The organism is Limnohabitans sp. (assembly GCF_034680285.1).
Lineage (GTDB): Bacteria > Pseudomonadota > Gammaproteobacteria > Burkholderiales > Burkholderiaceae_C > Limnohabitans_A.
In genome coordinates, this window is sequence record NZ_JAXITC010000005.1 from 1 (window position 1) to 57,523 (window position 57,523).

Consider the following 57,523-nt stretch of genomic DNA (forward strand, 5'->3'; position numbering starts at 1 on the left):
GCATGGCTGGAACTTGTTCGGACTGATCGGGATGGATCAGCAAAATGATTTCGTAATGACGCATTGAGACTCCTTGCGGTTAACCCAAAAGGTTGGAAAAGCCGCCCCCAGCGTCTGTCGGGGTGCGGCAAGGCGAAGCCTAAGATTATAGCTCGATTTCAGAGCCCTGGATACTCACTGTTGACTCTTGCAACCGGGCTTGCTGGAGGCACGCTGCGCTCCACCCAGGAATTGGGCAATACCCAGGTCAAGACAACCATCACCAAGAAGCCAACAGGAACCCCAAAAACGCCTGCTGACAGAGGCTGAATGCCAAACCACAGGCCCTCACCTGGCGTTAGCCCCATCAGATGACGAAAACCAGGGGCATTGACCACCATGTAGTAGAGCGTGACGCCCAGACCCGTCAGCATGCCGGCCACCACCGCCGGGCGATGGACTTTGCGCCAGACCATGCCCAAAACCATGCCCGGAAAAAATGCCGCTGCAGCCAAGGAAAAAGACGTGGAGACCAAGGCCAAGATTTCGGCTGGTTTAAAAGCGGCCACCACGGCGGCCAACATGGCCACCGCCAGCAACGCAAATTTGGACAAAATGACGCGGCCTTCGGATGACTTGGGTTTTCGATCGCGACCAGGCCCAATGTCGTGCACCAGCGCATTGCTGATGGTCAACAACAATCCATCGGCCGTTGACAAGGCTGCTGCCAAGCCTCCTGCGGCCACCAAACCTGACACCACAAAAGGCATGCCACCCATCTCTGGCGTGGCCAGCATGACCATGTCAGCCCCCAACTTCAACTCACCCAACTGCAAAATTCGGTCGCCATTGACGTCTGAGAACTCCAAAAGCCCCGAATCCAATCGTGCCCACTGGGCCATCCAGCTGGGCAAGTCCTCAAAACTGCTCCCCACCAAATGATTGAGCACCTCGAACTTGACCAACACGGCCAAAGCTGGAACGCTCACATAGAGCAAGCCGATGAAAAACAGGGACCATGCGACCGAAGTGCGGGCCTCGGCCACCGAGGGCACCGTATAAAAACGGGTCAACAAGTGTGGCAAACCCGCGGTCCCGACCATGAGGCAAAAAACCAAGGCCAAAAAATTCAACCGAGACTCGTCAAACAATTTCGCCTCTTCCGGGCTGCCGTCAGGACTTCCAGCAAAGGCCTGTGCATGCTGGGGCATACCACCCAGAGGCTTGGACCTTTCTCGGTTGTCCAGCATGGCCCGCGTCCACTGCTCGCGTGCGGTGGCGACATCGCGCGGAACGGCCAACAGTTCGCGCCGAGCTTGCGCAATGGTGGCGAAATCGGCCGATTGTGCTTTGAGCATGCGGATTTTCTCTTCCAGCTCTTGGCGCAAAGCCACCATGGCAGCATCCACATTTTTAAGGCGCTCTTCATACACTTGGGCCCGCCGAGCAAAAGCCTGGCGAACTTCAATTTCAGCAGGGTCGTTGATCAGCTTCTTTTCAATTGCCTCAATTTGGGCCAATTGCTGCCCATAGGCCAATGGCGCCAGGGGTGTGCCCAGTTGTTTGTAAGCCAACCAAGACACCGGAATCATGAATGCCATCAACAACATGATGTATTGCGCTACTTGAGTCCAGGTGATGGCCCGCATGCCCCCTAAAAACGAACACAGCAAGACACCGCCAAGGCCCAGCAAAATGCCAATTTCGAACTGCACGCCCGTCAGGCGCGAGGCGATCAAGCCAATGCCGTAAATCTGCGCCACCACATAAGTGAACGAACACAAAACCGATGCCAAAGCGGCAATGATGCGAGGCCAGCGGCCGCCATAGCGCTGATCGAAATAGTCTGGCAAGGTGTAAAGCTTCATGGCACGCAGCTGGGGCGCAATCAACAAAGCCACCAAGCAAAAGCCGCCCGTCCAGCCCATCACATAAGCCAAACCACCGGGCTGCTGGCCGCTGCCAGAAAAGCCTTGCAAGTACAGGGCTCCCGCCAAACTGATGAAGGAAGCCGCACTCATCCAATCAGCGGCCGTGGCCATCCCGTTGTACATGGCCGGGATGCGCCTTCCAGCCACGTAATACTCGTCTTCATCGGTGGTGCGACTGGAAATGCCGATCAAGGCGTAAATCATCACCGTACTGAACAAGAAGATCGGACCAATGAGGTTTCGCGACAAACCCCATCGCTCAGCCCAAGCCATGGCCCCCATCAAACAGACGAGGAGGGCCATGTAAATCAGCACATTGCGATGAATTCGCCAGTGGTATGACGAGGAGGTGATGGCTGCCGGTTTCATCGCAGAGTCTTCAACGGACGAATCAGCCGCCCAGATTGGTCCAGGTTTCGATGACGGTGTCCGGATTCAAAGAAATCGAACTGATGCCCTGTGCCATCAACCAATGTGCAAAATCAGGGTGATCAGAAGGACCTTGCCCGCAAATGCCAATGTACTTGCCCTGTGCCAGACAAGCCCGAATGGCTTGAGAGATCAAGGCCGTGACCGCCGGGTCGCGCTCGTCAAAATCAGCAGCCAACAACTCCATGCCCGAATCACGGTCCAAACCCAATGTGAGTTGGGTCAAGTCGTTGGAGCCAATCGAAAAGCCGTCAAAGAACTCGAGGAACTGCTCAGCCAAGATGGCATTGCTGGGCACTTCACACATCATGATGACCTTGAGGTCGTTTTCACCACGGCGCAAGCCTTGGGTGGCCAGCAGCTGGGTCACCTTTTCGGCTTGCCCTAGGGTGCGCACAAAAGGCACCATGATCTGCACATTGGTCAAACCCATCTCGCCACGCACGCGTTTGAGGGCTTCGCATTCCATGGCAAAGGCTTCGCCAAAGTCCGCGCTGATGTAACGCGCAGCGCCTCGGAAGCCCAACATCGGATTTTCTTCTTCCGGTTCATAACGGCTGCCACCGATCAGTTTGCGGTATTCATTGCTTTTGAAGTCGGACAAACGCACGATGACCGGCTTGGGCCAGAAAGCGGCGGCGATGCTGGCCACGCCTTCAGCCACCTTGTCGACATAAAAAGCGCGGGGAGAAGCATGGCCACGGGCCACCGATTCCACGGCTTTCTTCAAGTCAGCGTCGATGGCGGGGTAATCCAGAATGGCCTTGGGGTGCACACCGATGTTGTTGTTGATGATGAACTCCAAACGCGCCAAGCCGACACCGGCGTTGGGCAACTGGGCAAAGTCAAAAGCCAGTTGGGGGTTGCCCACGTTCATCATGATTTTGGTTTTGATCTCGGGCAGCACGCCGCGCTGGATCTCGCTGATCTCGGTCTCCAGCAAACCGTCGTAAATGTGGCCGGTATCGCCTTCTGCACAACTGACAGTGACCAGGGTGCCTTCGGTCAGTTGTTCGGTGGCATTGCCGCAACCCACCACCGCCGGAATGCCCAGCTCGCGCGCAATGATGGCGGCATGGCAGGTGCGCCCGCCCCGGTTGGTGACGATCGCGCTCGCACGCTTCATCACCGGCTCCCAGTTCGGGTCGGTCATGTCAGTCACCAGTACATCACCAGGCTGGACCTTGTCCATCTCACTGATGTTGTGCACCAAGCGAACCGGGCCTGTACCGATTTTTTGACCAATCGCGCGGCCCTCGGCCAGGATAGTGCTTTTGCCTTTGAGCTTGTAACGCAGTTCAGGCGTGCCTTTGGCCTGGCTTTTGACGGTCTCAGGGCGAGCTTGCAAGATGTAGAGCAAACCGTCGGTGCCATCTTTGCCCCACTCGATGTCCATGGGGCGGCCGTAATGCTGCTCGATCACTACCGCGTAGCGGGCCAGTTGCTCGACCTCGTCATCGGTCAGGCTGTAGCGGTTGCGCAGCTCAGTAGGAACGTCGGTGGTTTTGACCAGCTTGCCCGAGGCAGCTTTTTCTTCAGGGGTGGCGAACACCATCTCGATCAGCTTGGAGCCCAAATTACGGCGGATCACGCTGCGGTTTCCAGCAGCCAACATGGGTTTATGGACATAGAACTCATCAGGGTTCACAGCCCCCTGCACCACCGTCTCACCTAAACCATAACTGGAGGTGATGAACACCACATCTTCAAAACCCGATTCGGTGTCGATGGTGAACATGACACCCGCCGCACCGAGATCGGAGCGCACCATGCGCTGCACGCCTGCGGACAAGGCCACGTCGGCGTGGGCAAAACCCTTGTGCACGCGGTAGCTGATGGCACGGTCGTTGTAAAGCGAGGCGAACACCTCTTTCATCTTGTGCAGTACGTGCTCAATGCCGACCACGTTGAGGAAGGTTTCCTGCTGACCTGCAAAAGAAGCATCTGGCAAATCTTCGGCTGTTGCCGAAGAGCGGACCGCAAAAGAGGCATCGGGATTGCCGCCCTGCAGACGCAAAAATTCTTCGCGAATGGCTTGAGCCAAATCTGATGGGAATGGCTGAGCCTCGACCATGGCCCGGATTTCTGCACCCGCCGCCGCCAAGGCACGCACATCTTCAGTGTCCAGTGCGTCCAAACGGGCGTTGATGCGCTCGGTCAAACCGCCAAACGCCAGAAACTGGCGAAAAGCGTGGGCGGTGGTGGCAAAGCCCGTGGGCACCCGAACGCCCGAAGGCAGCTGGGAAATCATCTCTCCCAAGCTGGCATTTTTGCCACCAACCGACTCGACATCGGTCATGCGCAAAAGCTCGAAGGGGACGACCAAAGCGGTCTCACTGAAAAGATCAGACATGCAAAGCTCCAAAGTTAAAACCTGGCTCCAGTGCACAGCTGGGGGTTATTGTTGTTCTTGGCATAGAACCCCAAGCCGACTGCGATGGATAATCGACTGATTTTAGGGGTCTTGTTGACCTCAGCCTTTGAAATAAATTGCAAGCATGCCCAAACGCACTGTATTTTTCGTCTCCGACGGCACCGGCATCACAGCCGAGACTTTTGGCAACGCCATTCTTGCCCAGTTCGACATGAAATCTCGCCATGTCCGTTTGCCCTTCACGGACACCATCGACAAGGCCCATCAAGCGGTCCGTCAGATCAATCACACCGCTGAGGCCGAAGGCAACAAGCCCATCGTATTCACCACCCTGGTGAACATGGACGTGCTCAAGGTACTGCAAGAGAACTGCAAAGGGATGCTGCTGGACATGTTCGGCACCTTCGTCAACCCTCTGGAGGCCGAACTGGGCATCAAATCGCACCATCGGGTCGGTCGGTTTTCGGATGTCAGCAAAAGCAAGGAATACCACGACCGCATCGAAGCCATCAACTTTTCACTGGCGCATGACGATGGTCAGTCGAACCGCGATCTCGAGTCTGCAGACGTGATTTTGGTGGGTGTCAGCCGCAGCGGCAAAACCCCGACCAGTTTGTACCTGGCCATGCAGCACGGCCTCAAAGCAGCCAACTACCCCCTGATTCCAGAGGATTTTGACCGCCGGCAATTGCCCCCTGCCTTGGTGCCACACCGCCAAAAAATCTTTGGCCTGAGCATCCACCCAGACCGCTTAGCCGAGATCCGCGCTGAACGCCGACCCAATTCGCGTTACGCCAGCATTGAAAATTGCCGCATGGAGGTGTCCGAAGCCGAAGCCATGATGCGCCGCTCAGGCATCCGCTGGCTGTCCACCACAACCAAGTCGATTGAAGAGATCGCCACCACCATCCTGCAAGAAATCAAACCGGAGCGCTTGATTTACTGAGGCCTGACTCAGCGGTAGCAACAAATTTCACTGCAGCGTCGCGGCGATGCTTTCGGCACATTCACGTGCTTGTACTGCATCGCGTGCCTCGACCATGACGCGAACCAAGGGCTCGGTGCCACTGGCACGAATCAAGACCCGTCCGGAATCGCCCAATTTGGCTTCGGCCGCACGCGTGGCATCCCACAGAGCTTGGTGACCTTGCCAATCAAATCCGGGGGTCAAGCGAACATTGATCAGGGTTTGAGGGAACAACGTGATGCCCTCCAGCAATTGCGCCATGGTCTTGCCGCTGCCCACACACGCCTGAAGCACCTGCAATGCACTGACCAGACCATCGCCCGTGGTGTGCTTGTCCAGCGCCAACAAATGACCTGAACCCTCCCCGCCCAACAACCAGCCTTTGTCGTGCAAGACCTCCAGCACATAACGGTCCCCCACTTTGGCACGGACAAATTGCACGCCACGCTGCTTGAGCGCCACCTCAACGGCCAAATTGGTCATCAAGGTGCCCACTGCACCTGGCACAGCTTCGTCGCGGGCCAAGCGGTCAGCCACCATCAAATACAAGAGCTCATCACCGTTGAACAAACGCCCGCTCGCATCCACAAACTGCAAGCGATCGGCATCACCATCCAGAGCAATACCGTAATCTGCCCGATGTTCCTTGACTGCCATGACCAAAGCCTGCGGATGGGTGGCACCCACACCTTTGTTGATGTTGAGACCATCGGGTGAGCAACCTATGGCAATGACCTCGGCACCCAATTCATGAAACACTTTGGGAGCGATTTGGTAGGCAGCTCCGTGCGCAGCGTCCACAACGATCTTCAGGCCCTTGAGGGTCAAATCGTTCGAAAAAGTGCTTTTGCAAAACTCAATGTACCGACCCGCCGCATCGTCCAGGCGGCGGGTTTTACCCAGGGCGGCAGAATCCGCCCAAACGGGGTCTTCCAGCAAGGTGGCTTCCACGGACTCTTCCCATGCGTCCGACAGCTTCTTGCCTTGGGCACTGAAAAACTTGATGCCGTTGTCGGCAAAAGGGTTGTGACTTGCGCTGATGACCACGCCCAGAGATGCCCGTTGGGCTCTGGTCAGATAAGCCACAGCAGGCGTCGGAACCGGCCCCAGAAGCACCACATCGACGCCTGCGGAATTGAAACCCGACTCCAAAGCACTTTCCAGCATGTAACCAGATATGCGTGTGTCCTTGCCAATCAAGACCGTGGGGTGTACTTCTTTGGCCTTCAAAACACGGCCCACAGCATGGGCCAAGCGCAAGATGAAGTCGGGGGTGATGGGACTTTGCCCCACCGTGCCGCGAATCCCATCTGTGCCAAAGTATTGACGTGCCATGTGAACGATCCTGATTTTTGTAATAAGTGAGGGAATTTTAGCCTTCCAAGGCCCGCAAGAGGCCCAAGCACCCCAGCTGAGCGCGTCAAGCGGTATGGACTTGCTGTTGCATGGCGAACCAGATTTTGAGCGCATCGACCGTGCACTTGACGTCGTGAACTCTCACGACCGACGCCCCTCGCTCCACTGCCATCAAAGCGGCAGCCACACTGGCCATTTGTCTTTGCGCGGGTTCTGGCACTTGTCCATCTTGTGCCAGAACAGCCCCGAGAGCCGATTTGCGGGACCAACCGGCCAAGAGTGGAAAACCCATGTGCAACAAATCAGATTGACGGGCCAAGAGTTGAAAATTCTGCGCCACGGTTTTGCCAAAACCAATCCCTGGATCCAGCACCACACGAGAAGCCGCTACACCACTGCCCAACAAAGCGTTCACACGGCCTCGCAAAAAGACATCCACCTCAGTCAAAACATCCCCCGTCATGGGCTGGGTTTGCATGGTTTGGGGATCACGGTGCATGTGCATCAGACACACACCGCAGCGAGGATGGCCCGCCACGACTTGCTCCGCACCCGGTTGGCGCAGTGCCCAAACATCATTGACGATGTCGACACCCCAATCGAGGCATGCCTGCATGACCTCGGGTTTGTAAGTGTCGACAGAAATGGGCACTTGCCAACGAACCGCTTCGCGCAAAAAGGGCTCTAGACGTGCCAACTCGCTTGCCAGGGGTACCACTTCAGCCCCTGGTCGGGTGGATTCCGCACCAATATCCAAGATATCCGCCCCCTCGCGCAGCAGTTGCTCGGCATGGCGTAGTGCTTGTGAGGTTTCAGCATGCTGACCGCCATCGGAAAAGGAGTCTGGCGTGACATTGACAATGCCCATGACCAGTGGTTTGGCCAAATTCAGTTCAAAACGCGCGGTTTGCCAATACCTGACCGCTTGTGTTGTGGAAAGAGAAGAAGGCATCAAAGTTTTTCCATGAAAAACGGGGCCATAGGCCCCGCTTTTTGCACACCGAACTTGAAAATCAAGCTGCAGTGGCCGCTGGTTCAGGCTGTACGTCAGGTGTACCACCGCCGCTGCTGCCACCGGATGGCGGCGTGCGAGGCGTCCAGTCCTTGGGGGGCAAAGGATCGCGACCCGCCATGATGTCGGCAATCTGATCTTTGTCGATGGTTTCCCACTCGAGCAAGGCCTTGGCCATGGCATGCATCTGCGAGCTGTGCTCCTCAATCAAACGACGAGCCTCGCTGTACTGCTCATCAATGATGCGGCGCACCTCCAAGTCCACCTTTTGCATGGTGGACTCGCTCATGTTCGTGGTTTTGGTAACCGAACGGCCCAAGAACACTTCACCCTCGTTTTCAGCATAGACCATCGGACCGAGGGCATCGGTCATGCCATAACGCATGACCATGTCACGGGCAATGGAGGTGGCCCGCTCGAAGTCGTTGCTGGCACCGGTGGTCATTTGGTGCATGAAAACCTCTTCGGCAATGCGCCCACCAAACAACATGCTGATCTGGTTGAGCATGAACTCCTTGTCGTAGCTGTAGCGGTCCTTCTCGGGCAAGCTCATGGTCACGCCCAGGGCTCGGCCACGGGGAATGATCGTGACCTTGTGCACCGGATCGCACTTGGGCAGCAAATTACCGATGAGGGCGTGCCCTGCTTCGTGATAGGCCGTGTTGCGGCGCTCTTCCTCAGGCATGACCATGCTCTTGCGCTCGGGGCCCATCAGGATCTTGTCCTTGGCCTTTTCAAAGTCGACCATCTCCACCACACGGGCGTTGCGACGGGCAGCCATCAAAGCCGCTTCGTTACAAAGGTTGGCCAGATCGGCACCGCTCATGCCGGGCGTACCGCGTGCGATCACGGCAGCGTTCACGTCTTGACCGATTGGGACTTTGCGCATGTGAACGTTCAGAATTTGCTCGCGACCACGGATGTCGGGCAAGGTCACATAGACCTGCCGGTCAAAACGACCGGGGCGCAACAAAGCAGCATCCAGAATGTCCGGACGGTTGGTGGCCGCCACGACGATCACACCCAAATTGGTCTCAAAACCATCCATCTCGACCAGCATCTGGTTGAGGGTTTGCTCGCGCTCGTCATTGCCGCCACCCAAGCCGGCGCCACGTTGGCGGCCGACCGCGTCGATTTCATCGATGAAGATGATGCAGGGTGCGTTCTTTTTGGCGTTCTCGAACATGTCGCGGACCCGGGACGCACCCACACCCACAAACATCTCGACAAAGTCAGAACCCGAAATGCTGAAAAACGGCACTTTGGCTTCGCCAGCGATGCTTTTAGCCAGCAGGGTTTTACCGGTTCCGGGAGGCCCCACCAACAGCAAACCGCGGGGAATGCGACCGCCCAATTTCTGGAAGCGTTGAGGGTCCTTCAGGAAGTCCACCACTTCTTTGACTTCTTCCTTGGCTTCGTCACAACCGGCCACATCCGCAAAAGTGGTGTTGTTGTTGTTCTCGTCCATCATGCGGGCCTTGGACTTACCAAAGCTGAAAGCCCCGCCCTTGCCGCCGCCTTGCATCTGGCGCATGAAATACACCCAGACACCAATCAGCAAAAGCATAGGACCCCAGCTGACCAGCAAGGTCATCAGCAAAGAGCCTTCTTCGCGGGGCTTGACGTCGAACTTGACGCCACTGTTGATCAGATCACCCACCAGACCACGGTCGAGGTAGGTCGCTGTGGTCTTGATTCGGCGATCATCATTGGTGATGGCCAAAATCTCGGTGCCGCCAGGGCTCTCAGAAATGGTGGCACTCTTGATCCGGTTACCGCGAACCTCTTCGAGGAAATCTGAATAGCCAATGGCATTCGCACCTGCGACACCACGGTTGTCAAATTGCTTGAACAAGGTGAACAGCACCATGGCAATCACCATCCAAACGGCAATTTTGGAAAACCAAGGGTTATTCAAGAGAGGCTCCAATCGAAAAAAATGACTGAACTTATTTTAGGCCTGCAGCAAGCCCTTGGAGGGAACAAATGACAGTTTGGCCCTCGAAAAGGGAGGAATTAAGGGGTCAAGTGGCGTGAATCAGACCCATGCCCACCAAAAATGTCTCTGAAGACTTGTCGCGCGAGGACTTGGGCTTGATGGGTTTAACGACCTTGAAGGTCTCTTTGAACATCTTGACAATCTGGCTGTAACCGCTGCCATGGAAAACCTTGACCACCAATGCCCCCTGGGGTTTCATGTGGTTTTGCGCAAACTCAACGGCCAGTTCAATCAAATGCTGGATTCGGGCCGCATCTGACGACTCGATACCCGACAAATTGGGGGCCATGTCAGACACCACCACGTCAGCTTGGCGCCCTTGTAATGCGGCTTCCAGCAAAGCGGCCACTTCGTTTTCACGAAAATCCCCTTGGATGAAGTGCACCCCTTCCACTGGGTCCATTGGCAAAATATCCAGCGCAATGATGCTGCCATTGAGTTCGCCCACAGCCGCGCCATCGGGCGACAAACGGCGGCGCAGGTATTGGCTCCATGCCCCAGGGGCCGAACCCAAGTCAACCACCAAATCGCCAGGCCGTATCAAGCTCAGGGTTTCATCGATTTCCTTGAGTTTGTAAGCAGCCCTCGCCCGGTAGCCCTCTTTCAAGGCCAGTTTCACGTACGTGTCGTTGACGTGGTCGTTCAACCACGCTTTATTGACTTTTTTACTTTTGGTTTTGACTTTCATTCTTCTGCGTCCTTGCGGGGATAATACGGGTATGCCCCAAATACAACTCACACCTGCCGAGCGCAAAGTTTTTCGCGCCGATGCCCATCACCTGGATCCGGTCGTCATGATCGGGGGTGATGGTTTGACCCCCGCCGTCATCAAGGAAACCGAAGCCGCCTTGAATGCCCATGGATTGATCAAAATCCGTGTGCTGGGTGATGACCGCGCTGCACGAGAGGCCATGTTTGCCCAACTCGCCGACCAACTCAACGCTGCACCTATTCAGCACATCGGCAAATTGTTGATCATCTGGCGCCCTCAACCGGAGAAGGTCAAGGAAACCGACGAAGACCGCAAAGCAGGTCCACGCGATTTCAAAATTCTGAAATACAGCTCACGCGGCGGTCAACGCCCCGAAGTCAAAACCGTTCGCGTGTTGGGCAACCAACGCTTGGCCGCTGGTGGACAAATCAAACGGGCCAAGCCCAAACAAAAATCAGTGAAAAAAGGCCGCCACGATTGACGTGGCATTGGCTTAAATGCCTCAGCTCTTCGGTTAAAAGGCCATTTGCAATGGCCTTTTTCAGGCCTCAAATGTAAGAAACACCCACAATTTCGTAACGGCGTACGCCACCGGGTGCCTGTACCTCAGCCACATCACCCTCCTCTTTACCAATCAAGGCCCGGGCAATCGGACTGCTGATGTTGATCAAGCCCAACTTCAAGTCGGCCTCGTCCTCACCCACGATTTGGTATTTCACAGACTCGCCTGAGCTCTCATCTTCCAGCTCCACGGTGCTTCCAAACACCACACGGCCTCCGGCATCCACCGATGCGGGGTCGATGATCTGTGCAGCGGACAACTTGCCCTCAATTTCCTGAATACGACCTTCAACAAAACCTTGGCGGTCTTTGGCCGCATCATATTCAGCGTTCTCGCTCAGATCGCCTTGCGCACGCGCCTCGGCAATAGCTTGGATAACGCCTGGGCGGTCAACGGTTTTGAGGCGATGCAACTCGTCTTTGAGTTTTTCTGCACCGCGCTTGGTGATTGGGATGGTGGACATGTGAGGTTCTCCAAAAACAAACCGCCGAGTGTTCAAACTCGGCGGTCATTCTCTGCATTATGCCCTGTCCATTAGACAGGTTGATTCGAAAGACAAAGGGTCAGGCCAGCAACTGTGCATGCATTTCCTGCACAGATATGACGTCCAATTTATCCATGTACTTCATGCCCTCCACCGCCGCCTCGGCACCCGCAATGGTGGTGAAGGTGGTGACGCGGTTGAGCAGAGCCGATGTGCGGATGTGTCGCGAATCGGCAATGGCATTGCGCCGCTCTTCCACCGTGTTGATGACCAGAACAATCTCATTGTTCTTGATCATGTCCACAATGTGCGGGCGACCTTCCGTGACCTTGTTGACGATGGCACAAGCACCCCCCGCTTCGGTGATGGCATTGGCAGTACCTTTGGTGGCCACCAAAGCAAAGCCCTGAGCCGCCAACTGACGAGCCACTTCAATGACACGCACTTTGTCGTTGTTTTTGACCGAGATGAACACTTTGCCCGAAGGTGTACCGTCGGATTTGATGGGCCGTGGCAGTTTGGTGCCAGCTCCCAACTGACTCTTCACAAAGGCCTCGCCAAAGGTCTTACCTACACCCATGACTTCGCCTGTGGACTTCATCTCAGGGCCGAGGATGGTGTCCACGCCAGGGAACTTCACGAATGGGAACACCGCTTCTTTCACGCTGAAATAAGGCGGCGTGACTTCTTTGGTGATGCCTTGCGAGGCCAGGCTCTGGCCTGCCATACAGCGCGCTGCAACTTTAGCCAGCTGAATGCCTGTAGCCTTGGAAACATAAGGCACGGTGCGCGAAGCGCGTGGGTTGACTTCCAAGACATAGATCACGTCTTTGCCGTCGATGTTTTGAATCGCGAACTGCACGTTCATCAAACCCACCACATTCAAGGCACCGGCCATGGCGGCCGATTGGCGCTTGAGTTCATCTACGGTGTCTGACGACAGTGAGTAAGGCGGCAGTGAGCATGCCGAGTCACCGCTGTGCACGCCGGCTTGTTCAATGTGTTCCATCACGCCGCCGATGAAGGTCTTGCCTTCGGGATCGCGCAAACAATCCACATCGCACTCGATCGCATCATTCAAAAAACGGTCGAGCAACACGGGTGAGTCATGCGACACCTTGACCGCTTCGCGCATGTAGCGCTCAAGGTCACGTTGCTCGTGCACGATTTCCATGGCGCGGCCACCCAAAACATAGCTGGGGCGAACGACCAAGGGGTATCCCAAAGCCGCCGCTTTTTCCAAAGCTTCCGGCTCAGTGCGAGCGGTGGCATTGGGGGGTTGGCGCAGACCGAGGTCTTGCAGCAATTTTTGGAAGCGCTCACGGTCTTCGGCCGCGTCGATCATGTCAGGGCTGGTACCGATGATGGGCACGCCAGCCGCTTCCAAATCAAGCGCCAATTTCAAAGGCGTTTGACCGCCGTATTGAACGATAACGCCTGTAGGTTTTTCTTTGTCGACGATTTCCAGCACGTCTTCCAAGGTCACCGGCTCGAAGTACAAACGGTCCGAGGTGTCATAGTCGGTCGACACGGTCTCGGGGTTACAGTTGACCATGATGGTTTCGTAACCGTCTTCGCGCATGGCGAGAGCGGCGTGCACGCAGCAGTAGTCAAACTCGATGCCCTGACCAATGCGGTTGGGACCGCCACCCAGCACCATGATTTTCTTGTTGGTCGTCGGTTCGGCTTCGCACTCGCCGTCTCCGTTGCCTTCGTAGCAGGAGTACATGTAGGCGGTGTCGGTTGAGAACTCCGCCGCACAGGTGTCCACGCGCTTGTAAACGGGACGGATGTTCAGGGCGTGACGACGGGCACGCACCACATGCTCGGTGGTTTTGAGCAATTTGGCCAAACGGCGATCGGAGAAGCCCTTCTTCTTGAGCGCACGCAACTCTTCAGCAGTGATCGCTTCCAGCGTTGTGGTTTCCAGTTCCAGTTCGATCTTCACGATCTCTTCAATCTGCACCAGGAACCAAGGGTCGATCTTGGTCAAGGCAAACACCTCGTCCACGCTCAAGCCCATGGCGAATGCATCGCCCACATACCAAATGCGCTCGGGGCCAGGTTCGCCCAGTTCCTTCTCGAGCACTTCGCGGTCTTGTGTTTTTTCGTTCATGCCGTCCACGCCCACTTCCAAACCGCGCAGGGCTTTTTGGAAGGACTCTTGGAAGGTACGCCCCATGGCCATCACCTCGCCCACCGATTTCATTTGGGTGGTCAAGCGGCTGTCGGCCGTTGGGAACTTCTCGAAAGCGAAACGAGGGATCTTGGTGACCACATAGTCGATCGAAGGTTCGAACGACGCTGGCGTAGCACCACCTGTGATTTCGTTGCGCAACTCGTCGAGGGTGTAGCCCACAGCCAGCTTGGCTGCCACTTTGGCGATCGGGAAACCAGTGGCTTTGGAAGCCAATGCCGACGAACGCGACACACGTGGATTCATCTCAATGACGACCATTCGGCCGTCTTTGGGGTTGATCGAGAACTGCACGTTCGAGCCGCCCGTGTCCACACCGATTTCGCGCAGCACAGCCAAAGAGGCGTTGCGCAAAATTTGGTATTCCTTATCGGTCAATGTTTGTGCGGGTGCCACTGTGATCGAGTCACCGGTGTGCACGCCCATGGGGTCCAAGTTTTCGATGGAGCAAATGATGATGCAGTTGTCCGCCTTGTCGCGCACCACCTCCATCTCGTACTCTTTCCAGCCGAGCAGCGATTCTTCAATCAGCAGCTCGGTGGTGGGCGAAGCCTCCAGACCGCGCTTGCAAATGACTTCAAATTCTTCTGGGTTGTAAGCAATGCCGCCGCCCGTGCCGCCCAAGGTGAAGCTGGGGCGAATGACGGTGGGGAAACCCAATGTCTTTTGCACATCCCACGCCTCTTCCATGCTGTGGGCAATACCCGATCGCGCAGAGCCCAAACCAATTTTGGTCATGGCATCTTTGAACTTCAAGCGGTCTTCTGCTTTATCGATGGCTTCGGGCGTTGCGCCGATCAACTCGACTTTGTACTTTTCGAGCACGCCGTGGTGCCACAGGTCCAAAGCGCAATTGAGCGCGGTCTGGCCACCCATGGTGGGCAGAATGGCATCGGGGCGCTCTTTGGCGATGATCTTTTCGACCGTTTGCCAAGTGATGGGCTCGATGTAAGTCACGTCGGCTGTGGCCGGGTCGGTCATGATCGTCGCAGGGTTGCTGTTGATCAGGATGACTTTGTAACCCTCTTCACGCAAAGCTTTACAAGCTTGAACGCCAGAGTAGTCGAACTCGCAGGCCTGACCAATGATGATCGGGCCTGCGCCAATGATGAGAATGCTTTTGAGGTCGGTGCGCTTGGGCATGTTATTTCGCCTCCATCAAGTTGATGAAGCGGTCAAAAAGGTAAGCAATGTCGTGTGGGCCAGGCGATGCTTCGGGGTGACCCTGGAAGCAGAACGCGGGCTTGTCGGTGCGAGCCAAGCCCTGCAAAGTGCCATCGAACAAGGACACGTGCGTGGCGCGCAAGTTGGCGGGCAAGGACTTTTCATCCACTGCAAAACCGTGGTTCTGGCTGGTGATGGACACCCGGCCGGAATCCAGGTCTTTGACGGGGTGGTTCGCGCCGTGGTGGCCAAACTTCATCTTGAAGGTCTTGGCGCCGCTGGCCAAAGCCATGATCTGATGACCCAGGCAAATGCCGAATGTGGGGATACCGGTTTCGATCAACTCAGCCGCTGCAGCAATCGCGTAGTCGCAAGGCTGAGGGTCGCCAGGGCCGTTGGACAAGAAGATGCCATCCGGCTTATGTTGGAGCACTTCGGAAGCGGGTGTCTTCGCAGGCACCACGGTCACTTTGCAGCCGCGCTCAGCCAGCATGCGCAAGATGTTTTTCTTCACGCCGAAGTCATACGCGACCACATGGAACTTGGGTGCGGTCAAATTGCCGTAGCCTTCGCCCAAGGTCCACTCGGTTTGTGTCCATTCATACGACTTGGATACGGAGACTTTTTGAGCCAAATCGAGGCCGGCCATATTGGGCGCGACCTTGGCTGCAGCCACGGCTTGATCGATCACCGCCTGCGTGACCTCTTGGCCTTTGGCCAGACCCACGATGGCACCGTTTTGAGCGCCCTTGGTGCGCAAGATGCGTGTGAGTTGACGTGTGTCGATGTTGGCAATGGCAACTGTCCCAGCATCGATAAGGTAGGCCGACAAGGTTTGGCTGGAGCGGAAGTTGCTTGCGACCAAAGGCAAGTCTTTGATGATCAAGCCAGCGGCATGGACTTTGTCAGCTTCGATGTCTTCCAAGTTGACGCCGTAGTTACCAATATGCGGGTACGTCAAGGTGACGATCTGCTGGCAGTAACTGGGGTCGGTGAGGATTTCCTGGTAGCCAGTGAGAGAGGTGTTGAACACCACTTCGCCGACTGTGGAGCCGGTGGCTCCAATCGAGTTGCCGATAAAGACCGTGCCGTCTGCGAGCGCCAAGATGGCGGGCGGGAAGGTTCCCTGAAGAGACAAAAGCACTGGGTTCTCCGGAATAGTTCGGGTACGCCTCAGCACTCACCAGAGATGTGATCTCTTTTTGGCTGCTTGTTCGAGGATTGGGCCTAGGATGGACTGTGGCGTACAGGTTGATGCGGGAAAGCCCACCATTATAGCTGAGGACTACTTGGAAACCCTGACAAATCTGCTCTCAAAACCCTCGCTGTACACGCAAAAGTATCACAGTAAAACCGTCGCACTGGCATGCAAACAAATGGCAGCAGCCGTAGCCACGTTCAATGATTCTTCGCCACCTGGCTGAGCGATCCGAACGGAATGCCGAGCCATGGCCATCAGGGCTTCGCTCACGCCCTGCCCTTCATGCCCAAAAACCCAAGCGCAAGGACTGGGCAAATCACCTCGACGGAGCATTTCATGCAAGAAAGGCCCTTCGTGCGAACTGGTCGTCAAAATGGGCACCTGCAAAGCCGCCACTTCTGTCTCGCTGATGGATTCAATCAATTTCAGGCCGAAATGTGCACCCATACCTGCTCTGAGGACCTTGGGGGACCACAGGGCTGCGGTGCCTTTGACGGCTAAAACCTGTCTGTAACCAAATGCCGAAGCGCAGCGCAATATGGCCCCTACATTACCGGCATCTTGCAAGCGGTCCAGCACCACGGTGGGTTGATCGGGCAAAACTTGTTTTTCAGCACCCCATGCCACCACAAAGCCCATGCGGGCGGGTGACTCCAAACCGCTCAAACTGTCAAACAAGGCGTCCGGTAAGACAACGACCTGATCGGTCAAATCCATCCACTGTTGCCCCTGTTCGAGCTGAAATGACTCGGTCATCACCACCTGTAAGGGGCGCACGCCACGCTCAATGGCAGCTCGGCAGAGGTGATCGCCTTCCAGCCAAAACTGTTCCGCTTTTCGGTAGGCGGTGGTCTCCTGGGCCAAACGCTTCCAAAGCTTGACTTGGGGGTTGTCTCGCGACGTGATCAACTTCATCGCGCACTCCTGGCCACTGGGGCAAATGTCAATCTGTGGCAATCTGCCGGACCATGAGCTTGCAGTGCAGCCAAGTGTTGGGCTGTTCCATAACCTTTGTGTTGGTCAAATCCGTAAACTGGATAGCACTGGTGCATCGCTTGACACAACCTGTCACGGTGCACTTTGGCCAAAATGGAGGCCGCCGAGATGGCAGGCACCAAAGCATCTCCTTGCACGATGGCCTCGGCCCGAATGGACAAAGTGGGTAAGCGATTGCCGTCTACCAGCACCAACTTCGGGGGCAGTCGCAGCGCTTCAACGGCCCGCTTCATGGCCAGCAGTGTGGCTTGCAAGATGTTGATTTGGTCAATTTCTTGCACACTGGCTTCGGCAATGGCAAAACACAGTGCGCGAGCCCGAATTTCGTCAAACAATGCCTCGCGGCGCTTGGCAGAGAGTTTTTTGGAATCGTTCAGCCCACGAATGGGGTTTAAATCGTCCAAGATGACGGCGGCAGCGACCACAGGGCCTGCCAAGGGGCCGCGCCCAGCCTCGTCCACCCCGGCCACCAGGCCATCGGTATCCCAATTTAAGGTTTTTTGCTCAACCAGCAATGACTTTTTGGATCGCATGGGTCGCCAGCGTCGGCATGTCCTGACGCAGTTGATGGTGCAAATCGGTGAACCGCTGCTGAATCTGGGCCACGGCAACAGGATCGTCCAACCAGCGCAGGACCGCCTGAGCCAGCACTTTCGGCTGTACTTGCTCTTGCAAAAATTCAGGCACCAAGCTTTCGTTGCACAAGATATTGGGCAAACCGACCCAAGGCAGCAAGCGCTGACGGTTGGCGATCTGCCAAGACAACCATTGCATTTTGTAAGCGATGACCATGGGGCGTTTGTGCAACGCGGTTTCTAAAGTGGCTGTACCACTGGCCACCAGCGCCACATCACAAGCTGCCTGCACCTCGTGCGAACGGCCCAACACCACCTGCACATGCGAGTGCATGTCGGTCTGGGCAATGGCGGCATCGATCACAGGTTTCAACAGCTCATGCGTGGGCAACACAAACTTCAATTCAGGCCTTTGCTGGCGGATCAACTGAGCCGCTTGCAAAAACGGCAAAGCCAAAGCTTTCACCTCCGAGGGTCTGCTGCCTGGCAACAAGGCCACGATGGGGGCCTCTGCATGCAAACCCAGGGATAGTCTCGCCTTCAAGCGATCAGGTTCAAGGGGGATGACATCAGCGACGGGGTGGCCCACAAAAGTGCCCTGGATGCCATGCTGGGCCAACAAATCCGGTTCGAAAGGGTAAATGCACAGCACATGGTCCACGCTGTCGCGAATTTTTTGCACTCGCTCAGGCCGCCAGGCCCAAATGGAAGGACACACCAACTGAACCGTTGGTACGCCTTTTTGCCGCAGCAAACGCTCTACGGGTAAGTTGAAGTCCGATGCATCAACGCCCACATAAAGGTTGGGGGGAGATGCCAGCAAATCCTGAATCAAGGTCTGGCGGATGCCGTTGATGTGGCGGTAACGCCAAAGCGCTTCCACCAAGCCCCTAACGGACAACTCGTCACAAGACCAACGCGACTCGAAACCAGCCGCAGTCATCTGCGGTCCGCCGATACCCGAAGCTCGCAATTGCGGCCAGGCTTTTTCCATACCCTGCAACAACAAGGCAGCGAGCATGTCGCCAGAGCGCTCGGCCGCAACCATGCTCACCCGAAAGACTGATGTGGACATGGTCGATATTGGCCGGACGTCTGCCATCACGCCTTCAAAACCTGGCGAATCACGCCGCAAACCTCATCGATGGCTTCGTTGCTCAACTCTGGATAAATGGGGAGCGACAAACAGCGCTTCGCCACCGACTCGGTGACTGGGAAATGGGACCCTACAGAAATATCGGCAAACACCTTTTGCTGATGCAAAGGCACGGGGTAATAAACAGCGCTGGCAATTTTGTGCTCAGCCAAAGCCTGCTGAATCACCTCGCGGTGATCGGTCAAAAGGGTGTATTGGTGGAACACATGCAAGCCCACGCCATCTTCGCAGGGCGTTTGCAAGTTCAGCAAACACAAGCCAGCGTTGTACCGGTGAGCAACGCGACGACGCTCTTGGTTGTAATGGTCAATCAACGGCAACTTGGCCCGCAGCACCACCGCCTGCAGTTCGTCCAGTCGGCTGTTGTAACCCACGATGTCGTGGTAATAGCGTACCTTGCTGCCGTGGTTGCGAAGCATGCGCAGGGTTTCCGCCATGTCGTCCGACTGCGTTGTGATCATGCCGCCGTCGCCAAAGCAGCCCAGATTTTTACTGGGGAAAAAGCTGAAAGCGGCCACATCACCCATCGCGCCAGTCTGGATGCCACCGATGTTGGCACCAAAAGATTGTGCGCAGTCTTCCACCAATTGAAGCTGGTGCTCTTTGGCCAAGGCCATCAAAGGCGCCAAATTGGCGGGCTGTCCAAACAAATGCACCGGCAACAAGGCCTTGGTCTTGGCGGTGATGGCGCGCTTGGCCTGCGCCACGTCGATGTTGAAGGTGCAGGGGTCGATGTCAACAAATACCGCTTTGGCACCCACATAAGCAATGGCCTCTGCGGTGGCGATGAATGTGAAAGGCGTGGTGATCACCTCGTCGCCAGGCCCAATACCGGCGGCCAACAAGGCCAAGTGCAATGCATCGGTGCCATTGGCACAAGTGATGGCGTGGGCCACACCAAGGTACTCGGCCGCCTCTTTCTCAAAGGCTTGAACGTTGGGGCCCAAAATGAACTGCGCAGCCGTCAAGGCTTTCAAAAGTGCAGGTTCCAACTGGGGCTGGAGATCGCGGTACTGAGCGACCAGATCGACCATAGGGATGGGCATAGCGGTCCTTTCAAAAATTAAAAAAATCAGGAAATCAGACGAGTGGCTTCGGTGATGCGCTGAACAGCCTCCAGCGCACGGCGTCCGGCCTCACCACTCACTTTGGGAGGGCGGCCATCTCGAATGCTCTCAACAAAATCGAGGATTTCGGAGAACAGGGGATCGGCCTCGCCAAACGACTGCTCTTGGCGCTCAATGGCCAACTCGGTATCGGCTATGGGCAAGCTGGAGCCCTTGTATGTGGTCAATGTGCGGGCCTGAAAATCCAAAGAATGACAGGCTTTCTCTTGGAAAACACGCATTTTTCGCTCGCTCTTGGCGCTCACGCGACTGGCGGTCACATTGGCCACGCAACCATTGGCAAAACGAATGCGGGCATTGGCAATGTCAATGTCGGCTGTCAACACGCGTGCACCCGAACATTCCACACTCTCCAGCTCGCTGTCAACCAGCGACAAAATCAAATCCACATCGTGGATCATCAAATCGAGCAGCACACTCACATCGGTGGCGCGTGGCTTGAACGGGGCCAGGCGTGAGCTGTCGATGAACCGGGGGTTGGACAACAAGGGCTCCAAGGCCAAAGCGGCTGGGTTGAAGCGCTCCAAGTGGCCCACAGCCAAGACACAGTTTTTCTCCTTGGCCAAGCGGATCAGTTCGTCGGCCTGATCCAAGGTGGTGGTCATGGGCTTTTCGACCAAAACGTGCACACCCGCTCGAAGAAATTCGGCACACACTTCGTAATGACCTTGTGTGGGCACCACAATACTGACCGCATCGACTTGACCAATCAAAGCGCGATAATCCGTCAGAGCCGCACAGCCCAAGGGTCCGGCGACCGCCTCGGCCTGTTCCTGCCGACTGTCCACCACCGCGACGAGCTGACACTCGGGAATCTTGGCGTACTTTTGAGCATGAAATTTGCCCAGATAACCAACGCCAACGACGGCGCAACGCAACAGGGCCACTGGGCCCTCCTTTCATGCTCGGACCAGGAAAGACCTGGCCCTTGGGTTGTTCAATCGACCGAGCGGCGACGCGAACGCACAATGCCCACTTTGGGCGAAACGCCGGACAAAAAGTCCAGCATCATGTCTGCATCAGCCTGAACTTCGGGTTTGTCCTTGGCGATTTGCAAGATGCGCTCTTTGGACGCTTCCAATGTGAGGTTTTCTCGGTACAAGGCTTTGTGCATGGCCCGTACTGCAGTGATTCGGGCAGGCGAATAACCTCGACGACGCAAACCTTCGGCGTTCACTGTACGGGCAGAAGCTGGCTGGCCCTGGCAGGTTATATAAGGAGGCAGGTCGGCAAACAGCAAAGTGCACATGGCCGTGAAGCTGTGCGCCCCCAGTCGCAAGAACTGACGCACGACCGTGAAGCCGCCCAGGATGACCCAGTCACCCACCACGACATGACCCGCCAGCTGTGAGTTGTTGGCAAAAATCGTGTGGCTGCCTACTTGGCAATCGTGCGCCAAATGGACATAAGCCATGAACAAGTTGTCATCGCCCACTTGGGTGACACCACCACCGTTGACAGTTCCTGCGTTGAAGGTGCAAAACTCACGTATGGTGTTGCCGTTGCCGATCAGCAAGCGGGTAGGTTCCCCTGCGTATTTTTTGTCCTGCGGCGCAGCGCCCAAAGAGGTGTAGCTGTGGATGTGGTTGTTCTGCCCGATGGTGGTGTGGCCCTCGATCGTGCAATGCGAGCCCACCGTGCAGCCAGCACCGATGACCACATTCGGGCCAATGATGGTGTAAGGACCAACGGTCACGGAGGCGTCCAACTGAGCTGCCGGATCAACCAATGCGGTGGAATGAATAGTCGCCATAAATCCTCAGGCAATTTTGCGCATGGTGCACATCAATTCGGCCTCACAGGCCAGCTCGTCACCCACCTTGGCCTGGGCCTTGAACTTGAAAATGCCAGCCTTCATGCGATCCAGCTGCACATCCAGGGTCAACTGATCGCCCGGCTCCACCGGGCGCTTGAACCGCGCACCGTCAATGCCCGCGAAGTAATAAACCGTGTTGTCATCGGGCGCGGCGCCCAGTGTGTCAAAAGACAACAAAGCGGCTGCTTGGGCCAGCGCCTCCAGCATCAGCACGCCCGGCATGACCGGACGGTGAGGGAAATGGCCTGTGAAAAATGGCTCGTTGATCGTGACGTTCTTCAAAGCCTTGATGCGCACGCCTTTTTCGAGTTCCAGCACACGGTCCACCAGCAAAAAGGGGTAGCGGTGCGGCAGCTGCTTGAGAATTTTGTGAATGTCCATCATGATCGGTTTTCCTTGTTGTTTTGAATGTGCGCCTCGAGGGCTTTGATGCGGTCGCGCAAGCGGGACAATTGTTTGAGGCTGGCGGCGTTCTTTTCCCAGTTGGCATTGCTGTCCAGCGGAAACATCCCGGTGTAATGGCCGGGTTGTAAGATGGAACGCGTGACCACCGAGGCCGCAGAAATGTGCACATGATCAGCCAGGCTCAGATGCCCCAGCACCACGGCACCACCGCCTACGGTGCAGTGGGCACCGATCTTGGCACTTCCTGCCACACCGACGCATCCGGCCATGGCCGTGTGCTGGCCAACCTGCACGTTGTGGCCAATCTGAATCAGGTTGTCGAGTTTGACACCGTCCTCAATGACCGTGTCCTCCAAGGCACCCCGGTCAATGCAGGTGTTGGCCCCGATTTCCACATCGTTACCAATGCGAACCGCGCCCAGTTGTTCAATTTTTTCCCACTGGCCTTGGTGAGGCGCAAACCCAAATCCGTCGGCACCAATGACCACCCCCGAATGCACCAGGCAACGCGCCCCGATTTTGCAATCTTCACCCAACGTCACGCGGGACTTCAACCAAGTACCAGGGCCGACTTCGGCCCCACGCTCCACCACACACAAAGGGCCAATGATGGCATCCTTGGCGATCAGGGCAGCAGGGTCGATCACCGCGCTGGGGTGGATATTAGGAACCGAAGACCGCGGGAGCATCCGCTTCCACAATTGGGTTAATCGGGCAAAGTACAAATAAGGATCATCAGTGATGATGGCCGCAGGCCGTTGGGCCACCTGGGGCTCAAAAGCCGGGCTCACAATCACGCAACCAGCCAAGCTGTTGGCCAATTGGCTTTGATAGCGGGCTTGGCTGAGGAAACTGATTTGGTCGGGCTGCGCACCCTGCAAAGGTGCCAAACCAGACACAAGCTGGTCTGGTGAGCCCAACAAGCGCCCGCCTAGAGCCTCAACGATAGCGCCAAGCGTCAGCGACACGGTCTCAAACAGGCCCAAGCCTGTTATTTGCCCACCGAGGCGTTGAGCACCTTGATGACTTTTTCAGTGATGTCGTGCTTGGGATTGAAGTAAGCAGCATCCTGCAAAACCAAATCGTATTTTTCAGTCTCAGCCACTTGCTTGACAGCACGGCCTGCTTTTTCAAACAACATTTGGTTTTCTTCGTTTTTCCGAGCACCCAAGTCTTCTTGGAATTCACGCTGGCGACGCTTCAAATCACGGTCTTGCTCGACCAGCTGTTTTTGTTTGGCCAAACGTTGGGCCTCGGACAAAGTTGGTGCGTCGCGCTCGAACTTTTCCGCCGTGCCCTTGAATGCGTTGATGGCCTCATTCAAATCTTTCTCGCGCTTCAAGAACTCAGACTCCAGCTTGGCCTGGGCAGTTTTGGCCACATTGGAATCACGCAAAATGCGATCGGTGTTGACAATACCGATTTTGAAATCTTGCGCTTGAGCCATGCATGCCCAAGTCGATGCAACAGCCACCAAAGCGACGAGAAGGTTCTTGCGGATCGTTTTCATTAAAAGGAGGTTCCGATTTGGAATTGGAGTTTCTGGATTTTATCGCCTGTCTGTTGACGAATAGGCGCTGCATAAGAAAAGCGCAGAGGACCCATGGGTGAGATCCAACTCAAGCCGATGCCGACCGAGGCCCGTAGGTCATTCAAAGACATTTTTTCTTCAATTTTGGTAATTTGGTCAATACCAAAGGCACTTCCGATATCTGCAAAACCATACAGCCGAAGCGTTTTATCATTCGCGGCACCGGGGAAGGGCATCATCAGTTCTGCATTGAAAACCAGCTTTTTCGAACCACCTACGTAGATTGGAGTGGCATCGGTACTTTTAGGTCCCAAAGTTGACTGCTCAAATCCTCGAACGCTACCCAAACCACCCACGTAGAAATTCTTGAAAATAGGAAACTGCTGCCCATTCAGGCCTTGGCCCCATCCCAGATCCGCATTCAAAGCCAAGGTATATTTCTTGGTGATTGGAAAATATTGCTGGTACTGATAATTGCTTCGGAAATAACGGACATCGCCTGCCAAGCTCAAATCCGCATTCAATCGCTGATAAGTGCCATTTGTTGGCACCAATGCACTGTCACGCCCATCCCTAGACCATCCCAAAGTCAAGGGAAATGCAGTGCTCGTGCTGCCAAAATCACTTGCATACTCCTTGTACGGAGTTGGCAAAGGGACGCCTGAACCTTCTTTGATCTGTGTCTGCTCAGCTGTAGCCCCCACAAAAACCGTGTCTGTCTCAGTCACGGGCAAACCGAAACGCAGGCCTACTCCCGAGTTGACCAAACTATAAGAGTTGATGTCTCCCAAATAAGGCCGAGTGGTCCTCTGGAATACATCAAAAGTGCGAGAGATACCGTTTTGTGTGAAATAAGGATCTGTAGTACTCAACACCAAATTGCGGTTGTATTTGCTGGTGTTGACTTCGACGGCCAAATAGTTGCCCGAACCAAAAGCATTTTCTTGTCGAATTCCAAAGCTCAAAGTGACTTTTTCGGCAGAAGAAAAACCAGCCCCGAGGGAAATGCTCCCAGTCGGCTTTTCCGTTACCGTGAAAGCCAAGTCAACTTGGTCAGGTACACCAGGTATTTCAATGGTCTCGACATTGACGCTTGTGAAAAAACCCAATCGGTCAACACGGTCGCGAGACAACCGGATTTTGTCACCGTCGTACCAAGCCGCCTCATATTGACGGAACTCTCTGCGAATCACCTCATCCCGGGTGCGGTTGTTTCCAGAGACCAAAATGCGCCGAACGTAGGCACGACGAGAAGGTTCTGCTTGCAAGACGAACTGAACGCGGTTGCTTGCACGGTCAATTTCTGGTTTAACTTCCACTCGGGCAAAAGCGAAACCAAATGTGCCAAAGTAATCAGTGAAGGCTTTACTCGTCTCCGCAACTTTCTCAGCGTTGTACGGTTTACCTAGTTCAATTTTGACCAAGGCTTTGAATTCATCGTCCTTGTTGAGGTAATTGCCTTCCAACTTGAAGCCCGACACCACGAATCGCTCGCCCTCGGTCACATTGATCGTGATGGCCATTTCTTGCTTGTCTGGAGAAATGGCCACTTGGGTAGAGTCAATCCGGAACTCCAAAAACCCACGAGACAGGTAGAAGGAGCGCAAAGCTTCCAGATCGGCATTGAGCTTGTTGCGTGCGTAGCGGTCGGACTTGGTGTACCAACTCATCCAACCGCCTGTGTCCAAATTGAACTGGTCACGCAAATCAGATTCAGTAAATGCCTTATTGCCCACGATCTGAATTTGTTTGATTTTGGCGGGTCCACCTTCGGTGATGGTGAAGCTCAAATTCACACGATTGCGATCCACTGGCGTGGCCGTGCTGACCACCTCTGCGCCATACAAACTGCGGCTGATGTATTGTCGTTTGAGCTCTTGCTCTGCCTTGTCAGCCAAAGCTTTATCGTAAGGACGGCCTTCCGCCAAACCAACATCTCGGAGCGCTTTGAGCAACATATCCTTGTCAAACTCTTTGAGGCCGATGAACTCAACCGTGGCCACCGAAGGACGCTCTTCCACCACCACCACCAAAATGTCGCCCTGGGTCTCTAAGCGCACATCTTTGAACAATCCCAATGCAAACAAGGCCCGAATGGCGGCAGCCCCCTTCTCGTCAGAATACTGATCACCGACGCGCACAGGCAAGGAAGCAAACACGGTGCCAGATTCAATCCGCTGCAAGCCCTCCACCCGGATGTCGCGAACAGTGAAAGGATCAACAGCCCATGCAGGAAGGCATGCCATCAAACTCGCTGCGAATGTGACTGCAGCGGGTTGAAGACATGATCGAATGTTCAAAAAATTCATGGAACAACCATTTAAAGGTCTACGGCAAAGTGGCCGAAACAAAGCATCACCAATGTCTTATTGGTAAACAGCAAAACGCATGCATCGCATCGCTCAATTCGGCATATTCACCAAGGCTGAACGTGTCAAAACGTGAGACGATGTGAAGTCTCAATAATACACCTGACCAACAGGTCCATGACCGTGATGTCTGTGCGCTTAGCCTTTACCCAGTCCGTCACCCTAACTTGGTGACAGACAGCCTTGCAGCCTCGCGGCTGCGGCGATCGATGTCCAACAAGTCGGACAGGTTTTCTGGGCGAACAGCACTGACCGAATTCAGGGTGGCTTCGTTGACATGGTGGATTTGGTCGAACCTTATTTGCCGATTCAGAAAGGCTTCGACCGCTATTTCATTGGCGGCATTGAGCACAGCACAACTGCCTGGTGCACCTTTCAGGGTAGCCCACGCCAGGTTCAAACCCGGAAACCGCTCAGGATGACCATGTCCATCCAAGGCTTCGAAGGTCATGGCAGCCAACTGATGAAAGTCCAGGGCGGATGCACCCGACTCGATACGCTCGGGCCAGCTCAGGCCATAAGCGATGGGCACCCGCATATCCGGCGTACCCAGTTGAGCCACCACCGAGTTGTCTTTGAATTGAACCATCGAATGGATCACGCTTTGGGGGTGAATCACCACCTTGAGCTGGTCTGGCTCCAGACCAAATAGGTAACCCGCCTCAATCACTTCCAAAGCCTTGTTCATCATGGTGGCCGAGTCGACCGAAATTTTTCGCCCCATCACCCAATTCGGGTGAGCGCATGCTTGCTCGGGGGTGACTTCTTTCAATGTCGATGGATCGCGGCTGCGAAAAGGACCACCCGAAGCGGTCAAAATGATTTTGTCAACTCGACGAGACCAAGTGGCCGGGTCTTCGGGAAGTGACTGAAAAATGGCGGAATGCTCGCTGTCAATGGGCAAGAGCACAGCGCCACCTTCGCGCACAGCCGCCAAAAACACCTCGCCACCAACCACCAACGCCTCTTTGTTGGCGAGCAGCAACCTTTTGCCTGCGCGTGCAGCAGCCAAACAGGGTGACAAACCCGCTGCCCCCACAATCGCTGCCATGACCGAATCCACTTGAGGTGCACTAGCAACCTCATCCAGCGCAGCAGCACCCCAGCGAACCTCGGTCTTCAAACCTTCGGCCTTGATTTTCTCAGCCAATGTTCGAGCAGCGTCTTCGTTGACCATCACCGCAACTTCGGGTTTGAATTGCGCGCATTGCGCCAACATCAGTTCCACTTGAGTGGAAGCGGTCAAAGCGAACACGGAAAACCGATCAGGGTGACGGCTCAGGACATCCAATGTACTTTTGCCTATCGACCCCGTGGAGCCCAAGATGGTGATGCTTTGGGTTATTTGCATGTTCAGCGCCTTCAATCAAATCCAGAAAACCAACATCATCGCCAAAGGCAAGGCCGGCAGCAAGGCATCGACCCGGTCAAGCACGCCACCATGCCCAGGCAGCAAACCCGAACTGTCTTTCATACCGGCACTGCGCTTGACCAAAGACTCCACCAAATCACCCACCACACTCATGGCGGACATGAACAACAAACCAGGCAAGGCAAGCCACCAGCCTTTGGCAAACAACAAAGAGTAAAGGCTCATATCAGGCCAAGCCCCTCTGCGGTCAATTTCGACCCAAACTGCGGCCACCAACAAGACGCCGAGCATCCCGCCCAAAACGCCCTCCCAGCTTTTGCCAGGGCTGATACTGGCCGCCAACTTGGTTTTGATCCAGCGACCGCCGACCGCCTTCCCAACGAAATAGGCGAATACATCGGCCGCCCAAACCAGCACCAAAACCGACAACAAAAAATTCACCCCCCGCTGGTGGGCTTGAGCCATGGCAACCCAGGCCAGGACCAACAACACCAAGCCCACCGCCCAGCGCAATGAGCGCGGCCACAGGGCCCAACCCTCAACGCCCCGCTGAATCATCCAGCCACCCAGCAATACCCAAAAAGCGCCAGCGAACAACCACACAGCGAATGGCGTGCGCTGCACCCATCCCACTTGCTCGGCCAATACACAAGCCCCCAGACTCAACAAGGCACCGACCCAAGCCACCCAAGCTGGCACGCCATTCAAACGTCCCCACTCCCAAGCGCCAGCCGCAATCATCACCATCGTCAATGCCATGAAAGGCCAAGGATTCGAGGCAAATAAAGCCGGCAACAAGAGGGCCAGCAAGACCAGCGCGGTGATCACTCTTTGCTTGAGCATGGTTTCTCCAGAAAAAAAGGCCGCCAAGGGGGCGGCCTGTCAGGCCGTGGAAGCCACGGCATGGGATTCAAACTCAAACGGCCATGATCTCTTGTTCTTTGGCAGTCACCAATTGGTCAATCTCCGTCATGCGCTTATCGGTCAGCTTTTGGATATCGGCTTCGGCGCGCTTTTGATCGTCTTCAGAAGCTTCCTTGTCCTTGACCAGCTTTTTGACCGATTCATTGGCATCACGGCGCAAATTGCGGATGGCAATTTTGGCATTTTCACCCTCGGTTCGGGCTAATTTTGTCATTTCCTTGCGACGCTCTTCGCTCATCGCAGGCATGGGCACACGGATCAGCTCACCCAAGGAAGCAGGGTTCAAACCCAACTCGCTCTCTCGAATGGCCTTCTCGATTTTGGCAGCCATGCTTTTTTCCCAAGGCTGAACGCTGATCGTGCGCGCGTCCATCAACGACACGTTGGCCACTTGGGACAGAGGGACCAGCGAGCCGTAGTAATCGACGTGGATGGTGTCGAGCAGAGCGGGATTGGCGCGCCCCGTACGGATGCGCGTCAGGTTGTTTTTGAACGCTGCGATGGATTGCTCCATCTTGGCTTCGCAGGTTTTCTTGATCTCTGGAATGGTCATCGGGTTCTCCTCGTCAGAACGGTCTCAAACATGCACCAAAGTGCCTTCGTCCTCACCCAAAACCACGCGCTTCAAGGCGCCGTTTTTGATGATTGAGAACACCTTGATTGGCAATTTTTGGTCACGGCACAAAGCAAATGCTGTGGCGTCCATGATGCCCAAGTTGCGTGAAATGGCTTCATCGAAGCTGATTTCACTGTACCGTGTGGCCATGGGGTCTTTTTTGGGATCGGCGGAATAAACACCATCCACCTTGGTGGCTTTGAGCACCATCTCCGCACCAATTTCGGCACCGCGCAAGGCCGCAGCGGTGTCGGTGGTGAAAAATGGATTGCCCGTACCCGCCGCGAACACCACCACTTTGCCCTCTTCAAGGTACTGCAAAGCCTTGGGTCGAACGTAAGGCTCCACCACTTGGTCGATGCCGATGGCCGACATCACACGCGCTGTCAAACCCGCCTTGTCCAAAGCATCCGCCAAGGCCAAAGAGTTCATGACCGTGGCCAACATCCCCATGTAGTCGGCAGTCGCCCGGTCCATGCCGACCGAGCCACCCGCAACACCCCTGAAGATATTACCGCCTCCAATGACCACCGCCACCTGCACGCCCAGCCGGTTGATCTCAGCGATCTCTTCGGCCATGCGCACGATGGTGGCACGGTTGATGCCAAAAGCATCGTCTCCCATCAAGGCCTCGCCGGACAGCTTGAGCAAAATGCGCTTATAGGCTGGCTTAGCAGAGGACATGGTGGGCTCCTTGATGGTCAATGTGAATGGTGAAATGGCAGCTCAACAGGACAATGGACTCAGGCTGCGCCTTGAGCGGCAGCCACTTGAGCAGCCACTTCGGCGGCAAAGTCGTCAACCTTCTTCTCAATGCCTTCACCCACCACATACAAAGTGAACGCCTTCACGGTAGTGCCAGCGGCCTTGAGCATCTGCTCGACAGTCTGCTTGTCGTTCTTGACGAAGGACTGGTTGAACAAAGACACTTCTTTGAGGTACTTCTGCACCGAGCCTTCGACCATCTTGGTGGCGATGTCGGCAGGCTTGCCGGACTCGGCAGCCTTGGCCGCAGCGACCGAGCGCTCTTTTTCGATCAACTCTGCAGGCACTTCAGCGCTGGTCAAGGACACAGGCTTCATAGCGGCCACGTGCATGGCCACATCTTTGGCTGCAGTTTCGTCGCCTTCAAACTCAACCAACACACCGATGCGGGTGCCGTGCAGGTAGTTGGCGATTTTGGCGCCGCCAGCGGCACGCTTGAAGCGGCGGAAGCTCATGTTCTCGCCGATCTTGCCGATCAGGCCCTTGCGCACTTCTTCCAGTGTGGGGCCGAAACCGTCTTGACTGTAGGGCAACTCGCCCAAAGCGGCGATGTCGGCAGGGTTGTGCTCAGCCACCAATTTGGCAGCGGCATTGGCCAGAGCCAAGAAGCTGTCGTTTTTGGTCACGAAGTCGGTTTCGCAGTTCACTTCAATCATGGCGCCAGTGGTGCCATTGACAAAGCTGGTCACCACGCCTTCGGCCGTCACGCGGGAAGCGGCTTTGCCAGCCTTGGTGCCCAGCTTGACGCGCAGCAATTCTTCAGCCTTGGCCATATCGCCCTCGGCTTCGGTCAGGGCTTTTTTGCACTCCATCATGGGGGCGTCGGTTTTTGCGCGCAGTTCAGCGACCATGCTTGCGGTAATTGCAGCCATTTGATTTCTCCGTATTCAGTCTAAAAGTTAAATTAAAAAAAAGGGGCCACAAAGCCCCTTTCATCGAGTCTTGGTAACTCAGGCAGAAGCGTTGGCTTCTTCGACGAATTCGTCAGCGCCTTCGGTGACAGCCTTGACCACGTCATTGACCGCATTGGCGCGGCCTTCGATGATCGCGTCAGCGATGCCACGGGCGTACAAGGCCACGGCCTTGGCCGAGTCGTCGTTGCCGGGGATGATGTAGTCGATGCCTTCGGGCGAATGGTTAGAGTCCACCACACCGATCAATGGGATACCCAATTTCTTGGCTTCCGAGATGGCAATCTTGTGGTAGCCGACGTCGATCACGAAAATCGCGTCTGGCAAAGCAGCCATGTCCTGAATGCCACCGATGTCTTTTTCGAGCTTTTCCATCTCGCGCTTGAACATCAGCTGTTCTTTTTTGCTCAAGCTGTCGAGGCCGACTTCTTGCTGGGCCTTCATGTCCTTCAGACGCTTGATGGAAGTCTTGACCGTCTTGAAGTTGGTCAGCATGCCGCCCAACCAGCGCTGATCGACGAAAGGTACGCCAGCGCGCTGGGCTTCAGAAGCAACCATCTCACGGGCTTGGCGTTTGGTGCCGACCATCAGGATGGTGCCGCGGTTGGCAGACAACTGCTTGGCGAACTTGATCGCGTCCTGGAACATCGGCAGCGATTTTTCCAGGTTGATGATGTGAATTTTGTTGCGGTGGCCGAAGATGAAGGGGGCCATCTTGGGGTTCCAGAAGCGGGTTTGGTGACCGAAGTGGACACCGGCTTCCAGCATTTCGCGCATGGTAACGGACATATTAAATACTCCAAAGGTTGTGTCTAAAACCAGTCCACTGATTCAGCTAGTCGTACGACCGAGCTGAACACCTTGATGGGACAGGTTTGCGAATGAACTCTGGCAGATTGAGATGACTTGTTGGAATTTGACACCCAAAAGACACCAGCCGCACTGCACAAAGCCTTACGATTATAGCATCGTGACTCCCCCTTTTGAGGCGCAATCCTATGAAACAAGACCTGACCGCCACACGCCAAGCACTGCTCAGTGGCCACCAACTAGCCTTGGGAGTGGCCGAATGTTGCCTTGAAATTGCTCAAAGCAAGGCTTGTCAGCATGTATTCAAGCAACTCACCGCGGACAGTTTCAAGCGTGAAGCGACCCAAACCCCTGCCACCCAGCCCCTTGCGGGCTTGGCCGTATCGGTGAAGGACCTGTTTGATGTTCAGGGGCAAACTACGGCAGCTGGCTCCACCGTTCTGCAAAACCAGCCCCCTGCCAAGCACGACGCTTTGGCCATCGCACGTTTGCGCGCTGCAGGTGCGGGCTTCATAGGCCGCACCCACATGGTCGAATTTGCCTTCTCGGGTGTGGGCATCAACCCACATCACGGCACGCCTTCCGCTTGGGACGCCTTGACCGATTCTCCAGCAGGATCGCCCCCTCATGCCCACGCACCAGGGGGCTCGAGTTCCGGGGCAGCAGTTTCAGTGGCCACGGGCGCGGCTTTCATCGGTCTTGGCTCCGATACCGGGGGCTCTATTCGCATACCGGCTGCGCTCAATGGCATTGTGGGATTTAAAAATACAGCCCGACGGGTGCCCACTCAAGGGGCGTTACCACTGTCCACGACCCTGGACACCGTTTGCGCCATGACCCGCTCGGTCCGAGATGCCGTGCTGACCCATGAAGTCTTGTCTGCTCGAAAAGTGCCCATCTCCAACCGGCCACTGTCTTCTTACCGACTCGCAGTGGCAGGAAACCTGATGCAAGACGGTATGGACAGCGGCGTGGCTCGGGCTTTTGAGCGAAGTTTGAAAAATTTGCGCGCCGCTGGTGCCCACATTGAAGAAATTCCTCTGGCAGAACTTCAGGAACTCGCCCCGATGATGGCCGCAGGCGGTTTCAGTCCTGCCGAAAGTTACGCATGGCATCGCGATTTGATCACCCAATATGCCGACCAATACGACCCACGTGTAGCGCAGCGGATCATGAGGGGCGCACAAATGTCTGCCCACGAATACATCCAATTGGTTCACGCCCGAACAAACTGGATTGGGCGCATGGAAAAGCAATTGCAGCGCTTTGACGCGGTGTTATCCCCCACCACCCCCATTACCTCGCCGCTGATCAGCAGCGTAGCCCCCGGGTCTGAGCGTGATGCTGAATTTTTCAGGGTCAATGCACTGATGTTGCGCAACCCCAGCGCCATCAACACGCTCGATGGTTGCGCCATATCGCTGCCCTGCCATGTGCCTGGCGAACTGCCTGTGGGTTTGATGGCTTGGCACTGTGCGATGCATGACGACACCATTTTGCAAATCTCTTTGCTGCTGGAGCCTTTACTGAAAGCCGCATGAGCACTTTACAAAGCCTCACTTCTAACAGTGCATGGCCTATTTATGGCCGAGATGGCGTTCGGGCTTTGGAGGCCTTGCTTCAAGCAAAAAACCCAGTTCCACTGATGCAGCAAGCGGGGTTGGCCACAGCCCAACTGGCCATGGCCGTGGCGCCACATGCGCAGCGCATTTGGGTGGCAGCAGGTCAGGGCAACAACGGAGGTGACGGACTCGAAGCCGCCTTCCATCTTCATCGATGGGGGAAAAATGTATCCGTGAGCCTAATGGGGAGTGTCGACGCGATGCCTGCAGACGCTCGAGCCGCCTGGCAACGTGCACACACTGCCGGGGTTCCTATCTCCCATGGGCTGCCCAGCGATGGATTGAAAGGCCTGGGGCCGAATGACCTGATCATTGATGCCCTGCTGGGCATTGGCGCAAAGCGGCCTCTACAAGAAACCATGCTGTCTTGGGTTGAGGCCACCAACCAATCCATGGCCATGGTGCTGTCAGTTGACGCTCCAACTGGGCTTGATGCGGACTCTGGTGTGTTCTTGGGACAAGGCCAAGACGCGCAGTGCATCAAAGCCAACCACACCCTCACCTTCATTGCAGCCAAGCCAGGGCTATTCATGGGGCATGGACGCGATGTGTGTGGGCATATCTGGCTGGCCCATTTGGGCTGGACTTCGACTGCTTCTGGCCCGGCACCTGCTGCCTGGCTCAACCAAGAGACTTCACGACCGACCAAAACCCATGCCAGTCACAAAGGCAGTTACGGGGATGTCGCGGTGATTGGCGGTGAGGCCGATGTCCATGGCATGGGCATGACTGGTGCCGCTGTGCTGGCGGCCACTTCGGCCCTGCATGCAGGTGCTGGGCGGGTCATCTTGAGTCTGCTGTCAGGCCAAGCCTCCAGCAAAGCAGAAGCCGACTTGATGCAGCGCGATTGGCAAAGTTTGAATTTGGAAAGGCTGCATGTGGTGTGCGGCTGTGGAGGCGGACACTCTGTCAAACAGGTTTTGCCACCGGTCTTGCAACGCTCTATGCAATTGGTGTTGGATGCTGATGGGCTCAATGCAGTCTCACAAGACGCGCAACTACAAGCATTGCTGCGGCAACGCGCGCAATCCCAAGCCACGGTGCTGACCCCACACCCCTTGGAAGCGGCGCGCCTGCTGAACACCCACACCCAAGAGGTTCAAAACAACCGCCTCGCCGCAGCCCAAAATCTCATGGACATGTTCCATTGCACCGTGATCTTGAAAGGCTCGGGAACGGTCATCGCCTCACCCGGTCAAACGCCGCGCATCAACCACTCTGGCAATGGCCGTTTGGCCGTGGGTGGAACGGGCGACGTTTTGGCCGGCCTGGTCGGTGCACGCATGGCGCAGGGCTACACCGCTTTTGAGGCCGCTTGCACGGCCGTGGCACAACATGGCCAAGTCGCTGACCATTGGCCAGAAGGACAAGCGTTGACAGCCAGCGGCTTGGCCATGCGGCTGAACTGATACGAATCAGCGGCGAGGCTTGGTGGTTCGGGGTCCTTTTTTCTTGGTGGCCGCCTTTTTCACCGAAGCCTTGAGTGCCTGAATCGGTGAACGGTTGCGTTCGGCATCGGCTTGCCTGCGATCGGTCGATGCTTGCTTTTTCCCTCGGCCACTCTCTGCGGGCAAGGACACGCCTTTGTCACGCATGGCGCGGGGCACCAAGTCATCGGCGGTATTGACCAGTCGAAAGTCGATCTTGCGCCCGTCCAGATCGACCCGGCTGACCTGCACCTGCACCCGGCTGCCAATGGCATAGCGGATACCCGTGCGCTCGCCGCGCAACTCCTGGCGTAATTCATCAAATCGGTAGTACTCGCCACCCAATTCGGTGATGTGCACCAGTCCCTCGACATACAAGCTGTCCAGCGTCACGAAAATACCGAAGCTGGTGGCTGCCGAGACGACACCGCTGTACTCCTCACCCAGGTGCTCGCGCATGTATTTGCACTTGAGCCAGGCCTCCACATCGCGGCTGGCCTCGTCGGCACGGCGCTCATTGGCGCTGCAGTGCAGGCCCGCGGCCTCCCAAGCACGTTGATCGGCGGCCGACATGCGGACACGCGGCGCAGACGATTCGGGCGCATCGCCCTTTGCCGCGCGGCTTTTCTCCAAGCGCTTGCTCAGCTTGGCATGGGCCTCGCCCGGGACGGGCAAACTGGGCAATGTGTATTTACGCCCAAGCAAAATCGACTTGATGACCCGGTGCACCAGCAAATCCGGGTAACGACGAATCGGGCTGGTGAAGTGGGTATAGGCCTCGTAGGCCAGACCAAAGTGCCCGCTGTTGACGGGGGTGTAAATGGCTTGCTGCATGGAGCGCAGCAGCATGGTGTGAATCTGCTGCGCATCGGGGCGGTCTTTGGTCGCTTGCGCAATTTTCTGGAACTCGCTGGTGTGCGGTTCATCGCTGATGCTCATGCCCAGACCGAGCGCCTTGAGGTAATTGCGCAGGATGTCTTTTTTCTCAGCAGTGGGGCCTTCGTGCACGCGGAATAAGCCAGGATGCTTGCCCTGCTGAATGAAGTCAGCACTGCAGACGTTGGCCGCCAGCATGGCCTCTTCAATCAAACGGTGGGCTTCGTTGCGCACGCGGGGCACGATTTTTTCAATCCGGCCGCTTTCGTCGCAAACGATTTGTGTTTCCGTGGTTTCAAAATCCACGGCCCCCCGCACCGCACGCGAAGCCAGCAAGGCTTTGTACACGTCCTGCAAGTTCATCAAATCGGTCACACGCGCTTTGCGTTTGGCCGCCTCTGGTCCACGGGTGTTGGCCAAAATCGCTGCAACTTCGGTGTATGTGAAGCGTGCATGGCTGTGCATCACTGCCGGGTAGAACTGGTACGCGTGCACATCGCCCTTGGCATTGACCAGCATGTCGCACACCATGCACAAACGGTCCACATCGGGGTTCAATGAGCAAAGGCCGTTGGACAATTTCTCGGGCAGCATGGGAATGACGCGACGCGGGAAATACACACTGGTCGCGCGGTCGTAAGCATCGATGTCGATCGCACTTCCGGTTTGCACGTAGTGGCTTACGTCGGCAATCGCGACCAACAAACGCCATCCCTTGCCACGGCCCACTTTGGCCGGTTCACAATACACCGCATCGTCAAAGTCGCGAGCGTCTTCGCCGTCGATCGTGACCAAAGGCACATCGCGCAAATCCACCCGGTCCTTGCGATCCTTGGCGAGCACCTTGTCGGGCAAGCCCTTGGCCTGATCGACGCAAGCGGCAGAAAACTCGTGTGGCACGCTGTATTTGCGCACCGCGATTTCAATTTCCATGCCTGGGTCGTCGATCTCGCCCAGCACTTCCTTGACGCGGCCCACGGGCTGTCCAAACAAAGCAGGCGGTTCAGTCAACTCAACCACCACCACCTGACCCGGCTTGGCCGGGCCAATCGCCCCTTTGGGAATCATCACATCTTGCCCGTAACGCTTGTCTTCGGGCGCGACCAACCACAAGCCACCTTCATGCAACAAGCGGCCGATGATGGGTTGCTCTGGTCGTTCAATGATTTCAACAATGCGGCCTTCGGGTCGCCCTTTGCGGTCCTGGCGCACGATGCGAACTTTCACGCGGTCCTTGTGTAAAACGGCTCGCATTTCATTGGGAGACAGGTAAATATCCGACTCACCGCTGTCTCGGATCAAGAAGCCATGACCGTCACGGTGTCCTTGGACACTGCCTTCGATTTCTTCCAGCAAGCCGCTGGGTGGCGCTACTTTTTTGATATACAATCCTTCTATTCCTGAGGCGCCCAGATGGCGGAATTGGTAGACGCACTAGTTTCAGGTACTAGCGAGTAACATCGTGGAGGTTCGAGTCCTCTTCTGGGCACCAATCTTATCGAACCCGATAAGTTAAAAACATCACAAGCCGTTGATTTTCGATCAACGGCTTTTTTGTTGCCTGCACACTTGGGCGCAAGCATCAAACCGGCACCCCGACAAGATCGTGACCTTCCACGCTCACGATACGGGCGCGGGTGAACTCACCCACTTTGAGAGTTTTGCTCAGCTTTTCAGGTGGCAACAAACGCACCACACCATCGATCTCAGGGGCATCGCCAAAACCGCGCCCCACACCACCGCGCCGACCCATCGCAGGCGCAGAATCCACCAAAACTTGCATGGTCATGCCCACGCGCTGCTGCAAACGGGCAATAGAGACCTCTTCAGCCACCGCCATGAATCGGGCACGGCGTTCTTCGCGCAGCGCCTCGGGCAGCATGCCCGGCAGCTCATTCGCCGTGGCGCCTTTGACAGGGCTATAAGCAAAGCAACCCGCCCGGTCAATTTGCGCTTCGCGCAAAAAGTCCAGCAAGTGCTCAAATTCTTCTTCCGTCTCGCCGGGAAAACCGGCAATGAAGGTGCTGCGAATCACCAACTCGGGGCACAGCTCGCGCCAGCGCTGAATGCGCTCCAGGTTCTTCTCGCCACTGGCGGGGCGCTTCATACGCTTGAGCACATCGGGGTGGCTGTGCTGGAAAGGCACATCCAGATATGGCAAAACCAAGCCCTGCGCCATGAGTGGAATGATGTCGTCCACACTTGGATAAGGGTAAACATAGTGCAGTCGCACCCAAGCGTCGTGTTCACGGGCCATCTCGCCCAATGTTTGCACCAACTCCAGCATGCGGGTCTTGACCGGCTTGCCATCCCAAAAGCCTGTACGGTATTTCACATCCACACCATAGGCCGAAGTGTCTTGGCTGATGACCAGCAACTCTTTCACCCCCCCCTCAAACAAAGCCTTGGCTTCTTTGAGCACATCGCCGATGGGGCGCGACACCAAGTCGCCACGCATGGACGGAATGATGCAAAACGTGCAGCGGTGGTTGCAGCCTTCGCTGATCTTCAAATAGGCATAGTGGCGGGGTGTGAGCTTGAGGCCCGCTTCGCCAAAACCACCGGGTACCAAGTCCAAAAACGGGTCGTGGGGCTTTGGCAAATGGGTATGCACTGCATCCATCACCTCTTGTGTGGCATGCGGGCCGGTCACGGCCAATACGCTAGGGTGCGTTTCCAAGACCATGTTGCCACCGCCCTCGCCTGTTTTGGCGCCGAGACAACCGGTCACGATCACTTTGCCGTTGGTATTGAGTGCCTCGGCAATGGTGTCCAAACTTTCCTTGATGGCTTCATCGATGAAGCCACAGGTATTGACGATGACCAAGTCAGCGCCCTCAAAAGTTTTGGAAGTCTGGTAACCCTCTGCACTCAATTGCGTCAGGATCAGTTCGGAATCGGTCAGCGCCTTGGGGCAGCCCAAGCTGACAAAACCCACTTTGGGGGTTGGGATGGGGGCAGTTGCAGTCATTTCACTCATGCCCCCATTGTCCCCGCAAAAACGACCGCGTTGTGACAAAAGGGCATGTTGCGCCCATCAAGTCCTTAAACCCATGACGCCCAGGAGCTGCTCGGTGTTCTTCTGAATCTGTTTTTGCATCTGCTCCTGCATCTGCGTCATGACGTTTTGGGAAGGGTTGGCCAGCCCAGAAAACATGTTTTGCATCAAAGGTGTTTGCCACTGCATGAATTGAGACCACACCTCTGGGCTCAAAGCCGGACTGGACTCGCCCAGCTTGCTCTGCCAATCCATGAAGGACTGCACATGGGTCTCTAAATAAGACCCCATGTGGCCCTGCATGGCATGCCCGTAAAAGCGAATGATGTTGGACAACACGGCTTCACTGAACATTGGCACCCCGGCCGACTCTTCTTCCAAAATGATCTGTAACAAAATGGACCGCGTCAGGTCTTCCCCAGTTTTGGCGTCGACCACCAACAAGGGCAAAGAGGACATGACCAACTTTTTGAGCTCCGACAAAGTCACATAGCTCGAAGTCTGTGTGTCATAAAGGCGCCGATTGGGGTATTTTTTGATGGTGCGAACTGGCGACTGCGAGGGTTCGGATGGGCTGGGCACCTTCACGGACCGGGCAGTCTTGGGGGATGGGTTCGACTGAACTGAGGGCTTGGCCGGCAAAGAAAACTCCTGGTGACAGGCAGCCCATGAAAAATCTGCTGCAATGCAACATTCTAGGCACACACTTCAGGCCTTGTCGCCTTGGTTAACCCTGAGCTTTTCAAGGTTCAAGCCAGTGTTTGCCCCTTTGGATGAGTGCATTTTTCTTGCACCGCCAGCCGTTTCACCCTCTTTACCTGCGAAAATACACAGCTATGTTCACCGGAATCATCACCGGCGTGGGGCGAATCGTCGCCATCCACGACCTGGGTCGCTCTTTACACCACGGCAAGCGCCTCACCATCGAGGCCCCTGCCGGGTACCTTGACGATGTGGGCCTGGGCGACAGCATCGCCCTCAATGGCGCTTGCATGACAGTCACCACCTTCAGCCCCGAGAGCCGTCAATTCACAATCGACATCTCGGCCGAATCGCTGGACAAAACCAGCGGCTTGGACCAGCAAGGCGCTGTCAACCTCGAAAAAGCGCTGCGTGCCCACGACCGCCTGGGTGGGCACATCGTGTCTGGGCATGTGGACGGCGTGGGCCAAATCAGCCATTTCGAGCAGATCGGTGAAAGCTGGGAGCTGCGCATCCTCGCACCGCACATGCTGGCCAAATACCTCGCCTACAAAGGATCGATCACCGTCAACGGCGTGAGCCTGACAGTGAACAAGGTGGCGGACCTGCCCGCAGGCTGCGAAATCAGCATCAACCTGATCCCCCACACCGTAGACAACACCGCCCTCGGCAGCCTGAAAGCGGGCAGCCGGGTCAACCTCGAAATCGACACCGTGGCCCGTTATGTTGAGCGCATGCTCAGCGCTGGCCTGATCCAGAAAGACCCCGCATGAACGCCCCCGCGCAACTGACACCCGTGGCGATCTCGCCTGTCGAAGAGATCGTGGCCGAGATGAAAGCCGGCCGCATCGTGATCCTGGTCGACGAAGAAGACCGCGAAAACGAAGGCGATTTGGTCTTGGCGTCTGACCATGTCACCCCTGAAGCCATCAACTTCATGGCCCGCTTTGGCCGGGGCCTGATTTGCCTGACACTCACCCGTGAGCGCTGCGAATTCTTGAAGCTCCCGCCCATGGCCGCGCGCAACGGCACCGTCTACAGCACGGCCTTCACCGTGTCGATTGAAGCCGCTGAAGGCGTGACCACCGGCATTTCGGCCGCTGACCGCGCCAAGACCGTGCAGGTGGCCGTGGCCAAAGCCAGCCAGCCCACCGATTTGGTTCAGCCCGGTCACATCTTCCCGCTGCAAGCGGTGGACGGCGGTGTGCTCATGCGTGCAGGCCACACCGAAGCCGGCTGTGACCTGGCCGCCATGGCCGGTTGCTCCGCCTCTTCTGTGATCTGTGAGATCATGAAAGACGACGGCACCATGGCCCGACTGCCCGATCTGCAACTCTTTGCGGCCGAGCACGGCCTGAAAATCGGCACGATTGCCGACCTCATTCAATACCGCAGCCGCAACGAAAGTTTGGTCGAACGCATCGGCAGCCGCACGCTGCAAACCGCCCATGGCGAATTCACCGCCCACGCTTTTCGCGACCAGCCCAGCCAGACCGTGCACCTCGCGCTGGTCAAAGGCCAGTGGTTGCCCGAATCCGAAGTGGCGGTGCGTGTGCACGAGCCGCTGTCGGTGCTCGACGCCCTGGAGGTCAACCGTGCCATGCACTCCTGGAGCCTGGACGCGAGCCTGAGCTACATCAACGCCCAAGGCTGCGGCGTGGCGGTGCTGCTCAACTGCGGTGAATCGGCAGACCAGTTGCTGGCCCAATTTGAAGGCCGTGCCCGCTCGGCCCAAGCCCCCGAACGCGGCAAGATGGACCTGCGCACCTATGGTGTCGGCGCTCAAATTCTGCGCGAGTGCGGGGTGCAAAAAATGCGCCTGATGGGCAACCCGCGCCGCATGCCCAGCATGACCGGCTATGGCCTCGAGATCACCGCTTACATCCCCAAGGAATAAACATGCAAGACGCCAATAAAGGCCAAGCCGAAGAACTCGACGGCCAATTTCTGCACATCGGCATCGTGCAGGCGCGCTTCAACGAAGACATCACCAACGCCCTGGCCAAAGCCTGCATTGAAGAGCTCGAAGCCTTGGGTGTCACCAGCATCGACCACGTCATGGTGCCGGGTGCACTGGAAGTGCCCGTGGCCCTGCAGGCCATGGCCGAACGGGCCGAGTACGACGCGCTGATTGCGCTGGGCTGCATCATCCGCGGCGAAACTTACCACTTTGAGTTGGTGGCCAACGAATCGGGTGCAGGCGTGAGTCGCGTGTCGCTCGACTACAACCTGCCGATCGCCAACGCGATCTTGACCACTGAAAACCTCGACCAAGCCATTGCCCGCCAAACCGAAAAAGGTCGGGATGCGGCCCGCGTGGCGGTCGAGATGGCTTGCATCATGGACGACCTGGCCGCCGACATGGCTGAGCTGGCCGACGAATTCGACGAAGAAAACCCAGCCTGATGACCGATTCGACCAGCACACCCGACACCGCCAACGAGGGCGCAGCGCCCACGGCAGCGGGCACCCGAAAATCTTCGGCCAAACCCGCCCGCAGCCGCTCGCGCGAGTTTGCTTTGCAAGCGCTGTACCAGCACATTGTGGGCCGCAACGAAGCGTCGGACATCGACGTGTTCACGCGCGACCTGTCGGGCTTTCACAAAGCCGACTCGGCCCATTACGACGCCCTGTTGTATGGCTGCGTAGAACAAGCCCAAGCCTTGGACGCCCTGATCGGACCCAAGCTGGACCGAAGCTTTGCCGAAATTTCACCCATTGAGCGGGCGATCATGTGGATCGGTGTTTATGAGATGCAACACTGCCTGGATGTGCCATGGCGCGTGGTGCTCAATGAGTGCATTGAGCTGGCCAAAGACTTTGGCGGCACCGACGGTCACAAGTATGTGAACGCCGTGCTGGGTGGCTTGGCCCCAGAGCTGCGCAGCGCCGAAGTGCAGGCAGACCGCCAGTCCGGCCGCGCCAAATAAAAGCCCAAACCATGCGCATCTCTGAGCGAGCCGAGCGGATCGAGCCCTTTTGGGTCATGGAAGTGGCCAAGGCCGCTTCACAAAAAGCCCGCGAGGTCGCGCACACCGACCGGCCCGTGGTGTTTTTGAACATTGGCGAGCCCGACTTCACCGCCCCGCCCCGCGTTCAAGCTGCCGCGCAGGCCGTGGTCGCATCCGGCCAAACCCAATACACCCCTGCCCTGGGCTTGGACGCCCTGCGCCAGTCCATCAGCGGCTGGTACGCGCAGCGCTTTGGCGTACAGGTGCCCGCCAGCCGCATTGTGGTCACAGCTGGCGCATCAGCAGCATTGCAATTGGCTTGTTTGGCACTGATCGACAAGGGCGATCAGATCCTCATGCCCGACCCTAGCTACCCCTGCAACCGCCACTTTGTCAGTGCGGCCGAGGGAACTGCCGTGTTGGTGCCCACCACGGCGGAAGAACGCTTTCAATTGAGCGCAGCCAAGGTGGCCGCCGCTTGGGGGCCCCAAACCCGTGGCGTTTTGCTGGCCTCTCCCTCCAACCCCACGGGCACCTCGATTGACCCCAGCGAATTGGCCCGCATCGTGGAAGTGGTTCGCTCAAACGGCGGCATCACCCTGATCGACGAGATTTACCTCGGCCTGAGCCATGACGAACAATTCGGCCAAAGCGCCCTGACCTTGGGCGACGACATCATCAGCATCAACAGCTTCAGCAAATACTTCAACATGACCGGCTGGCGTCTGGGCTGGCTGGTGGTGCCTGAGCAACTCACGCCCGTGCTGGAGCGCCTGGCGCAAAACCTGTTCATCTGTGCCAGCACCGTGGCACAGCAGGCGGCCCTGGCATGCTTTGAACCCGAAAGCCTGGCCGAATACGAACGCCGCCGCGCCGAGTTCAAAGCGCGGCGCGACTACTTCATTCCAGCCCTGAACGATTTGGGCTTGACCGTGCCCGTGGCCCCGGATGGCGCGTTTTACGCCTGGGCCGACTGCACGGCGTCTTGCCAAAAGTTGGGCCTCAAGGACAGCTGGGAATTTGCCTTTGCCGCGCTGGAAAACGCCCATGTGGCCATCACGCCGGGGCGCGACTTTGGCACCGACCAGACAGCCCGTTTTGTGCGCTTTTCCACCGCCAACTCGATGGCCGAATTGCAAACCGCCATCGCCCGCCTCAAAGCCTGGTTGCAGCCATGACCAGCACCGACACCAGCCCCAGCGTTTTTAAGCACCCCATCCGAATTTATTGGGAAGACACCGACGCGGGCGGCATCGTGTTTTACGCCAACTACCTCAAGTTCTTTGAACGTACACGCACCGAATGGCTACGCGCCTTGGGCTTTGGCCAGCAAGTGTTGCGTAACGAGTCGGGCGGCATGTTCGTCGTGTCTGAGACGGCCGTCAAATACCACTCGCCCGCACGGCTGGACGATACCCTGATCGTGACGGCCCAACTGCAACACGGCGGCAAAGCCAGTCTGACCATTGCCCAGCGAGCCTACCTGCGCACACCTGGCCAATCCCCAACAAGCGACCGACTCTTGGCCGAAGGCACCATCCGCCTGGGCTGGGTCGACAGCACCACCTTGAAACCTGGCCGCATCCCGGCCCCCGTTCTGGAAGCCCTGAAATGAACCAAGACATGTCCATCGTTTCGCTGCTGCTGCACGCCAGTTTCGTCGTGCAACTGGTGGTGCTCATTTTGCTCAGCATCTCGGTGGCCAGTTGGGCAGCGATTGTGCGCAAGCTCTCGGCGATCAAACGCATCAAAAACCTCAACGAAGAGTTTGAGCGCGTTTTTTGGTCGGGCACCAGCCTGAACGAGCTGTTCAATGCCGCCAGCCAAAACGCCAAACTGTCCGGCCCGATGGAGCGCATCTTTGCCAGTGGCATGCGCGAGTACCAGAAACTGCGCGAGCGTCAAATCAGTGATCCAGGCACCCTGCTCGACGGCGCACGCCGCGCCATGCGGGCGAGCTTCCAGCGCGAGATGGACGTGGCCGAATCCCAACTGGCCTTCCTGGCATCGGTCGGCTCCATATCGCCTTACGTGGGCTTGTTTGGCACCGTCTGGGGCATCATGCACGCCTTCACCGGGCTTGCCAGCTTGCAGCAAGTCACGCTGGCTGTTGTGGCTCCAGGCATCGCCGAAGCGCTGGTGGCCACCGCCATTGGCCTGTTCGCCGCCATCCCTGCCGTGCTCGCCTACAACCGCTTCTCGCACGACGTAGACCGCATTGCCATCAAGCTGGAAACCTTCATCGAAGAGTTCTCCAACATCCTCCAGCGCAGCTTGGGCGCGTCCAACAGCTCGGCCTCGGGCCACTGAAAGGAACGCCATGCCCGCTGTGTCATCCCGGGGCCGTGGTCGCCGAACCATTGCCGAAATCAACATGGTGCCCTTCATCGATGTGATGTTGGTGTTGCTCATCATCTTCATGGTGACCGCGCCCATGATCACGCCCAGCGTGGTGGATCTGCCCAGCGTGGGCAAAGCCGCCAAGCAACCCGACAAAGTCATTCAGATCGTGATCCAAAAAGACGAACGGCTGGAACTGGTGAGCGATAGCCAAATTGACAGCGCCACCCTGACCAGCGTGGCCGCGAGTGTCAAAGGCTTGGTCGGTGACGGCGACAACACCGCCGTGGTCATCAGCGCCGACCGCACAGTGAAATACGAGACAGTGGTCAAAGTCATGGACAGCCTGCAACGCGCAGGCATTGCCCGCGTGGGTTTGTCGGTACAACTGGCGCCCTGAGGAAACCAGAGATTGAACACGAAGGCGACGCCTCACCTCGAATTTGCACCACCGGCTCAGCCGGGTGCGGGTCGTGCCTGGGTTTTGGCCGGGGTGGCGCACGCCTTGCTTTTCTTGGCACTGGGCTTGGCGACCGCCTGGAAAACACAGCCACAAACCGTACAAGCCGAGGCCGAACTGTGGTCCGCCGTGCCCGCTGCGGCGGCGCCGCGCCTGCAAGAGCCGCCACCGGAGCCAGAACCCGAGCCAGTGCCCGAGACCCAACCCACCCCCCCGGCAAAACCTGCACCACCGCCCCCACCAGCGCCTGATCCTGCACTGGAGGCGCGTGATGCTCAGATTGCACTTGAAAAGAAGAAACAGCAAGAAAAGAAAAAAGAAGCTGAGAAAGCTGAAAAATTGAAAGCTGAAAAAGAAAAGGCTGCCAAAGAGAAAGAGAAAGAGAAAGCTAAGGCCGATAAAGCCAAAGCAGAAAAAGAAAAGGCTGAGACCAAGCGCAAAGAGCTCGAAAAAGAGAAACTGGCCAAAGAGAAAAAAGCGCAAGAAGAAAAAGAACGCGACAAGAAAAAAGCGGCTGAAAAAGCCAAGGCAGACAAGGCCGAAAAAGCCGATGCAGCCCGGGCCGATGCCATGCGCCAAGAGAACCTCAAGCGCATGCAAGGTATGGCTGGCGCTTCAGGCGGCGAAAACGCCACCGGTACTGCCCTCAAATCGTCAGGCCCATCGGCCAGCTACGCTGGCCGCTTGGTCGGCCGCATCAAACCCAACATTACCTACCCGGGTGATGTCGTGGGCAACCCGCGTGCAGAGGTGGAAGTCAAAGTCGGCGCTGACGGCACCATCCAAAGCCGTCGCATAGTCCAGTCAAGTGGCAACAAAGCCTGGGACGACGCCGTGCTGCGCGCCATCGACAAAACCGAAGTTTTCCCCAAAGACAGTGACGGTCGAGTCCCGCCTGTGATCGTGCTGGGGTTCAGGCCACTGGATTGAGTCGCCCGGTATCCTGGCTCAGAGTTCGATGACCACATTGCCCACCGTCTGCCCTGCTTCGACGGTACGGTGAGCTTCGGCCATTTGCACCAGTGGGAAACGCGCGCCGATGCAGTGCTGGAGTTGATGGTTCGCCAACATATCTGACAGACGTGACACGGCGATCTTTCGGTCAGCAGGCGTCAAGTCGTAGACCAGAAAGAACTTCACACCCATCGACTGAAACAACCAAGGTCGAAACGGCAGGTTGACGTCCAACGCGTTGGAGCCGTAACACACCACTTGACCATGCGGGGCCAAAGCGCCTTCGGCAGCCCAGCGGGCGGTGGTCGAAAAATCCATGTCGATGATCACGTCTGCGCCGCGGCCTTGCGTCAAAGCCTTGATGCGTTCGGGCACAGACTCGGTTTTGTAGAGCACCGCCTCTTGCATGCCGGCGGCGCGGGCATGGTCGGCTTTGGCTTCAGAGCCCACCGTGCCGATCACTCGGCCTCCGGCCAAGCTCACCATCTGTGTGATGTAGTGGCCCACGGCCGAAGAGGCTCCGGTGACCAAGACCGTCTGCCCACGCAAATCACCCGCCAAGCGCTCCGCCAGAATGACCGCCTGCACAGCAGTCAGACCGGGGATGCCCATGCACGCCCCAGCTTCATAGTCGGTGCCGTCTGGCAAGGCCACAGCTTGCGCCTCGGGCAAGGCGATGTATTGAGCACAGGTGCCCATGGGGCGCTGCCATTGGCCATTCCACACCCAAACACGTTGCCCCACACGCGATGCCGGTACACCCTCGCCCACGGCTTCGATGACACCGGCACCATCGCTGTGCGGCACCACCAAGGGATCGGTCAGCGGTCTGGCCCGACGCGATTTGACATCGGACGGGTTGACACCCGAGGTGACTAAGCGCACCAGCACTTCGCCAGCCTGCGGGCTGGGTGTGGGCAATTCCCCCACCAGCATCACGTCTTGGGCTTCGCCGTTTTGGGTGTACCAGGCTGCTTTCATGGGGTGAATCCTTAGAAGTGTTGAAGGGATCATTCGTACACGATCCGCGCCTGGCCCTGATCGGCCTGGGCCATCCAGCTGGCCAGGGCCGCGTCGGTCGGGAAGAATTTGGCGGCTTCGCCCAGCGCCAGCTCGGCGCGGGCAGCCAGTTGGTCGTTGCTGCGCTCCAGAACCAAGCGCACCGGCAAGCCGCGCACCAAGTCGCCCTGCTCGGTTTGCTCGCGCTGGGCGGGGAACTCTTTCACGATTCGGGCAATGTCGGGCGCACGGCCATTCACGGCCACACGCAGGTATTTGCCATAGCGGCAGCGGGCGGCACCCAAGTCCATGATCTGCTCGATCTTGAGTCGGAAACCGCCCGAAAACTGATCGGCCTGCATCTTGGCCGTGACGATGATCAGCTCATCGTCTTTGAGTAAATGCTTGGCCGAGTTGATCAAAGCCTCATCGGCCGTGGCTTCCAACATGCCTGATTTGTCGTCCAGCTTGAAAATCGCCACCTTGCCGCGCTGACCATTGATGATGCGCAAATCACTCACGATACCGGCCAAGACCATGGACTCGCGGCTGTCAATCAGGTCGTCGATTTTGCGGCGTGCAAACTGGCGCACTTCGCGCTCCACCGCATCAAACAAATGGCCCGACAGGAAAAAGCCCACAGCGGTTTTCTCCAGCAGCAAGCGCTCCTTGATACCCCAAGGCATGACCTCGACCAGCTCGGGCTCTTGCGTGCTCGAGCCGTGCGAGTCATCTCCCAGCATGTCAAACAAGCCGCCTTGGTTGGCGTTGGCGGTGGTGGCATTGGAGAATTCAAACGCCCGGTCAATGCTGGCCGACAAGGCGGCACGGTTCATGTGCAGCGAGTCAAAAGCCCCTGCCTTGATCAGCGCATCCACCGTGCGCTTGTTAATCTTGGTGCGGTCCACGCGCACAGCGAAGTCAAACAAGCTGGTGAAGGGTCCGCCTTCGGTGCGGGCGGCCACGATGGCGTCGATGGCCTGCTGACCAGTGCCCTTGATGGCGCCCAGACCGTAACGGATGATCTTGTCGGTCACGGGCTCAAAACGGTGCGTGCCCCGGTTTACGTCCGGCGGGTCAAAGCGGATGCCGAACTTCAGCGCGTCTTCGTGCAGCACCTTGAGCTTGTCGGTGTCGTCCATTTCCACCGTCATGTTGGCGCAGAAAAACTCGGCGGTGTAATGCACCTTGAGCCAGCCCGTGTGGTAAGCCAGCAGCGAGTAAGCGGCAGCGTGCGACTTGTTGAAGCCGTAGCCTGCGAACTTTTCCATCAGGTCAAAGACTTCGTCAGCTTTGTCCTGCGGAATGCTGTGCGTGGCCAATGCGCCCGCACGGAATTTCTCGCGGTGCTCGGCCATTTCTTCGGCCTTCTTCTTGCCCATGGCGCGGCGGAGTAAGTCGGCGCCGCCCAGCGAGTAGCCACCCAGAATCTGCGCAGTCTGCATCACCTGCTCTTGGTAGACCATGATGCCGTAGGTCTCGCTCAGCATCTGCGCCACCGCAGGGTGCGGGTACTCCACCTCTTCGCGCCCGTGTTTGCGGGCCACAAAGCTGGGGATCAGGTCCATGGGGCCCGGGCGGTAGAGTGCGTTCAGCGCAATCAGGTCTTCCAGGCGGCTGGGCCGGGCGTCGCGCAGCATGCCCTGCATGCCGCGGCTTTCAAACTGGAACACGGCCTCGGTTTTGCCGTCCGAGAACAATTTATAAGTTGGCGCGTCGTCGAGCGGGATGTTTTCAAAGGCGAAGTTTTCCTGGCCTTTGTGCCGCTTCATGATGAATTCGCGAGCGATCTCCAAAATGGTGAGCGTGGCCAAGCCCAAGAAGTCGAACTTCACCAAGCCCGCCGCTTCCACGTCGTCTTTGTCGTACTGGCTCACCGCCGATTCGCTGCCGGGTTGCTGGTAAAGCGGGCAGAAGTCGGTCAGTTTGCCCGGCGCGATCAACACCCCCCCAGCGTGCATGCCCACATTGCGGGTCATGCCTTCGAGCTTTTGCGCCAGCTCGATCAGAGTCTTCACATCCTCTTCACGCTCGATGCGTTCGGCCAGGATGGGCTCCATGGCAATCGCATAGTTGTTTTTGTCACCTTCTTTGGGCGTGGCGGGCGGGTATTGCAGCGTGACCGACATGCCCGGTTTGTTGGGGATCAGCTTGCTGATGCCATCGCAAAAGGTGTAGCTCATGTCCAGCACGCGGCCCACGTCACGAATCGCCGCACGCGCGGCCATGGTACCAAAGGTCACGATCTGACTGACCGCCTCGCGACCGTATTTGTCTTTCACATAGTCGATCACCCGGTCGCGGTTGCCCTGGCAAAAGTCAATGTCAAAGTCGGGCATGGACACCCGCTCGGGGTTCAAAAACCGCTCGAACAGCAAGTTGTATTGCAAGGGGTCCAGGTCGGTGATCTTGAGCGCATAGGCCACGAGCGAGCCTGCACCCGAACCTCGGCCCGGCCCCACCGGACAACCGTTGGCTTTGGCCCACTGAATGAAGTCACCCACGATCAGGAAATAACCCGGAAAACCCATCTTCAAGATGGTGTTCAGCTCAAACTCCAAGCGCTCGACATAACGCGCACGCTCTTCATTGCGTTTGGCTTCGGCCGGGTACAAATGCTCCAAACGTGCTTCGAGGCCCTCAAAGGAAACGTGGCGGAAATAGTCTTCCACCGACATGACCACGCCATTCACGGGTGGAATCGGAAAGTCTGGCAATTGGGGCTTGCCGAGCACCAGGGTCAGGTTGCAGCGTTTGGCAATTTCGAGTGTGTTGGCAATGGCGCTGGGCACATCGGCAAAGAGCGCACACATTTGCGCTGCCGACTTGAAATACTGTTCTCGGGTGAACCGGCGCACACGGCGCTGGTTGGCCAGAATTTCGCCTTCCGAGATGCACACCCGTGCTTCGTGGGCTTCGTAATCGTCGGGGCCATGAAACTGCACCGGGTGCGTGGCCACCACGGGCAGATGCAAGCGGGCCGCCAAAGCCACCGCACCCGCCACTTGGGGTTCGTCTTCAGGGCGGCCTGCGCGTTGGAGTTCGAGGTAAAAGCGATGGGGGAATAGGGACGCCAGCTGCAAAGCAACATCGGCCGCTTTGTCGTGGTCGCCCTGTACCAAGGCTTGACCCACCGGCCCGGCTTGCGCGCCGGACAGCAAGATCAAGCCCTCGGAGAGTTCTTGGAGCCAAGCCAGTTTCACAACGGCCACGCCTTTGACCACGTTTTGGGTCCAAGCACGAGCCAACAACTCACAAATGTGCAGGTAACCCCGGTGGTTTTGGACCAAGAGCACCACTCGGCTGGTGGCGCTCAGATCACCGCCCAAACCTTCGAGATTGATCTCGGCACCAATGAGGGGTTTAACGCCTTTGCCCCGGCCTTCTTTGTAGAACTTGACCGTCCCGAACAGGTTGTTCAGGTCGGTGATGGCCAGCGCGGGTTGAGCGTCTTTGGCGGCGATCTTGACCACATCGTCGATGCGGCAAGTCGAGTCAACGACAGAGAATTCGGAGTGAAGGCGCAGGTGAACAAACATAGCCTGTCATTGTAGGAGGTCACCCTGCGGCAAAAGGTGTGCGTTTTCAGTCACGCAAGACATGCAAGACCTCGGAGCGGAACTCGCGGCCGTACAAAATCAGGACCACCAAAGCCGTGGCCAGCACCAAGGCCATGGGCGAGAAAAACCAGGCCATGGCGGCAAAAGAAAAGTAATAAGCCCGCAGACCGTCGTTGAAGGTCTCGGCCGCTGCGCTGACCAAATTGCCCGCACGCTCGGCAAAGTGTTGGCGGTCATACCGTTTGGCGTCAAAGTCTTCGGGCGAAGGCATGGCGCCGATGACCAGCGCCACAAAGGTGTATTGGCGCATAGACCAGGAGAAGCGAAAAAAGGCATACACAAAGATGCCCACCATCACCAAGATCTTAAGTTCAAAGACCAGCAAAGGCGTGGGCTCAGCAAACGGAATCTCGCCCACCAACTCGGCGGCCTTGTCGGTGGTGCCCAAGAGCGCGAACAGTCCACCGATGATGATGATGCTGGTCGAGGAGAAAAAGGCTGGGGTTTGCGACAGGTTTTGGGTGATCACGCCATCAAGCACACGCGGGTCGCGCTGCGTGGCCTGCATCATCCACATTTGGCGGTAACGGTTGGTGTTGGCGATCAGGCTTTGATCACGCAGACCGCGCACCTTGGCGAGCCAGGCGTAGCCGACCCACAAAGCAAAAAAAGTGATCAGCGCCAGCCAATCGGCCCACGGCAGCATGGTGATGATTTTCATGCTGCGATGCTAACCGACATGCACACCATTCGGCCGCAGGGGCGGCCTCCCAGAAGATCGATGGCCCTGTGGGAACGAGCCCCTGCCCGCGAAACGGCTGATCAGCCGCGCAGTTTGGCCGCGATGGCCGCAATGCGCTCGCCGTAGGCTTTGGCGGTGTCTAAATCACCCTGGGGGATGTCTTCTGCGGGGCTGGTCGGGCCGACTTGGGCCATCACGCCGGAGTTGGAGCCGATGCGGTTGATGGTGCCGTCATTCATGGCGGGCTGGCCCACCCAAATCATGCCTTGCTGCTGGGACAAGGTGATGAAGTACTGGATGGTCGACAACTTGTCACCACTGGGGCTGGCCGATATGGTGAAGCCACCTGCGACTTTGTCTTTCCAAGCGCTGGTGAACCAACGCTTGGAAGTGGCGTCGGCAAACTTCTTGAACTGCCAAGAGGCCATGCCCATGTAAGTCGGCGAGCCAAAAATGATCGCGTCAGCCGCGTCCAATGCGGTCCAGTCGGCGTCAGTGATGTTGCCATCGGCGTCGATGGCGATCACTTGCGCGTTGGCGCCTTGGGCCACAAATTGGGCCACGCGCTGGGTATGGCCGTAGCCGGAATGGTAAACAACAACTGTTTTAGCCATGAAAAACTCCTAGGGGTTGGGGAAAAATTAAGCGGACAAGTCAAAAACCAGCACTTCGGCGTTCTCACCTTGAGACAGGCTCAGGGCCGATTCGGCTTGCAGCATGGCGGCATCGCCTGCCTGCAAGGCTTGGCCGTTGACCTGCAAGCTGCCGCGCACCAGAAAGACATATGCTTTGCGGGCGGGATCCAGCGACAAGTGGGCTGTCTCGGCACCATTGAACAGTCCCGCAAACATGCGGGCATCGGCGTGGATCTGCACGGCGTATTCGGCCGACTGCGCGTCAGCCGCAGGTGCGGCCACCAAGGCCAGTTGACCGCGCTTGGCACTTTCAGGCACGGTTTTTTGTTCGTAGCCGGGGTCGATGCCCGTCACATTGGGCTCGATCCAGATCTGCAAAAAGTGGGTTTGCTCGCCTTTGGCATGGTTGAACTCGCTGTGGCGCACCCCACTGCCTGCGCTCATGCGCTGAACGTCGCCGGGTGGAATGCCTTTGACATTGCCCATGCTGTCTTGGTGGGCCAAGTTGCCCGACAACACGTAGCTGATGATTTCCATGTCGCGGTGGCCATGGGTGCCAAAGCCGGTACCGGGGTCAATCCGGTCTTCGTTGATGACACGCAGGTTGCCAAAGCCCATGTGGGCTGGATCAAAGTAGTTGGCAAAAGAAAAGCTGTGGAACGACTTGAGCCAGCCGTGATCGGCGTAACCGCGTTCCGATGATTTGCGCAGGGTCAACATGTGGGATTTCTCAAAACAGAGTTCAACTGTAGGGAAAAATCGGCCCCCTGCGGTGCAATGGTTTTGCCGTCATCATTCAAATTATTTGAAATAAAATAGCCAGACCATGCAAAGTCCCAAAGATTGGCTCACGCCAGACGCCCTGTTCATGCTGCAAACCATTGCCGAGCAAGGCAGTTTTGCAGCCGCTGCACGCCAGTTGGGCCTGGTGCCCAGCGCCCTGACCTACCGGGTCAGACAACTCGAAGACGCGCTGGATGTGCTGCTGTTTGACCGCAGTGCGCGACAAGCCCGTCCCACGGCCGCTGGTCGTGAACTGCTGCGCGAGGCTGGGCGTTTGCTGCAAGACATCGACAGTGTGGCCAACCGTGTCAAACGCGTGGCCACGGGCTGGGAGGGTGTACTCACCGTGGCGGTGGACAGCATCATGGCCCGCGACGTGGTGATGGATTTGTGCGAAGCCTTTTTGGCGCTGAACAGCCCCACCCGCTTACGCATTCGCCACGAAGCTTTGTCGGGCACCATGGCCGCGCTGACCTCAGGGCAAGCTGACTTGGCTTTGGGCGTTGCACTTGGGCAGCACATGACCGCAGACATCCAACACATTGCCCTGGGCGACGTTCAATTTGTCTTTGCCGTCGCGCCGCAACACCCTTTGGCCCAAGCCCACGAACCTTTGAGCAATGCCCTGCTGATGCAGCACCGGGTGGTGGCCGTGGCCGATTCGGTCCAACGTGGCAGCGGCCTCACTGTGGGCCTGCAAGGCGGGCAGGACGTTTTCACGGTGCCCGACATGCCCAGCAAATTGCAAGCGCAATTGCGCGGCCTGGGCGCTGGATTTTTGCCCCTGAGCCTGGCACAGCCCTTCGTGGCCACAGGCGAATTGGTGATCAAAAAAACCGAACAATCTCGGCTGAACAGCGTGCACGCCGCTTGGCGCGACAGCCGCCTGAGCCCGGCGGGTCACGCCCTGTTGTGGTGGACCGCGCAGCTCAACAAACCAGGAACGCGAGAGGCGCTGCTCGGATCGAAGCCCTGACGACAAGCCGCATCGGGACAAACCCACCCAAGCGACTTTCACGCGCATTTCTGGGCTAAAGTGGCAGCATGACCACACAACACATCGCCATCATTGGAGTCGGCATGGCCGGCGTGACTTGCGCACGCACCCTGCGCCAAGCCGGACACAACGTCACTTTGTTCGAAAAAAGCCGAGGCCTCGGAGGACGCATGTCCACCCGAGCCAGTGCTTTCGGCAGCTTTGACCACGGGGCCCAGTACTTCACCGTGCGCGATCCCCGTTTTGAGCTGGCCATTGGCACAGCGCCCGGCGTGTGCAAACCCTGGAGCGCCAACGCGGTGCGAGTGCTCGACCCCAATGGCCGCGTGATTGAGGCAGGCCTGCCCGGGGGCGAGCGCCACTGGGTGGCCGCACCCGGCATGAACGCTTTGGTCAAAGCCTGGGCCGCGCCTCTGGTTGAAGACGGCAATGTGCAGCTGCAAACCCGTGTGACGCAGATCATGGCCGACCCACTGAAGAAAAACGGCTGGCAGTTGCAAACCGAGACCGAAGATGGTGGGCAACACATTTACGCTGGCTTTGACAAAGTGATTTTGGCCATTCCACCCGAGCAAGCCACCGCTTTGCTCAAAGCCTCAGGTCAAAGTGCCTTGGCGGAACCTTTGGGAAAAGTGACCGTAGATCCTTGCTGGACCCTCATGCTGGCCTACCCGCAAGCCGTGCAACCGGGCCTGATTACCTTGGGGCCTCAATGGAACGCGGCCCGCAGCACCCACCACCGCATTGCCTGGATGGCGCGGGAGTCGTCCAAACCCGGGCGTGAGCGCATCGAGCGCTGGACCGTGCAGGCCAGCGCCCCTTGGTCTGCAGAGCACATCAACGACACCCCTGAGCGGGTCAAAGGCAAGCTGATCAAGGCATTTTCCGAAATCACAGGCATCCGCGTGACGCCCGCACATGCCGAAGTTCACCGCTGGCTGTACGCCAAAACTGGGCAGCCTTTGGGCCAGAGTTACTTGTGGTCCAAAGACCAAGGCATCGGACTGTGCGGCGACTGGTGCTTGGGCCACCGGGTGGAAGACGCTTTTGTGTCTGGCCTAGAGCTGGCTTTGGCGGTGCTCAAAAAACGATAAGCACTCGGCACTGAACCTGCATGACCGAGGTTTACACAGGCCGGTTTGCGCCCTCGCCAACCGGCCTTTTGCATGCCGGCTCTCTGGTTGCGGCTTTGGCCAGCTGGCTCGATGCCCGAGCCCATGGTGGGCAATGGCTGGTGCGCGTCGAGGATGTCGACACCCCTCGCTGCGTGGCAGGCGCCGACCTGGCCATCGTGGAGCAGCTGGCCGCCTGCGGCTTGGTGCCCGATGGTCCCGTGCTCTACCAAAGCCAGCGCGGCGACGCCTACAGCGAGGCCCTCCAGTTATTGGTAGACAAAGGCTGGGCTTACCCTTGCGGCTGCTCGCGCAAAGACATTGAATCCGCACAAGCCGTGGCCCGCCACAGCTCTGCCATTTACCCCGGCACCTGCCGAGATGGCCTGGCAGGCAAAACTGCCCGCGCTTGGCGGCTGAATGTGCGGGCCGTGCAAGACGGCTTGGGTTTACCTGCCGTCACACATTGGTCTGACCGCCGATTGGGTCCGCAAGAGCAAAACGTGGGACAGGAAGTGGGCGATTTTGTGCTTCGCCGCGCCGATGGTTTGTGGGCTTACCAACTGGCCGTGGTGGTGGACGATGCGGCTCAAGGCATCACCCATGTGGTGCGCGGAGAAGACCTTGTCGACAACACGTCTCGGCAAATTGTTTTGCAAGCCGCCTTGGGCCTGCCCAAGCCGCATTACTTGCATGCGCCACTGGTGCTGGGCGCGAATGGTGAAAAACTCAGCAAACAAAACGGGGCACTGGCGCTGAATTTACAAACACCGCAAGCTGCCCTGGCGGCGCTCAACTCAGCAGCGCAAGTCCTGGGCTTGCCTCGGGTGCCTGAGCCGACCTCCATCATGCAAGCGCTCGAAAAGTGGATGGCAATGGACCGATCGCCCCGATAATCACAGGCTTTGCTCAACCAAGCTGCTCTCTCATGACGATGCCTGAAGACACCACCAACGCCCCGGCACCTGTTGGCCAAGAAGCCAAAGATGCGCCCTTCATGCGTCAAATCAAAACCTATGTGCTGCGTGCCGGTCGCATGGGCTCGGGCCAGGTGCGGGCGTTTGAGCAGTTCGGCCCCCAGTTTTTGATCCCCTACAGCGCAGCGCGTCTGGATGTGCAAGCCGCCTTTGGCCGCAGTGCCCCTCTGATTTTGGAAATCGGTTTTGGCATGGGCGACGCCACCGCCAAGATCGCGCAGGTACGGCCTGACGACAACTTTTTGTGCTGCGAGGTGCATGAACCCGGTGTGGGCGCCTTGCTCAAGCGCTGCGGCGAGGAAAGCATTGGCAACATCCGCATCGTTCAGCACGACGCGATTGAGGTCATGGACAACATGCTGGGTCCAGACAGCCTTGACGGCGTGCACATTTTCTTTCCGGACCCGTGGCACAAAAGTCGCCACCACAAGCGCCGCCTGATCCAGTCGCCGTTCATCCAGCGCCTGGCCCAGCACATCAAACCCGGCGGTTACCTGCACTTGGCCACCGACTGGCAGCCCTATTCAGAGCAAATGATGGGCGTGCTGCGTGCCGAGCCTTTGCTGGTCAACACCAGCGACGCCACCGATGGCTTTGCCGCCAAGCCCGACTACCGCCCCCTGACGAAATTTGAAAACCGAGGCCTGAAACTCGGCCACGGCGTGTGGGACCTGGTGTTTCGCCGCGTCTGACATGCGCGAAGCAGGGCACGCCGTCCCCTTGCCCATGCGGGGCATTGAGTTGCCCATGCGGAGCGTTCAATTGCCCATGCGCAATGGCGTGAGCCCCAGCGTCGTCTCCGTGCCCCAGGGCGCAGCCAACCTGCTCGATTTTTTGGCCCAGCGCATGCCCGGCATCTCGCACAGCGAATGGGCCGAGCGCTTGGCCCAAGGACTGGTGCTGCACGAAGACGGGCAAACCGCCCTGCCCCAGCAAAGCTGCCAACCCGGCCAGCGCCTGTATTACTACCGCCATTTGGCCGATGAACCGGCCCTGCCGTTTCAGGCGCACATCTTGTTTGAAGACGCGCACTTGCTGGTGGCCGACAAGCCGCATTTCATGCCCGTGACGCCCTCGGGTCGTTATGTGCAGCAAAGCCTGTTGGTACAACTCAAGCGCCTGACGGGCTGCGCCGACCTGGTGCCGCTGCACCGCATTGACCGAGAAACTGCGGGTCTGGTGCTGCTGGGCAAACGCCTGCCGGACCGTGACGCTTACCACGCGCTGTTTCGCGACAAAGACATCCACAAGACTTACCACGCGGTCGCCGCTGCGCCGCATGGCTCGGCCTTGCCTGCGGTGTACGCCAGCCGCTTGGTGCCCGGCGAGCCCTTTTTCAGAACGAAGGAAGTGGTTGGCCCCGCCAACAGCGAGACCCGCATCCGGGTGTTGAAGACGCAAGGCGAGCGGGCGCTGTACCAACTCGAACCCGTGACAGGCAAACGCCACCAGCTGCGGGTGCACATGAACGCCTTGGGTCTGCCGATTGAAGGCGACGCTTTCTACCCCGAAGTCTTGCGCGGCCCGGATGCGCCAGAAGACTTCAGCCAGCCCTTGCAACTGCTGGCGCAATCGATCGCCTTCACCGACCCCCACACGGGCCAAGCCCGTGTGTTTGAGAGCCAGCTGCAACTGGCGCTTTGATCAG

52 protein-coding genes, 1 tRNA gene and 1 pseudogene (1 of these 54 cut by a window edge) are annotated in these 57,523 nt (G+C 57.4%); 19 read left to right on the forward strand and 35 right to left on the reverse strand.

Annotated elements, in window-relative coordinates:
- From SWE17_RS05620 to ppsA, 3 genes and pseudogenes are all read right to left on the reverse strand, one after another.
- Positions 1-64 (reverse strand): annotated as a pseudogene (locus tag SWE17_RS05620) (30S ribosomal protein S6); the annotation flags it as partial.
- Positions 65-158: 94 nt separating this feature from the next.
- The gene (locus SWE17_RS05625) at positions 159-2,279 is read right to left on the reverse strand and encodes a VC_2705 family sodium/solute symporter (protein ID WP_322992133.1); all 2,121 of its coding nucleotides are present in this window, start codon (positions 2,277-2,279) and stop codon (positions 159-161) included.
- Positions 2,280-2,301: 22 nt separating this feature from the next.
- On the reverse strand, positions 2,302-4,692 hold the full coding sequence (gene ppsA / locus SWE17_RS05630) for a phosphoenolpyruvate synthase (RefSeq protein ID WP_322992134.1): 2,391 nt from the start codon (positions 4,690-4,692) through the stop codon (positions 2,302-2,304).
- Positions 4,693-4,837: 145 nt separating this feature from the next.
- Between ppsA and SWE17_RS05635 the strand changes: the two genes are divergently transcribed.
- Complete coding sequence (locus tag SWE17_RS05635) at positions 4,838-5,659, forward strand: pyruvate, water dikinase regulatory protein (protein WP_322992135.1); 822 nt, start codon at positions 4,838-4,840, stop codon at positions 5,657-5,659.
- Positions 5,660-5,686: 27 nt separating this feature from the next.
- Here SWE17_RS05635 and glmM read toward each other — a convergent pair whose 3' ends face one another.
- The 4 genes from glmM to SWE17_RS05655 form a co-directional block, all read right to left on the reverse strand.
- Positions 5,687-7,015, reverse strand: coding sequence for a phosphoglucosamine mutase (glmM, locus tag SWE17_RS05640; protein WP_322992136.1), 1,329 nt, complete (start codon positions 7,013-7,015; stop codon positions 5,687-5,689).
- Between the two features lie 85 nt (positions 7,016-7,100).
- Positions 7,101-7,988 (reverse strand): dihydropteroate synthase, encoded by an 888-nt coding sequence (folP, locus tag SWE17_RS05645; protein WP_322992137.1) that lies wholly within the window; start codon positions 7,986-7,988, stop codon positions 7,101-7,103.
- A gap of 61 nt (positions 7,989-8,049) precedes the next feature.
- Positions 8,050-9,966 (reverse strand): ATP-dependent zinc metalloprotease FtsH, encoded by a 1,917-nt coding sequence (ftsH, locus tag SWE17_RS05650; RefSeq protein ID WP_322992138.1) that lies wholly within the window; start codon positions 9,964-9,966, stop codon positions 8,050-8,052.
- A gap of 106 nt (positions 9,967-10,072) precedes the next feature.
- On the reverse strand, positions 10,073-10,735 hold the full coding sequence (locus SWE17_RS05655; RefSeq protein WP_322992139.1) for an RlmE family RNA methyltransferase: 663 nt from the start codon (positions 10,733-10,735) through the stop codon (positions 10,073-10,075).
- A 31-nt stretch (positions 10,736-10,766) separates the two neighbouring features.
- On the opposite strand from SWE17_RS05655, the gene SWE17_RS05660 reads away from it, so the two are divergent.
- The gene (locus SWE17_RS05660) at positions 10,767-11,240 is read left to right on the forward strand and encodes a YhbY family RNA-binding protein (RefSeq protein ID WP_322992140.1); all 474 of its coding nucleotides are present in this window, start codon (positions 10,767-10,769) and stop codon (positions 11,238-11,240) included.
- A gap of 67 nt (positions 11,241-11,307) precedes the next feature.
- On the opposite strand, the gene greA is transcribed toward SWE17_RS05660, so the two are convergent.
- The 19 genes from greA to rpsB all read right to left on the reverse strand — a co-directional run bounded on the left by greA (position 11,308) and on the right by rpsB (position 31,719).
- A complete protein-coding gene (greA, locus tag SWE17_RS05665; RefSeq protein ID WP_322992141.1) occupies positions 11,308-11,784 on the reverse strand; it encodes a transcription elongation factor GreA in 477 nt (158 codons plus the stop codon).
- Positions 11,785-11,884: 100 nt separating this feature from the next.
- Positions 11,885-15,145, reverse strand: a complete 3,261-nt coding sequence (carB, locus tag SWE17_RS05670; RefSeq protein ID WP_322992142.1) for a carbamoyl-phosphate synthase large subunit — start codon at positions 15,143-15,145, stop codon at positions 11,885-11,887.
- A 1-nt stretch (position 15,146) separates the two neighbouring features.
- On the reverse strand, positions 15,147-16,310 hold the full coding sequence (gene carA, locus SWE17_RS05675) for a glutamine-hydrolyzing carbamoyl-phosphate synthase small subunit (protein ID WP_322992143.1): 1,164 nt from the start codon (positions 16,308-16,310) through the stop codon (positions 15,147-15,149).
- A gap of 198 nt (positions 16,311-16,508) precedes the next feature.
- Positions 16,509-17,282 (reverse strand): RNA methyltransferase, encoded by a 774-nt coding sequence (locus tag SWE17_RS05680; RefSeq protein ID WP_322992144.1) that lies wholly within the window; start codon positions 17,280-17,282, stop codon positions 16,509-16,511.
- Positions 17,279-17,896, reverse strand: a complete 618-nt coding sequence (gene rnhB, locus SWE17_RS05685) for a ribonuclease HII (RefSeq protein ID WP_322992145.1) — start codon at positions 17,894-17,896, stop codon at positions 17,279-17,281. Before rnhB ends, SWE17_RS05680 begins: the two co-directional genes overlap by 4 nt.
- Entirely contained in the window at positions 17,868-19,013 is a 1,146-nt protein-coding gene (gene lpxB, locus SWE17_RS05690) for a lipid-A-disaccharide synthase (RefSeq protein ID WP_322992146.1), read from the reverse strand. The genes rnhB and lpxB overlap by 29 nt, the downstream gene beginning before the upstream one ends.
- A gap of 26 nt (positions 19,014-19,039) precedes the next feature.
- Entirely contained in the window at positions 19,040-20,140 is a 1,101-nt protein-coding gene (locus tag SWE17_RS05695; protein WP_322992147.1) for a DegT/DnrJ/EryC1/StrS family aminotransferase, read from the reverse strand.
- 26 nt (positions 20,141-20,166) lie between these two features.
- Positions 20,167-21,108 (reverse strand): Gfo/Idh/MocA family oxidoreductase, encoded by a 942-nt coding sequence (locus SWE17_RS05700; protein ID WP_322992148.1) that lies wholly within the window; start codon positions 21,106-21,108, stop codon positions 20,167-20,169.
- Positions 21,109-21,158: 50 nt separating this feature from the next.
- The gene (lpxA, locus tag SWE17_RS05705) at positions 21,159-21,974 is read right to left on the reverse strand and encodes an acyl-ACP--UDP-N-acetylglucosamine O-acyltransferase (protein WP_322992149.1); all 816 of its coding nucleotides are present in this window, start codon (positions 21,972-21,974) and stop codon (positions 21,159-21,161) included.
- Positions 21,975-21,980: 6 nt separating this feature from the next.
- The gene (gene fabZ, locus SWE17_RS05710) at positions 21,981-22,421 is read right to left on the reverse strand and encodes a 3-hydroxyacyl-ACP dehydratase FabZ (RefSeq protein WP_322992150.1); all 441 of its coding nucleotides are present in this window, start codon (positions 22,419-22,421) and stop codon (positions 21,981-21,983) included.
- Positions 22,418-23,410, reverse strand: a complete 993-nt coding sequence (lpxD, locus tag SWE17_RS05715) for a UDP-3-O-(3-hydroxymyristoyl)glucosamine N-acyltransferase (protein ID WP_322992151.1) — start codon at positions 23,408-23,410, stop codon at positions 22,418-22,420. The genes fabZ and lpxD overlap by 4 nt, the downstream gene beginning before the upstream one ends.
- 23 nt (positions 23,411-23,433) lie before the next feature.
- Entirely contained in the window at positions 23,434-23,952 is a 519-nt protein-coding gene (locus SWE17_RS05720; RefSeq protein WP_322992152.1) for an OmpH family outer membrane protein, read from the reverse strand.
- The gene (gene bamA / locus SWE17_RS05725; protein WP_322992153.1) at positions 23,952-26,282 is read right to left on the reverse strand and encodes an outer membrane protein assembly factor BamA; all 2,331 of its coding nucleotides are present in this window, start codon (positions 26,280-26,282) and stop codon (positions 23,952-23,954) included. The genes SWE17_RS05720 and bamA overlap by 1 nt, the downstream gene beginning before the upstream one ends.
- Before the next feature lie 217 nt (positions 26,283-26,499).
- Complete coding sequence (gene ispC, locus SWE17_RS05730) at positions 26,500-27,693, reverse strand: 1-deoxy-D-xylulose-5-phosphate reductoisomerase (RefSeq protein WP_322992154.1); 1,194 nt, start codon at positions 27,691-27,693, stop codon at positions 26,500-26,502.
- A gap of 15 nt (positions 27,694-27,708) precedes the next feature.
- Positions 27,709-28,557, reverse strand: coding sequence for a phosphatidate cytidylyltransferase (locus SWE17_RS05735; RefSeq protein WP_322992155.1), 849 nt, complete (start codon positions 28,555-28,557; stop codon positions 27,709-27,711).
- 73 nt (positions 28,558-28,630) lie between these two features.
- Positions 28,631-29,191 carry a ribosome recycling factor gene (gene frr / locus SWE17_RS05740; RefSeq protein ID WP_322992156.1) on the reverse strand — a complete coding sequence of 187 codons (561 nt, stop codon included), beginning with the start codon at positions 29,189-29,191 and terminating at the stop codon, positions 28,631-28,633.
- Positions 29,192-29,215: 24 nt separating this feature from the next.
- Positions 29,216-29,938 (reverse strand): UMP kinase, encoded by a 723-nt coding sequence (gene pyrH, locus SWE17_RS05745; protein ID WP_322992157.1) that lies wholly within the window; start codon positions 29,936-29,938, stop codon positions 29,216-29,218.
- Between the two features lie 59 nt (positions 29,939-29,997).
- Positions 29,998-30,891, reverse strand: a complete 894-nt coding sequence (gene tsf, locus SWE17_RS05750) for a translation elongation factor Ts (RefSeq protein ID WP_322992158.1) — start codon at positions 30,889-30,891, stop codon at positions 29,998-30,000.
- A 78-nt stretch (positions 30,892-30,969) separates the two neighbouring features.
- A complete protein-coding gene (rpsB, locus tag SWE17_RS05755) occupies positions 30,970-31,719 on the reverse strand; it encodes a 30S ribosomal protein S2 (RefSeq protein ID WP_100119724.1) in 750 nt (249 codons plus the stop codon).
- 209 nt (positions 31,720-31,928) lie between these two features.
- Between rpsB and SWE17_RS05760 the strand changes: the two genes are divergently transcribed.
- Positions 31,929-33,281 carry an amidase gene (locus SWE17_RS05760; RefSeq protein ID WP_322992159.1) on the forward strand — a complete coding sequence of 451 codons (1,353 nt, stop codon included), beginning with the start codon at positions 31,929-31,931 and terminating at the stop codon, positions 33,279-33,281.
- A complete protein-coding gene (locus SWE17_RS05765; RefSeq protein WP_322992160.1) occupies positions 33,278-34,771 on the forward strand; it encodes an NAD(P)H-hydrate dehydratase in 1,494 nt (497 codons plus the stop codon). The genes SWE17_RS05760 and SWE17_RS05765 overlap by 4 nt, the downstream gene beginning before the upstream one ends.
- Positions 34,772-34,777: 6 nt before the next feature.
- Here the strand turns inward: SWE17_RS05765 and rnr are convergent, their stop codons facing one another.
- Positions 34,778-37,054 carry a ribonuclease R gene (gene rnr / locus SWE17_RS05770; protein WP_322992161.1) on the reverse strand — a complete coding sequence of 759 codons (2,277 nt, stop codon included), beginning with the start codon at positions 37,052-37,054 and terminating at the stop codon, positions 34,778-34,780.
- Between the two features lie 18 nt (positions 37,055-37,072).
- Here rnr and SWE17_RS05775 point away from each other — a divergent pair.
- Positions 37,073-37,157, forward strand: a tRNA-Leu gene (locus SWE17_RS05775).
- 90 nt (positions 37,158-37,247) lie between these two features.
- Here SWE17_RS05775 and rimO read toward each other — a convergent pair.
- Both rimO and phaR read right to left on the reverse strand, forming a co-directional pair.
- Positions 37,248-38,645 (reverse strand): 30S ribosomal protein S12 methylthiotransferase RimO, encoded by a 1,398-nt coding sequence (gene rimO / locus SWE17_RS05780; protein WP_322992162.1) that lies wholly within the window; start codon positions 38,643-38,645, stop codon positions 37,248-37,250.
- A 57-nt stretch (positions 38,646-38,702) separates the two neighbouring features.
- On the reverse strand, positions 38,703-39,245 hold the full coding sequence (gene phaR, locus SWE17_RS05785; RefSeq protein ID WP_322992282.1) for a polyhydroxyalkanoate synthesis repressor PhaR: 543 nt from the start codon (positions 39,243-39,245) through the stop codon (positions 38,703-38,705).
- A 254-nt stretch (positions 39,246-39,499) separates the two neighbouring features.
- On the opposite strand from phaR, the gene SWE17_RS05790 reads away from it, so the two are divergent.
- Genes SWE17_RS05790 through tolA form a run of 9 tightly spaced genes read left to right on the forward strand, consistent with a single transcriptional unit; the run spans position 39,500 to position 46,046 of the window.
- On the forward strand, positions 39,500-40,138 hold the full coding sequence (locus SWE17_RS05790) for a riboflavin synthase (protein ID WP_322992163.1): 639 nt from the start codon (positions 39,500-39,502) through the stop codon (positions 40,136-40,138).
- A complete protein-coding gene (gene ribBA / locus SWE17_RS05795; protein ID WP_322992164.1) occupies positions 40,135-41,262 on the forward strand; it encodes a bifunctional 3,4-dihydroxy-2-butanone-4-phosphate synthase/GTP cyclohydrolase II in 1,128 nt (375 codons plus the stop codon). Before SWE17_RS05790 ends, ribBA begins: the two co-directional genes overlap by 4 nt.
- Positions 41,263-41,264: 2 nt before the next feature.
- Positions 41,265-41,771: a 6,7-dimethyl-8-ribityllumazine synthase gene (gene ribH, locus SWE17_RS05800; RefSeq protein WP_322992165.1), complete on the forward strand. Its 507-nt coding sequence runs from the start codon at positions 41,265-41,267 to the stop codon at positions 41,769-41,771.
- Positions 41,771-42,295: a transcription antitermination factor NusB gene (gene nusB / locus SWE17_RS05805; protein ID WP_322992166.1), complete on the forward strand. Its 525-nt coding sequence runs from the start codon at positions 41,771-41,773 to the stop codon at positions 42,293-42,295. Before ribH ends, nusB begins: the two co-directional genes overlap by 1 nt.
- A gap of 11 nt (positions 42,296-42,306) precedes the next feature.
- Positions 42,307-43,494 (forward strand): pyridoxal phosphate-dependent aminotransferase, encoded by a 1,188-nt coding sequence (locus SWE17_RS05810; protein ID WP_322992167.1) that lies wholly within the window; start codon positions 42,307-42,309, stop codon positions 43,492-43,494.
- The gene (locus SWE17_RS05815; RefSeq protein ID WP_322992168.1) at positions 43,491-43,931 is read left to right on the forward strand and encodes a YbgC/FadM family acyl-CoA thioesterase; all 441 of its coding nucleotides are present in this window, start codon (positions 43,491-43,493) and stop codon (positions 43,929-43,931) included. The genes SWE17_RS05810 and SWE17_RS05815 overlap by 4 nt, the downstream gene beginning before the upstream one ends.
- Positions 43,928-44,626: a protein TolQ gene (tolQ, locus tag SWE17_RS05820; RefSeq protein WP_322992169.1), complete on the forward strand. Its 699-nt coding sequence runs from the start codon at positions 43,928-43,930 to the stop codon at positions 44,624-44,626. Before SWE17_RS05815 ends, tolQ begins: the two co-directional genes overlap by 4 nt.
- A 10-nt stretch (positions 44,627-44,636) precedes the next feature.
- Entirely contained in the window at positions 44,637-45,056 is a 420-nt protein-coding gene (locus SWE17_RS05825) for a biopolymer transporter ExbD (protein ID WP_322992170.1), read from the forward strand.
- A 12-nt stretch (positions 45,057-45,068) separates the two neighbouring features.
- Complete coding sequence (gene tolA, locus SWE17_RS05830; RefSeq protein ID WP_322992171.1) at positions 45,069-46,046, forward strand: cell envelope integrity protein TolA; 978 nt, start codon at positions 45,069-45,071, stop codon at positions 46,044-46,046.
- Positions 46,047-46,064: 18 nt separating this feature from the next.
- On the opposite strand, the gene SWE17_RS05835 is transcribed toward tolA, so the two are convergent.
- The 5 genes from SWE17_RS05835 to SWE17_RS05855 form a co-directional block, all read right to left on the reverse strand.
- On the reverse strand, positions 46,065-47,051 hold the full coding sequence (locus SWE17_RS05835) for an NADPH:quinone reductase (protein WP_322992172.1): 987 nt from the start codon (positions 47,049-47,051) through the stop codon (positions 46,065-46,067).
- A gap of 29 nt (positions 47,052-47,080) precedes the next feature.
- Positions 47,081-50,608 (reverse strand): DNA polymerase III subunit alpha, encoded by a 3,528-nt coding sequence (gene dnaE, locus SWE17_RS05840; RefSeq protein WP_322992173.1) that lies wholly within the window; start codon positions 50,606-50,608, stop codon positions 47,081-47,083.
- Between the two features lie 46 nt (positions 50,609-50,654).
- On the reverse strand, positions 50,655-51,350 hold the full coding sequence (locus SWE17_RS05845; RefSeq protein WP_322992174.1) for a DUF599 domain-containing protein: 696 nt from the start codon (positions 51,348-51,350) through the stop codon (positions 50,655-50,657).
- Between the two features lie 101 nt (positions 51,351-51,451).
- Positions 51,452-51,985, reverse strand: coding sequence for a flavodoxin family protein (locus SWE17_RS05850; RefSeq protein WP_322992175.1), 534 nt, complete (start codon positions 51,983-51,985; stop codon positions 51,452-51,454).
- Positions 51,986-52,012: 27 nt separating this feature from the next.
- The gene (locus SWE17_RS05855) at positions 52,013-52,726 is read right to left on the reverse strand and encodes a pirin family protein (RefSeq protein WP_322992176.1); all 714 of its coding nucleotides are present in this window, start codon (positions 52,724-52,726) and stop codon (positions 52,013-52,015) included.
- 106 nt (positions 52,727-52,832) lie between these two features.
- On the opposite strand from SWE17_RS05855, the gene SWE17_RS05860 reads away from it, so the two are divergent.
- From SWE17_RS05860 to SWE17_RS05880, 5 genes are all read left to right on the forward strand, one after another.
- The gene (locus tag SWE17_RS05860; protein ID WP_322992177.1) at positions 52,833-53,765 is read left to right on the forward strand and encodes a LysR family transcriptional regulator; all 933 of its coding nucleotides are present in this window, start codon (positions 52,833-52,835) and stop codon (positions 53,763-53,765) included.
- Between the two features lie 68 nt (positions 53,766-53,833).
- Complete coding sequence (locus SWE17_RS05865) at positions 53,834-54,880, forward strand: NAD(P)/FAD-dependent oxidoreductase (protein WP_322992178.1); 1,047 nt, start codon at positions 53,834-53,836, stop codon at positions 54,878-54,880.
- A 20-nt stretch (positions 54,881-54,900) separates the two neighbouring features.
- On the forward strand, positions 54,901-55,794 hold the full coding sequence (gene gluQRS / locus SWE17_RS05870; protein ID WP_322992179.1) for a tRNA glutamyl-Q(34) synthetase GluQRS: 894 nt from the start codon (positions 54,901-54,903) through the stop codon (positions 55,792-55,794).
- A 32-nt stretch (positions 55,795-55,826) separates the two neighbouring features.
- Positions 55,827-56,567, forward strand: a complete 741-nt coding sequence (gene trmB / locus SWE17_RS05875; RefSeq protein ID WP_416234979.1) for a tRNA (guanosine(46)-N7)-methyltransferase TrmB — start codon at positions 55,827-55,829, stop codon at positions 56,565-56,567.
- Position 56,568: 1 nt separating this feature from the next.
- Positions 56,569-57,519: a pseudouridine synthase gene (locus tag SWE17_RS05880; protein WP_322992180.1), complete on the forward strand. Its 951-nt coding sequence runs from the start codon at positions 56,569-56,571 to the stop codon at positions 57,517-57,519.
- On the opposite strand, the gene SWE17_RS05885 is transcribed toward SWE17_RS05880, so the two are convergent.
- Positions 57,520-57,523: the 3' end of a transglutaminase domain-containing protein gene (locus tag SWE17_RS05885; RefSeq protein WP_322992181.1), read on the reverse strand. The gene runs 1,112 nt beyond the window's last position; the window shows 4 of its 1,116 coding nt (coding positions 1,113-1,116); the start codon falls outside the window, past its right edge; its stop codon occupies positions 57,520-57,522.

What these genes read in the sequence shown, in the direction of transcription:
- rimO (WP_322992162.1), bottom strand. Translation starts at nt 38,645, where the DNA reads ATGAGTGAAATGACTGCAACTGCCCCCATCCCAACCCCCAAAGTGGGT.
- SWE17_RS05720 (WP_322992152.1), bottom strand. Translation starts at nt 23,952, where the DNA reads ATGAAAACGATCCGCAAGAACCTTCTCGTCGCTTTGGTGGCTGTTGCA.
- frr (WP_322992156.1), bottom strand. Translation starts at nt 29,191, where the DNA reads ATGACCATTCCAGAGATCAAGAAAACCTGCGAAGCCAAGATGGAGCAA.
- SWE17_RS05635 (WP_322992135.1), top strand. Translation starts at nt 4,838, where the DNA reads ATGCCCAAACGCACTGTATTTTTCGTCTCCGACGGCACCGGCATCACA.
- SWE17_RS05655 (WP_322992139.1), bottom strand. Translation starts at nt 10,735, where the DNA reads ATGAAAGTCAAAACCAAAAGTAAAAAAGTCAATAAAGCGTGGTTGAAC.
- SWE17_RS05835 (WP_322992172.1), bottom strand. Translation starts at nt 47,051, where the DNA reads ATGAAAGCAGCCTGGTACACCCAAAACGGCGAAGCCCAAGACGTGATG.
- tolQ (WP_322992169.1), top strand. Translation starts at nt 43,928, where the DNA reads ATGAACCAAGACATGTCCATCGTTTCGCTGCTGCTGCACGCCAGTTTC.
- lpxA (WP_322992149.1), bottom strand. Translation starts at nt 21,974, where the DNA reads ATGGCGACTATTCATTCCACCGCATTGGTTGATCCGGCAGCTCAGTTG.
- SWE17_RS05765 (WP_322992160.1), top strand. Translation starts at nt 33,278, where the DNA reads ATGAGCACTTTACAAAGCCTCACTTCTAACAGTGCATGGCCTATTTAT.
- SWE17_RS05760 (WP_322992159.1), top strand. Translation starts at nt 31,929, where the DNA reads ATGAAACAAGACCTGACCGCCACACGCCAAGCACTGCTCAGTGGCCAC.
- SWE17_RS05855 (WP_322992176.1), bottom strand. Translation starts at nt 52,726, where the DNA reads ATGTTGACCCTGCGCAAATCATCGGAACGCGGTTACGCCGATCACGGC.
- SWE17_RS05790 (WP_322992163.1), top strand. Translation starts at nt 39,500, where the DNA reads ATGTTCACCGGAATCATCACCGGCGTGGGGCGAATCGTCGCCATCCAC.
- trmB (WP_416234979.1), top strand. Translation starts at nt 55,827, where the DNA reads ATGACGATGCCTGAAGACACCACCAACGCCCCGGCACCTGTTGGCCAA.
- ispC (WP_322992154.1), bottom strand. Translation starts at nt 27,693, where the DNA reads ATGCAAATAACCCAAAGCATCACCATCTTGGGCTCCACGGGGTCGATA.
- ribBA (WP_322992164.1), top strand. Translation starts at nt 40,135, where the DNA reads ATGAACGCCCCCGCGCAACTGACACCCGTGGCGATCTCGCCTGTCGAA.
- SWE17_RS05845 (WP_322992174.1), bottom strand. Translation starts at nt 51,350, where the DNA reads ATGAAAATCATCACCATGCTGCCGTGGGCCGATTGGCTGGCGCTGATC.
- ppsA (WP_322992134.1), bottom strand. Translation starts at nt 4,692, where the DNA reads ATGTCTGATCTTTTCAGTGAGACCGCTTTGGTCGTCCCCTTCGAGCTT.
- rnhB (WP_322992145.1), bottom strand. Translation starts at nt 17,896, where the DNA reads ATGCGATCCAAAAAGTCATTGCTGGTTGAGCAAAAAACCTTAAATTGG.
- dnaE (WP_322992173.1), bottom strand. Translation starts at nt 50,608, where the DNA reads ATGTTTGTTCACCTGCGCCTTCACTCCGAATTCTCTGTCGTTGACTCG.
- SWE17_RS05735 (WP_322992155.1), bottom strand. Translation starts at nt 28,557, where the DNA reads ATGCTCAAGCAAAGAGTGATCACCGCGCTGGTCTTGCTGGCCCTCTTG.
- folP (WP_322992137.1), bottom strand. Translation starts at nt 7,988, where the DNA reads ATGCCTTCTTCTCTTTCCACAACACAAGCGGTCAGGTATTGGCAAACC.
- SWE17_RS05660 (WP_322992140.1), top strand. Translation starts at nt 10,767, where the DNA reads ATGCCCCAAATACAACTCACACCTGCCGAGCGCAAAGTTTTTCGCGCC.
- SWE17_RS05625 (WP_322992133.1), bottom strand. Translation starts at nt 2,279, where the DNA reads ATGAAACCGGCAGCCATCACCTCCTCGTCATACCACTGGCGAATTCAT.
- gluQRS (WP_322992179.1), top strand. Translation starts at nt 54,901, where the DNA reads ATGACCGAGGTTTACACAGGCCGGTTTGCGCCCTCGCCAACCGGCCTT.
- carB (WP_322992142.1), bottom strand. Translation starts at nt 15,145, where the DNA reads ATGCCCAAGCGCACCGACCTCAAAAGCATTCTCATCATTGGCGCAGGC.
- SWE17_RS05695 (WP_322992147.1), bottom strand. Translation starts at nt 20,140, where the DNA reads ATGCCCATCCCTATGGTCGATCTGGTCGCTCAGTACCGCGATCTCCAG.
- SWE17_RS05880 (WP_322992180.1), top strand. Translation starts at nt 56,569, where the DNA reads ATGCGCGAAGCAGGGCACGCCGTCCCCTTGCCCATGCGGGGCATTGAG.
- tsf (WP_322992158.1), bottom strand. Translation starts at nt 30,891, where the DNA reads ATGGCTGCAATTACCGCAAGCATGGTCGCTGAACTGCGCGCAAAAACC.
- SWE17_RS05865 (WP_322992178.1), top strand. Translation starts at nt 53,834, where the DNA reads ATGACCACACAACACATCGCCATCATTGGAGTCGGCATGGCCGGCGTG.
- SWE17_RS05860 (WP_322992177.1), top strand. Translation starts at nt 52,833, where the DNA reads ATGCAAAGTCCCAAAGATTGGCTCACGCCAGACGCCCTGTTCATGCTG.
- lpxB (WP_322992146.1), bottom strand. Translation starts at nt 19,013, where the DNA reads ATGTCCACATCAGTCTTTCGGGTGAGCATGGTTGCGGCCGAGCGCTCT.
- bamA (WP_322992153.1), bottom strand. Translation starts at nt 26,282, where the DNA reads ATGAATTTTTTGAACATTCGATCATGTCTTCAACCCGCTGCAGTCACA.
- rpsB (WP_100119724.1), bottom strand. Translation starts at nt 31,719, where the DNA reads ATGTCCGTTACCATGCGCGAAATGCTGGAAGCCGGTGTCCACTTCGGT.
- ribH (WP_322992165.1), top strand. Translation starts at nt 41,265, where the DNA reads ATGCAAGACGCCAATAAAGGCCAAGCCGAAGAACTCGACGGCCAATTT.
- SWE17_RS05680 (WP_322992144.1), bottom strand. Translation starts at nt 17,282, where the DNA reads ATGAAGTTGATCACGTCGCGAGACAACCCCCAAGTCAAGCTTTGGAAG.
- greA (WP_322992141.1), bottom strand. Translation starts at nt 11,784, where the DNA reads ATGTCCACCATCCCAATCACCAAGCGCGGTGCAGAAAAACTCAAAGAC.
- SWE17_RS05825 (WP_322992170.1), top strand. Translation starts at nt 44,637, where the DNA reads ATGCCCGCTGTGTCATCCCGGGGCCGTGGTCGCCGAACCATTGCCGAA.
- glmM (WP_322992136.1), bottom strand. Translation starts at nt 7,015, where the DNA reads ATGGCACGTCAATACTTTGGCACAGATGGGATTCGCGGCACGGTGGGG.
- fabZ (WP_322992150.1), bottom strand. Translation starts at nt 22,421, where the DNA reads ATGATGGACATTCACAAAATTCTCAAGCAGCTGCCGCACCGCTACCCC.
- SWE17_RS05850 (WP_322992175.1), bottom strand. Translation starts at nt 51,985, where the DNA reads ATGGCTAAAACAGTTGTTGTTTACCATTCCGGCTACGGCCATACCCAG.
- SWE17_RS05810 (WP_322992167.1), top strand. Translation starts at nt 42,307, where the DNA reads ATGCGCATCTCTGAGCGAGCCGAGCGGATCGAGCCCTTTTGGGTCATG.
- nusB (WP_322992166.1), top strand. Translation starts at nt 41,771, where the DNA reads ATGACCGATTCGACCAGCACACCCGACACCGCCAACGAGGGCGCAGCG.
- SWE17_RS05815 (WP_322992168.1), top strand. Translation starts at nt 43,491, where the DNA reads ATGACCAGCACCGACACCAGCCCCAGCGTTTTTAAGCACCCCATCCGA.
- pyrH (WP_322992157.1), bottom strand. Translation starts at nt 29,938, where the DNA reads ATGTCCTCTGCTAAGCCAGCCTATAAGCGCATTTTGCTCAAGCTGTCC.